Raw genomic sequence first — 57,671 nt, 5'->3', positions numbered from 1 at the left:
GGTGAAAGCGTTGCAGGCCAAAGGCTACGATCCGCTGAAAATCCGTAAGAAAGACAAACATCTGGATAAGATCCTAAAAGAGCTGGAAAGCGGCTTCTTCAGCAACGGCGACAAACAGGCGTTCAGCCTGATGCTCGACAGCCTGCTCGGCGGCGGCGACCCGTATCTGGTGCTGGCGGACTTCGCGGATTACTGCGCGGCACAGCAAAAAGTCGATGCCCTGTACCGCGATCAGGACGCGTGGACGCGCAAAACTATTCTCAACACTGCCCGCGTCGGGATGTTCAGTTCCGACCGATCGATTCGCGATTATCAGCAGCGGATCTGGCAGGCGAAACGTTAAGGAGCCCGCATGGAGAACAAAGTACTGGAGCAGGCCGCCAGGGAGGCGGGTATTTCCTCTGGTTTCATTAATGCACATGGCAAGCAACAGGCGATCGCGCCGGAAACCAAGCGCGAACTGTTGTCGGCTATGGGCTGGAAGGTCGGGCATCGCCCGGCTGACACACCGGTTCCGCCGGTCAAAGTCTTTGTCTCCGGGAGCCGTCTCGCGCTGCCGGTGAGCGGCGACGGCGAATTCGGCTGGACATTGCAGCTGGAAAACGGCGCAACGCAACAGGGCCGGATCAGCGGCAAAATGACGCTGGCGCTGCCGGGCAAAATTCCCGCCGGTTACCACCAGCTGACGCTGACGCAGGACGCGCAGCAGTGGGATTGCCGGGTGATTGTCGCCCCGAAACGCTGCTACGAACCGGACGCCTTGCTGGCCGGTAAAAAGCTGTGGGGTGCCTGCGTGCAGCTTTATACGCTGCGCTCGGAAAACAACTGGGGCATCGGCGATTTCGGCGATCTCCATATGCTGCTCGAAAACGTCGCGCAGCGCGGCGGCGCTTTTGTCGGCCTGAATCCGATTCATGCGCTGTATCCGGCGAACCCGGTGGCGGCCAGCCCGTACAGCCCGTCTTCGCGCCGCTGGCTGAACGTCATTTATATCGACGTCAGCGCCGTAGATGATTTTAAGCAGAGTCAGGAAGCCCAAATCTGGTGGAACCAGCCGCTGACGCAGCAGCGTTTGCAGGCTGCGCGCGCCAGTGAATGGGTGGATTACGCCGACGTGATGCCGCTGAAACTCGAAGGTTTACGGCTGGCGTATACGCATTTCCGGGGCCGCAAAACGCAGGATCATCAGGTGAAATCGCTGGCCAGTTTCGTGAAACAGGGCGGTGAAAGTCTGTATTTGCAGGCGGCGTTTGATGCGCTGTATGAACATCTGGCGAAAGAAACGGATGTCGCGCTCGGTTGGAACCGCTGGCCGGAGAAATATCACGACGCCCGTGGCCCGGCGGTGCGCGCATTCTGCGAGCAACACGCTGAAGATGTGGCGTTTTATCTGTGGCTGCAATGGCTGGCGGAAACCCAGTTCTCCAGTTGCTATCGCACCAGCCAGCAGCAGAATATGCCGATGGGGTTATACCGCGATTTAGCGGTGGGCGTCGTCGAAGGCGGTTCTGAAACCTGGGGTGACGGCGAGCTGTATTGCCTGAAAGCCTCGGTCGGCGCGCCGCCGGACATTCTCGGGCCACTCGGCCAGAACTGGGATCTGCGCCCGATGGATCCGCATGTGATGGTGAAGCGTGGCTATCAGCCGTTTATCGATTTGCTGCGTTCGAACATGACCAGCTGCGGCGCGTTGCGTATCGATCATGTGATGACGCTGCTGCGTTTGTGGTGGATCCCGGCCGGAGAAACCGCGGATAAAGGCGCGTATGTGCAATATCCGGTGGACGATCTGCTGGCGATTCTGGCACTGGAAAGTCAGCGTCACCGCTGCATGGTCATCGGCGAAGATCTGGGCACCGTGCCGGTGGAGATCGTCAGCAAGCTGCGCGAGGGCGGCGTGTATTCCTACAAAGTGCTGTATTTCGAGCGCGATGAGGAAAATAACTTCCGTGCGCCGCAGTCGTATCCGGTTCAGGCGATGGCGACCATCACCACACACGACCTGCCGACGCTGCGCGGTTACTGGCAAAGTGACGACCTGGCGCTGGGTAAAACCCTCGGGCTTTACCGTGACGAAGACGTTTTACAGGAACTGTACGCCGACCGCGCGCGCGCACGTCAGGGGTTGCTCGACGGTTTGCATCATTACGACTGCATCCCGAAGAAAACCGGACACAAAGCCGCATTTATGGAAATGACGCCGGTGCTTAATCGTGGCCTGCAACGCTATGTCGCCGACAGCGCCTGTGCGTTACTCGGCCTGCAACCGGAAGACTGGCTCGACATGGACGCGCCGGTGAACGTCCCCGGCACCAGCGACGAATACCCGAACTGGCGTCGTAAACTTTCCTGCACTCTCGAAGAGATGTTTGCCGACGAGCAGGTGAATAAACTCATCAAAGACCTCGATAAGCGCCGCCGGAAAGTCTCGGTGAGCTGAAGACAACGGACGTGTGAAAAGGGTTTCTGCCAGTGCGGGGGAACCCTTTTTTGTGCTTTGGACTTCATCCATCTGACTTGCCTGAGATCCACGCCAAACCCTGCATTTCCCCTCATCAAAAAGGGATTAAAGAAATAAAAAATGAAATCGATTAATAAATAACAGGCTTTGCAAAATATTATTCTGTCAGCAGGGATTATAACGGTGATCACAATAATGATATAAAGTGGTTATAACGTAATGTAATTGTCACGCAGACATGATTTAATTATAGGTGCTGTTTTTATCCGATAATTGTTATTAAATATTTCTGTTTAAGACAGCATTGAATTTACATTTGATTGCATTACAAACAATCTGCGCGTTAATTAATCTTTAATATACATTTTGTTTTCCTGTGTTACATTTAAAAATAATAATGTCGAATTAGTAGCCCGTATATATCTTTTTCTTATAGGGAACTTTCTGAATTTTCACTTTGTCGCCCGTCTTACCTATGTTAATTATTTATACGCGGCGCAAGACCGCTCACACATCACATAAATAATAATGACAGGGTAATAATGAACAATTTAAAAGCGTCAATGTTAATTGGCGGTGTCGTGCTGTCGGCTTTATCGGCAAGTGCGCAGGCCGAGATTACTGTTTTAGATAAAAATCCTCAGAGTAATTCTTTGCTCGCACCGTTAAGTTTACAGGTCGGCGGGAGTATCCGTCCTGAGTGGATTTTCAATAACGGTGAAGAGCCGGGCTATTATAAAAATGGTCATGACGGCGGCACGCGTTTCCGTTTCCGTGGTGATTATAAACTGACGCAAGACACCTCGATCATCGCTTACTACGAGCTGGGTGTGGACATGGCGCACCTGCTGGGCATGGACGGACACTATGAAGACGGTGCACGCCGCGATACTCAGCGTCAGTTATATGCCGGGTTTAAAGATGACCGCTACGGGACATTAACCTACGGTCACCAGTACGGTATTTATTATTCTGTCGTCGGGATCAAAAGCGACGTCTGGGATAACGATGGTCACGCCGGCGGTACGGGTATTGGTATCAACGGCAACTACGACGGTGCCAATAAACCGAAGAACAGTATTAAATATACCAATGACTTTGGCCCTCTGACTTTATATGCAAACTATTTGCTGCCGGAAGATCAAATCGCTGCGGGTGAAAATCAATATTACCGTCGCAGTAATGGCGGCGGTTTAGGTTTCGATTATAAGCTGACCAAAGATTTAGTCTGGAGCGCAGCCTACAGCCTGACCGATGCGACGGTTAAAGATAATCAATACAATGAAAAAGATTATCACCAGCAGCTTTCGGGTACGGCATTAACCTGGCAGCCGGGTAACTGGTATATCGTCGGGACCGGCAGTTATTACAAAGACTTTGTGCCAAGCACGCGCGCCAATCCGGTTGATCATTACTTCGCGGGCAGCGGTTATGGTGTGGAAGGTTTCGTCGGTTATACCTTTAACATCGACAAACCGTTCCTGAAATCTATTCAACCTTACGTTGCAGCCGATTCACTGCAACTGAAAGGCGGCGAAGAGTACCACGCAAACCACACCTATTTCGGTGCGGGCACCACGATCGGTTACGGCCTGTCAGTTTATGTAGAACGCACACTGGCGCATTCTACCGACGGCGAACCGGATCAGACCTGGGTTACCGTGTTCTACGATTTCTAATGACCGATTGCCTCGTGTTTTCAATTGCCAGCGCCGAAATGCGCTGGCTGTTTTATGCCCTGAATCCGCACTTATGCCGCCAGCGGCTCTTCCTCTACGGCGATGTCATCATCGGTAAACGGCAGTTCCAATGCCAGATTCAGCACCTCTAATTGTAAGCACACCCGTTTTAGTTCCACGCACTTTTTGAGATTTCCGTATTTTCGGCCATCAGCCTGTACTCTTCCGGCGTCAGGTTATTCAGAGATTCATGAGGTCGCTCGCTGTTATATTCCATCAGCCAGCGCTCTGTGATTTCCCGTACTTCGTTCAGAGTTCTGAACAGGTAAAAATCCAGTATTTCTGTCCGGTACGTCCGGTTAAACCGTTCGATAAAGGCATTCTGCGTCGGCTTACCCGGCTTGATAAATTCCAGCATCACACCATGCTCTTCTGCCCAATTCGCCAGAGCCAGTGAGATTAATTCCGGTCCATTGTCCATCCGCATCTTCAGCGGGTATCCGCGGTTTGCCACAATCCTGTCCAGTACCCGGACGACACGCTGGGCCGGAATATTCAGGTCTATTTCTATCGCCAGCGCCTCACGGTTAAAATCATCCACCACGTTAAAGGTTCGAAAGCGTCTGCCGCAGACGAGCGCATCGTGCATAAAATCGATCGACCAGCTCTGGTTTAATGCTTCCGGTGTTGCCAATGGTACCGGGTCGCGCACCGGCAGGCGTTGTTTACCCTTACGACGAAAATTCAGTTTCAGCAGGCAGTAAATCCGGTGTACACGCTTATGATTCCAGGCATTACCGTGCCTGCGAAGCACCTGAAAGAGCTTCTTAAAACCGTATCGCGGATAGCGTTCCGCCATTTCAGTCAGCGCCTGGATCACCGGCTCATCGCGACGGGTATCGGGCTGATAAAAATACACCGTCCTGCTCAGCGATAATGTCCTGCATGCCTGACGTAAGCTCATGGCAAATTGCGCCGTCAGATAGCTGACGAGCTCACGCTTTATCGCTGGTTTTAAAGCTTTTTTTCGATGACGTCTTTCAACGCGCGGCATTCCAGACTGAGGTCGGCAAACATCTGTTTGAGCCGCCGGTTCTCGTCTTCCAGATCTTTGATCTTTTTGATATCGGCGGCTTCCATCCCGCCATATTTCGCTTTCCAGTTGTAATAGCTGGCTTCTGAAATTGCGGCCTCGCGGCAGACATCTTTGACGGTCCTGCCAGCTTCGACGGATTTCAGGACGGCGATGATCTGGTGCTCGGTGAATCGGATCTTGCGCATAGCGATCTCCTCAGGGGACATAATCAGTATGTCGGAAGATCTCTAAAAGTGAATGGTTCGTTTTACCGGGATACTTACATAATCGCTCACAAAGAATAAAGCCCAGCAAGTCTTTGGCCTGCGCGTTATCCAGCGTCACGATGGCATAAGCCAGTGCGCGGCATTGATCGACGATCTCTTCCAATTCCAGCTGTGTATTGTCATAAAGGTCAGACATGGGCTGCCTCCTGGGCGGAGGTGTTGATTAAGCAGATATTTGAGAAGATATTTTCCATTTCAGTAACTCCATTGGGTGTAATTCACACTACCAACAGAGACGCCAAACTCTGGTGGTAGCTCGGGCGAAGTTGGCGTACCGATCCCAATCTTTATCGGCCAACCTTACGGTTGCCTCGCCCGAGCCACCATATTAAGGGTGAGTAAGGCCTGTGCCAATGAGAAACGCTGTTTACGCGAACTCAAGCACGATTGGGGATCCGGAACGCCAATTCCGGTTGCGGATTTTGCCGCAGTGAGGAGAGACTACATCATGGGAATTTATACAGTAAGAAGAATTTTTAGGCAGTTTTCATTCTTGCGAGATGTCTTGGAGAAACATGAAATCTCGCTATTTGTTGCATTATTTAGCAACGGATGGAAACGACTCTTCGTCAATGAGGAGTAAGTCATTTTCAATATCGAAAGGAATCGCACTAAGTGTAAGCGTGTCACTAAATGAAAATGGGGGCAGCGGCCGATTGAAAGAAGAAGTTAATGGATAAACCAAAAACATATGTCCCTGGCCATTTAGATACTTGTGCCCATAGGCGAATAGCTGATAGAAATCGCTTTGGCTGAGACCGTATTTACTCGCTCTATCATCACTATTTAAGCGTTTCCATTTTGTATCCAATAGCCATTTTTTACCCTCAAACTCGATGAAAATATCCGGTTCAAGACGAAATATCGGGGATTCCAGCTGAGAGCAAAGGTATCTGCTTTTTATCGGAGCATGGAGAACTGCGTCACTTTGAAGATTTTTTCTGAGCCACTTAACAACGTAGCGTTCGAAAAGTTTTTCCATAGGGTAAAGCAAGCTAACGCCTCTCCATTCGCCTAAGATCGACGTCGGCATATGCTCACCTAACACTAACTCACACCATGGTTTAACATCTTTATAGTCATTCATAAGGCGATCATTACGCCATGCGCTGAGATCTCTATTTATTGCTGAACTCGTTGGCACTTCGTTCAATAGTGAAAGTAAATCCTGACTCAAGCGCCACGTGGTCGATTGTCTAGTCGTTTTAGATACACGTAATAAAGCTAATTTCAAAAGGCGATTTTCTGCACGATTAAAAGTAAATATGTCGTGACGGATTTGAAATTTATGCTGTTGGCTAGGGGATTGTCTCATTTGAGCTGAGAAATTAATCTGCCCTTTAAGATAAAACTGTTCCTCATCTATCCGCTGGTAATGAGCACGTAATCCTCTTTTAATCAGCGAATTAAAGGAATCTAAAAACCTCTCCATTACCCACTCAGTAAGCGGGGCATTAAAAAGCTCCAACGAGGTTTCACCCACTTGGCGAGTAGGAAGATCGAAAGATGCTTCAATCATTTTACGTAGGAGCTTTCTCGCCTTATGAATGCAGTCTTCATCCATAAAGCTTTTAGGTAAAATTTCAATACGCGTTCCACAAGGGGTTTCGATTACACCCACGTAATTATCGAGCTTTAACCATGCTCGATCTTCGACTTGTAACAAGGCTGTGCCGGTATTAAACGAAGATGCGAGTTTACATAAATAGTCAAAAGCACTTGTCGTAATTTGGGCGCGATCTAGAGTTGATACAATACTAGATGTCGTTAGCCTGGCAAATTCTCTAACGGTAATGGCTAGCATTATTCTCCACTCTCTTGTAAAACTATTTCACTTTCTTTTGCCGGGGCAAGATTAACATCAATAATCCCGAGATAACTTTCAACGTGAGAGAAATTCAAGTCATTAATTTTATAGACATTTCCCTTCATCGGTTCAGTGACCTCTGGGCCAAATAGTGAGTCGTCCCATTGCGAAGGGGAAATAAAGCAAAAAATATTTTTCTTGCGGTGATCATTGAGGATCCAACGAATTTTTTGCCAGTCTTCAAAGAAGTATTCTTGCAAGAGAGGAATTATTTGGTCACGAAAAATAGAGGCTAAATGTGTAAGTGTTGGTTTTTTATTTAAAGGTAAAAAGTAAGCATGGCCTAAGCAATGATCAGCATTAAGCAGTACTTCAATACGACTGTTCATTGTTCTTAGAATTGTGCCGATATTAATACCTTCAATGATAATCTCATCGAGTAAATCAGGATTTGGCGGGATTTCTCGAAAAATAAACCTGCGTCTTAACGCAATATCTAAACCAGAAAGAGAACGATCTGCAGTGTTCATTGTGCCGATAATATAAACATTGTTGGGAACACTAAATTCTTCTTTTGAATACGGAAGTTTAGTGACAAGCTCTTCTTCTTCCCCTTCCTTTTAGAAACTTCGATTAAAGTAATCAGCTCACCAAAAATGCGAGAAACATTTCCTCTGTTGATTTCATCTATAATTAAAACAAAGGGTTGTGAAGGTTTTTTTGCTGCGTTTATGCAAATCCTTTTAAAAATACCAGGTTCAACGTGATACTCTAGTTGTTTCCCTTCCCCAATTGACGGTCTTAACCCTTCAACAAAATCTTCATAAGTAAAACTTTGGTGAAAGGTAACAAAATTAATAAATCCATTCTCTCTAAGATCTTCAAAACGCGCTTTTTGAGCGGCTCTATCATCCCGATTTAATTCTAAAAACTTCCCATCCAGAATGTTAAGTGCTGTACCAATAGTTGCATAAGTTTTACCCGTACCCGGAGGGCCAAAGAGAATTTGATTCAACATTGGGATATCCTCCAAAGGTTTGGTTATCTGAATATCTTCACTCTCATTTTTAAGCTCTAAAGTGAGTTGGTACTTTTGAAGCACTTTACCTAAATCGCTGTAGAGTTGTGTATCAAATGATGGTGAGCCAACTACCTCAGAAACATTTTCGTAAACTGCTGCTACATAAGAAGAACCATAGCGTTTTATGGTAAATCCTTTTTCTTTCATATGTGCAGATACAGTTCCGTTTTTTATTATTTCTTCATGCCAATTATTTTTAGGATGATTGGTTTCACTCACACCATAGCTCAGAACTAGATAATCGTGTGCTTTGTAATAAAGGAAAACTGGGTAAATACCATTTGAAACTTCCTGCCCTTTACCCAGAAATGCTATCCAAGGTACTTCCGCTTGGTTGCCCTGCCCGAAACTTACTTTTAATTTAAAAGAGCATACCAGATCAGAATAAAGCCCCTTGACTTTCAAGTTTCCAGTTTTGGCTTGTTCTATAAATTTTCGGACTTCTTCTGCAAAATTAATTTGTTTTAGCGCTTCTTCAAAATTTGTGCTCATTTGGTGGCACCACAGTTTAAGTCAGCATAGTGCTGAGTAATTTATCGTAATGCCTACCAATTTACATGTACCACTTACGTTTTTTCAATGTTTTAGGCGCATTTCTGCGCATTACCATCATAAGAACCCCCCCCTAAAACATCGCCCCCATCTCCAGCTGTCCCATCAGCAACGCATTGTCGCTGTAGTCCACCGGGACGGCGACGACGGCGGGGCCTTGTACGTCCATCGCGGCGCGGAGGGTGCTTTCCAGGGTTTCGGCGGAGGTGACGGCGAAACCTTTGGCACCGAATGCGTCGGCGTAGGCTTTGAAATCGATCGGGCCGAACTGGATGCCGGAGGTGCGCTGGTATTTTTTCTCCTCCTGGATGGCGACCATGTTGTACGCCTCATCGACCCAGATGATGTGCACCAAATTCACGCCCAGCCGGACGGCGGTTTCCAGTTCCATGCTCGATTGCATAAAGCCGCCGTCGCCGGAAACGGACACCACTTTGCGGCCGGGATCGACCAGCGCCGCGCCAATCGCCCACGGCAGCGCGACACCCATGGTTTGCTGGCCGTTGGAAATCAGCACCTGACGCGCGCGGAAGCTGTAAAGGTAACGGGCGATCCAGATGTGAAAACTGCCCATGTCGACACACAACGTGACGTCGCTGTTGACGATGTCCTGCATCGCGCGCACCAGCCGCAGCGGGTGGATGGCGAACTGGTTCAGGCTCCGGCCTTTTTGATCCAGCAGTTCGCGTTGCTGGCGGCGCTCTTCCAGAATCGCGATGGACGCGGTGCTCAGCACGAAATGCTGCTGGATTTGTTCTGTCAGCAGGTCCAGCGTATCGGCGATGTCGCCCACCAGTTCGACGTCCGGCAGGTATTCGCTGTCCGTTTCGGCGGGCATCACGTCGATATGTACCAGTTCGGCATTCTCGTTATTCCACTGCGCCGGTTCGTACTCGACCGGGCTGTAGCCGATGGTGATCACTAAATCGGCATTGCGCAGCAGGCGGTCACCGGCCTGATTATTGAATAAACCCACGCGACCGGCAAACCGGTGGAACGACGCCTGATCGATAACCCCGGCGGCCTGATAGGTGCTGGTAACCGGCAAATCACTTTTGTGCAGCAGGCGGCGGATGGCTTCGGCGTTACGCGGCTGGCTGGCCATCAGGCCGAGCAGCAGAACCGGGTTTTTGGCCTGTGTTAACAGACGCGCGACCTGCAAAATGGCGTCGTGCGGTGCGCTGCCGAGCACGGGCGGTGGTGAGGTCAGCAGTTTGCCGCTGGCGGGTTCGTTGACGATATCCATCGGCAGGCTGATGAACGCCGCACCCGGACGCCCAAATTCGGCGGCGCGAAAGCCGTTTGCCAGCACTTCGGCCAGTGCGGAAGGCGAGGTGACTTCCGCAGAATATTTGGTTACCGGGCGGAACATCGCGACGGTGTCCATCGTCTGGTGAACCTGTTTCACATGGTCGGCTCGTTTTACCGCGCCGCCGAGTGCGACCAGCGGATCGCCTTCGGATGTTGCGGTGGCAACGCCGGTGATGAGGTTCGAACAGCCGGGGCCGGATGTCACCAGCGCGACGCCCGCTTTGCCGGTCAGGCGGCCGACGGCACCGGCCATAAAGGCGGCGTTCGCTTCATGACGCACCGGAATGGTGATGATGCTGGAGTCGATCAGCGAATCAAATACGCGGTCGATTTTTGCGCCGGGAATGCCGAATACGTGTTTGACGCCCTGCGCTTCAAGCTGAGCGACCACCAGATCTGCGCCGCATTTCCATTCGATTTTAGGGTCTGAGTTTTTCATGGTGTTTTCCTTTTACCTGCGGGCTGTTAACTCTCAACGGACTGAATCGCATCGTTTAAATCATCGGGGTTTAAATCGGCGTGCAGGAAATCGCTGTCCTGCGGGAAGTCGATCAGCAGCTTTTCGACGGTGCCGAACGTCAGAACGCCGCTCTCAACCTGATAATCCAGAACGTGGCCGCCGCTGCTGCGTGCCTGATTAATAAAGTGTTCGTGATAACCCGCCACATTGATGCCCTGCATATACGCCGGGGTCAGAAAACCAATCAGCACGCCCTGACTGTGCTCGATGTGAAAGGTCGGCTGGGCTTCGATGGCTTCCAGCATCGGTTTATACGGGCGCTGTTGTTCCGGCACGGTGCGCGTCTCCACGCGGCTGAATTCACCGTCGATGCGCAGCGCACAGAAGGTGTTCTGGCTGGCGACGGCGCGGTCGATCACCGCGTGGATCTGCCCGCGGGTGTGTGGTCTGTCGATCACGTATTCATTCGTAGGATTAAAGAATGTCATCACCGCAAACGGGGTTTTTTGTTCGGGCAGGGCGCGTCGTGCGCTGCCGTCGCCGCGCAACTGGAAGATATTGCTGTTAAAAGCAATGAGCTCTCCGTCGAGATGATTAAAGGTTCCCAGGCCAAAATCGCCGTGCTCCAGCAGGTCAGCCATGGTGGTCTCGCCTTCGTAGACGCCGCTGAGCAGGGCGCTCATCAGGGATGACTGGTACAACACGCGGTCAGGATGTCGCTGGTTAAACGCCGAGGCCGTGCGGGCAAATTCGGCGACGCAGGAACAGGGATCAGAATGGGTTTTCATGCAGGTGGCTCCGGTCGAATGATTAACTTATCTGATTAAAGGTTGACGCGATTCAGCCAGAAGTTCCAATATGACGAGGTGTTCACTTTGAGACGTTTTTGATATGGAACTTCGTCATCTGCGCTATTTTGTTGCGGTCGCTGAGACGGGCCACTTCACCCGTGCGGCTGAACAACTGGGGATTTCCCAGCCTCCCCTGAGCCAGCAAATCCAGCGGCTCGAACATGAAATCGGCACCCCTTTACTCAAGCGTCTGACCCGTGGCGTCGAGCTGACCGAAGCCGGAAAAGTGCTCTACGACGACGCCCTGAACATCATCAAACTCACTGATGCCGCCTTTGAGCGCACCCGTGCCGTGGCGCGTGGAATAAACGGGACGTTGCGTATCGGCTTCGCCACCTCGACGGCGTTTAACCCGCAGGTTTTTGCGCTGTTGCATCGCTTTCGGGATAAATATCCGGGCATCGTGCTGGAGCCACAGGAAAAGGATATGGCGGGGCTGATGACCGCAATGGGCGAGGGCGCGCTGGACGCGGCGTTTATCCGCCTGCCTTGCGAACGCAGCAAAGACTTCAGTTTTAAGGTACTGGATATCGAAGAAATGAGGGTGGCGCTGCCGAAAAATCATCCGCTCAGCCAGGGAAAAGAAGTGCGTCTGGCGGCGCTGCGCCACGATACGCTGATCACTTTTCCCCGCGATTTATCACCGGGGCTGTACGACGCCGTGACGCAGGCGTGTGAGGATGCGGGTTTTTCGCCGCGCTTCGGGCAGCAATGTCCGCAAATTACGTCGGCGCTGAGTATGGTGGCGACAGGGTTTGGTTATGCGGTGGTGCCGGCGTCGCTGAGTAAGATTGATGAAACCAATGTGCGCTGTCTGCCCCTGGCAGGGCAGACATTGACGACGCAAATCGCGCTGGCCTGGCGCAGAACAGATAACTGCAAGGCCGCGCTGCATCTGGTGGGATTACTCTAAATTACACCACGATAATCACAGAAACCCGGCGGTTCTGGGCGCGTCCGGCCTGCGTTTTATTGCTGGCAACCGGCTGGCTCTGGCCTAATCCGCGGGTCTGGATATTGGCACGCGGCATTCCGGCGTCGGCAAAGGCAGCGGCAACAGTATTGGCGCGACGCAGCGACAGGTCAGTGTTGTAACTGGCATCGCCGTAGTTATCGGTATGGCCGTCGAGGTTCACTTTGTTCAGGCCGACGTGCAGAAGTTCGCTCGCCAGTTTTTCCACCGTCTGCTTACTTTCAGCGGAAAGTTTGTCCTGATTATTGCCAAACAGAACTTTGGCATCCAGACCCAGTTCCCAGCCCGAATCCGTTTTGGTAAAGCCATTTTTTTGCAGAACCGCAATCTGTTCCGGGGTTAATCCGGTCACGGGTTTGGCCTGACAGGCCGCCAGGAAAATAATGCAAAGTGCCATTCCGGCATACTGGCACCAGGTCTTAAAACGATTGTTATTGTGCATGTGTGTTAACTCCTTTTAGTCTTTCATCACAACAGGCAGCGGCATGCCTGAAGAGACATGCCAGCAGCTGCCGGATATTTTTTTCGAGCGATACATCGCTTCGTCGGCTTTTTCGAGCAATTCTTTAGCGCTGTTCGCCTGGGAAGGCGACAACGCAATACCGATGCTCAGGGAAACATCCAGCGTCTTGTTATTGAGCAGGATAACCGGCGTTTTCATGATATCGACAATCCGCTCGGCGAAGGCCACGGCTTCCGCCGTGGATATCATCGGGTCGAGCAGGATAGCAAATTCATCGCCCCCCAGACGCGCCAGAACATCGCCCTGACGCAGCGTTTTCGCCAGCCGCTCACCAATCACCATCAGTACACGGTCACCGGCGGCATGCCCCAGCGTGTCGTTGATCTCCTTGAAGTTATCGACATCAATAAACAGCAGGGCTAGCGACAGCGGCGGACGCATCGGGTTAAAGCATTGATTCAGCGTATCAATAAAGAACGCGCGATTATGCAGACCGGTCAATCCATCGTGCAACGCTTTTTGTGTCAACGAACTGTTTTCGTTACGCATGTGATTTTCCCAGGCTTCCAGCTCGGTCAGCAGGCTGTTGAAGTCCTGACTCAGTGTATGCAGCTCAACAACCGGGGCGGAAGGCACACGCAGGCTGAAAGAGCGGTTAGCGCTCACTTCGTGCGTGACGCGCGTAATGTGGCCGAGCGCATCGACGATCCCTTTCTGCATCCGGCGGGAAAAATACAGCGCGACCAGCGCCGTCAGCACCAGACACCCGAGCAGGCTCAGCACGGTTTCCAGCAGGAAACCAATCAGGCTGGTGCCGTTACCGGCGAGCCAGACCGTACCGATGACGGAACCTGAGTGGATCACCTGTGTGGTAATGGGCTCCGGGAACGCAAGATGCCCGACAAACTGGCCGAGCTTATCCCAGTTGCTGTTAACCGGGCGCTGCCATTCGGTAAAGGTCGCACCGGCAGGCGTCAGGATTTTCGCCTGCGTGAAATCACCCCGTTTGGCGATAAATTCCAGCGAGTCATGCGCCGCCGTCGGGTCATTAAAGACCAGCGCCGCTTCCGTGGTGTAGCTGATCGCGCGTGCCGTCAGTTCGAGATTACTTTCGGCGTGCGAACGCAAAGCGATCAGGGCCAGCAGGGTCAGTAAAAAGCCAGCAAGGCCAATCGCCGTCACAATAACAATCACATGGATTCTGTTCAGTGCGGCGCTCAACGTCGTGCGCGGGCTCTGCTGTTCGGTGTCAGGAACAGGAATTTTATGTTCCATGGTCACTCCTTTTCCCTGGCAAGTTGTAATACGGCCGGATTTACCCGCACGCCGCTGCGTGACAGCGTATCCAGATTCAATTTAAAACCGGTGTGTTGTGCTGTAATCACCAGACAAAATGCGTTCAGTAATGCGCAGGTATCGTCCTGTTCGCCAATAGTCAAAATGGCATGCCCTTCCAGGCGCTGGTGTAAATCAGTCTGCTGATCGGCCGTCGTGCTGCCGGAGTAAATGGCGTCGCATTGCGATGTCAGCAGCGGGCTGTCTATAGGAAGGGTTAAAATCTTGAGGGATCTGCCGGAAAATGCGCTGCCGTCCGGCGTTAATTGCGCGGCGTATTTTACCGGGGGAACGATGCACAAGGTCAGGGCAGAAGACGCAGTGCCGTCAGGCCAGCGCGAATAGCTGAGAATACCGTTAACCGTCTGCGCGACGGCGGCATTCGTGGCGTCATTGCCGGTTTCTGCCACGCCGGGTGCCAGCGGAACAGCCAAAAGCAATGTCAGCAGCGCAAAGCCATACGCAGCCTTCAAAAAACGGCGGGAATGAGTCTTCACTGACAGGCAAAAAAGAGATCGGGCTTTTCCCATTGAGTCGCTCAGCATTTCTTCCGGTTGAAATTATTTCTCCGAAATAAGAATAACTTTATCGGCATGATTTCTGAAAGCGTCAATAAAAAATTTTTCATGTAGTTACGCCGTCCGCTCTGTTTCGAATTTTTTACACAAAGCAGGAAAACTGCGCATTCTGAAGCGGTATTAATGATTTCGATTTTAAAATTGTTTGTTTTTTAGCCGATTTGGCGCGCGCCAGACAGGCGATAAATAAAACACTTTGGCGGCATTTCAACCATTATTTAAATAATAGTCACGGGGATAACAAAATATGACAAAAAATAAATGTTATCGGAATCACTATTTGATGAATTAAAATTGCAGGAAATGTTAATGATTCTGAATTTAAAGGAATATTAGGCGGAATTCTTGCGTTATTCGTGATCATGCTCTCAAAGCCAGGTTGTTACCCAGATTTTTATGCTACCGATAGGTATCATGCCCGCATTAATGGTATGTTTTGTCCGTCAGGGTGGTTTTTTCGATGACGGGTGCAGTAAAAAAAACATCAACCATTCCTGGGGAAAACGGAATTATTTTTATAATCAGGTACTGAGGAATCATGGATAATACAACAATCGGAACGCTGTCTAAACAATCGGTAAGTTCCTGGCGTAAAACTGACACCATGTGGATGTTAGGCCTCTACGGAACGGCAATTGGTGCAGGTGTTCTATTTCTTCCTATTAATGCAGGGATTGGCGGCTTAATTCCGTTAATCATCATGGCGATCCTCGCCTTCCCAATGACTTTCTTCGCTCACCGTGGATTAACGCGCTTTGTATTATCCGGTAAAAATGCGGGCGAAGATATTACGGAAGTCGTTGAAGAACATTTCGGTATTTCAGCCGGTAAGTTAATTACCCTGCTTTATTTTTTCGCCATTTATCCCATTCTTTTAGTTTACAGCGTGGCTATTACCAATACGGTTGAGAGTTTTATTACTCACCAGATGCACATGAATGCGCCACCGCGTGCGTTGCTGTCATTAATTCTGATCCTCGGCTTAATGACGCTGGTGCATTTCGGGCAAGATATGATCGTGAAAGCGATGAGTATTCTGGTCTTCCCGTTTGTTGCCGTGCTGATGGCGCTGGCGCTGTACCTCATACCTAACTGGAATACGTCGGTATTTGAAAACGTGTCTCTGTCCGGTAATGGCGTGGGTCACGGGATGCTAATGACGCTGTGGCTGGTCATTCCGGTGATGGTGTTCTCTTTCAACCATTCCCCGATCATCTCCTCTTTTGCTGTCGCAAAACGCAAAGAGTACGGCGAAGACGCTGAGAAAAAATGCTCCCGTATTCTGGCCTTTAGCCACATAATGATGGTGCTGACGGTGATGTTCTTCGTCTTCAGCTGCGTCCTGAGCCTGTCTCCGGAAAACCTGATGGAAGCAAAAGCCCAGAACGTTTCAATTCTGTCTTATTTAGCCAACCATTTCGCTAATCCGGTGATTGCCTATATCGCGCCGTTTATTGCTTTTATTGCGATTACCAAATCTTTCCTCGGCCATTATCTGGGCGCGCGTGAAGGTTTCAACGGTATGGTGATTAAATCACTGCGCAGTAAAGGAAAAACCATTGCCCTGCCAGCCCTGAATCGTTATACCGGTATCTTCATGTTATTAACCACCTGGTTAGTCGCAACGCTGAACCCAAGTATTTTAGGGATGATTGAAACGCTGGGTGGCCCGATTATTGCGATGCTGTTATTCCTGATGCCTATGTATGCAATTCGCAAAGTCCCTGCGATGAGAAAATACAGTGGTCATATCAGTAACGTATTCGTGGTTATTATGGGCCTGATTGCCATGTCTGCCATCATATTTAGTCTGATCGGTTAATAAATAAAATAGCATAATCCAGTGAGCGGTAATAATTCCGCTCACTGCTTCTGTTTTATTCACCTTCATCTTTATTTAATCCTTTATCCTATTCAGACAGGGAGTCCACCGTGATCAGCGTCTTCGATATTTTCAAAATTGGTATTGGTCCTTCCAGTTCGCACACTGTCGGCCCGATGAAAGCCGGGAAAATATTCACTGATGAACTCATCTCTTCAGGCCATATTGACCAGACGACCCGCGTCGTCGTGGATGTTTATGGATCTTTATCACTGACCGGAAAAGGTCATCATACTGATCTGGCCATCATTATGGGGCTGGCCGGCAATATGCCGGATGATGTTGATATCGATGCGATCCCCGGTTTTATACAGCAGGTGGAAACTTCCGGTCGTTTGATGCTGGGCAAAGGGGCGAAAGAAGTGGATTTCCCGGCCGGTTCCGGCATGAATTTCCACACCAGCAATTTGCCGTTGCATGAAAACGGCATGTCCATCAGCGCGTTAAACGGTGATGAACTGTTGTATACCCAAACCTATTATTCCATCGGCGGCGGCTTTATTGTCGAAGCCAGCAAATTTGGCGTGCAGGATGAAAACCCGGTCGTGCGCCCTTATCCGTTCCGTTCCGCCAGCGACCTGCAAAAACATTGCACGGAAACCGGCCTGTCATTGTCAGCGCTGATGCTCAAAAATGAGCTGGCAAGCCACACTCGGACAGAAATCAGCGATCATTTTGCGGCTATCTGGAATGTGATGAGCGAAGGGATCACCCGCGGTATTCATACGGAAGGGTTATTGCCTGGTCCGATGAAAATCAACCGCCGCGCGGCGGCTCTGCGTCGCATTCTGGTGACGCAGGATAAAAATAACGTCGATCCGATGGGCGTCGTTGACTGGATCAACATGTACGCCATGGCGGTCAATGAAGAAAATGCGGCAGGCGGCCGCGTGGTGACCGCCCCGACCAACGGCGCGTGCGGGATTATCCCAGCCGTCCTGACGTATTACGATCAGTTTATCCGCCCGATCAGCCCCGATTCTTACAGCCGTTTCTTCCTCGCCTCGGGCGCCGTCGGCATTCTGTTCAAAATGAATGCGTCGATTTCCGGTGCTGAAGTCGGTTGTCAGGGCGAAGTTGGCGTGGCCTGTTCCATGGCGGCAGCGGGTCTGACCGAGCTTCTGGGTGGCAGTACCGCGCAGGTCTTTATGGCGGCAGAAATCGCGATGGAGCACCATCTCGGGCTGACCTGCGATCCGCTGGCCGGGCAAGTTCAGGTACCGTGCATTGAGCGAAATGCGATTTCGGCGGTGAAAGCCGTTAACGCCTCGCGCATGGCGCTGCGCCGCACCAGCGAACCGCGCGTTTGCCTCGATAAAGTCATCGAAACCATGTACGAAACTGGCAAAGACATGAACTCGAAGTACCGTGAAACGTCCACCGGCGGTCTGGCGATTAAAGTTTTGGCGTGTAACTAAACACCCTCACAGTGAGCCGGTCCGGACGTTGTCACTGTCGAAAAAGTGTTTGAAGCACCGCTCTGTTTAAAGAATAAAGAAAAGGCCTGCGGGGAAACCGGCAGGCCTTTTTTGTACCCAAAACAAAAACTGATCTAAATCAAAATTGAGTGATTTGCTCGCCCGTCGAAATTTTAGCCCACGTATAATTTGCGGCCAATTATTTGCCGTCGAACGAAGAACCTCCTATGCCAATCAGCCTGATCCAACCCGATCGCACATTGTTTTCTTACCCGCGCTACTGGGCCGAATGTTACGGCACCGCGCCGTTTTTCCCGATGACCCGGGCGGAAATGGATGAACTCGGCTGGGACAGTTGTGATGTGATCGTGGTGACCGGCGATGCGTATGTCGATCACCCGAGTTTCGGGATGGCGATCGTCGGCCGTATGCTGGAGGCGCAGGGATTCCGCGTGGGGATCATCGCGCAGCCGGACTGGACCAATAAAGACGATTTCATGCGGCTCGGAAAACCGAATCTGTTTTACGGCGTGACTGCCGGAAACATGGATTCGATGATCAATCGCTATACCGCCGACCGGAAACTTCGTCACGACGATGCGTATACGCCGGGTAATGTCGGCGGCAAACGCCCGGACCGTGCGACGATGGTGTACACGCAGCGCTGCAAAGAAGCGTTCAGCGATGTGCCGGTTTTACTCGGCGGAATCGAAGCCAGTTTGCGGCGTATCGCGCATTACGATTACTGGTCCGATACCGTGCGCCGTTCGGTGCTGGTGGATTCCAAAGCCGACATGCTGATTTACGGCAACGGCGAGCGTCCGCTGGTGGAAGTGGCGCACCGTCTGGCGGCGGGCGAGTCGATTACGGATATTCACGACGTGCGAAATACCGCCGTGATGCGCAAAACCGCCCTGACTGGCTGGAGCGGCGTGGATTCCACCCGGCTCGATAAACCTGGCAGAATTGAGCCAATCATGAACCCGTACGGCGAGGATTTGCCGTGCTCAGAAGGGGAACTTCCTGCGCCGGATGCGCCGCAGCCAGTCACCGTTCGGGCACCCAAACCGAAGCCGTGGGAGAAAACCTACGTTCTGCTGCCGTCGTTTGAAAAAGTGAAGGGCGACAAAGTGCTGTACGCGCACGCCTCGCGAATTTTGCACCACGAAACCAATCCGGGCTGCGCGCGGGCGCTGATGCAAAAACACGGCGATCGTTACGTGTGGATCAATCCGCCGGCGATCCCGTTATCTACCGAAGAGATGGATGAAGTGTTTGCACTGCCGTTCCAGCGTGTGCCGCACCCGTCTTACGGTAAAGCGACGATCCCGGCGTATGACATGATCCGTTTTTCGATCAACATCATGCGCGGCTGCTATGGCGGCTGTTCGTTCTGCTCGATCACCGAACATGAAGGGCGGATCATTCAGAGCCGATCCGAAGCGTCGATCGTGCGTGAAATCGAAGAGATCCGCGATAACGTGCCGGGATTTACCGGCGTGATTTCCGATCTCGGTGGCCCGACGGCAAACATGTATATGCTGCGCTGTCAGTCGCCAAAAGCGGAGCAAAGCTGCCGCCGCGCGTCCTGTGTGTACCCTGAAATCTGTACGCACATGGACACCAACCATGAGCCGACCATCAATCTTTACCGCCGCACCCGCAGCCTGAAAGGCATTAAGAAGATCCTGATCGCCTCCGGCGTGCGTTACGATCTGGCGGTAGAAGATCCGCGTTACATCAAGGAACTGGCCGAACATCACGTCGGCGGTTATCTGAAGATTGCGCCGGAGCACACCGAAACCGGGCCACTGTCGAAAATGATGAAACCGGGAATGGGCAGTTATTACCGGTTCAAAGAGCTGTTCGATAGCTATTCCAAACAGGCTGGAAAAGAACAGTATCTGATCCCGTATTTCATCTCCGCCCATCCGGGGACGCGCACGGAAGATATGATCAATCTGGCGCTGTGGCTGAAGAAGAACCGCTTCCGGCTGGATCAGGTGCAGAACTTCTATCCGTCACCGCTCGCCAGCGCGACCACCATGTATTACAGCGGTAAAAACCCGCTCGGCAAAGTGGATTACAAAAGTGAGGACGTGGTGGTGCCGAAAGGCGATCGTCAGCGACGGTTGCATAAAGCGTTGCTGCGCTATCACGATCCGGTCAACTGGCCGGTGATCCGCGAAGCGCTGACGGCGATGGGGATGCGCCGTTTGATCGGCATTCGTCCGGATTGCCTGGTGCCGCCGGACGGTTTTGATCCGAAATTCACCGCGTCACGTTCCGGGAAAGATACACCGGCCACGACGCGTTTTACCGGATCCAAAGCGCAAAATCCGGCGACCGGAAAAGGCAAAGCGACAGAATTCCGTGCAGGGAAAAAACCGGCGGCGGCCAGACCGGCTCAGGGTAAAAACGGTCAGTCTGCCGCGCAGGGAAAAAGCGGGGAACCGCGGGTTAATCGAGGTAAAAGACCGGCTTAAGATCGCTGCTGATCGGGCTGTTATCGGCATTGGCAGGCATCACGTCTGCCATATGCTTCCACCATTGCTGGCAGATTTCCGTCTTCGCCACGGCGTTCCATCTTTCTTCTGATTCAATCTCCACATACCCGAACAGCAGGTTGCGTTTTTCATCCAGAAAAATGCTGTAGTGGTGCGCGCCGTGCGCTTTCAGGGTCTCCGCCAGTTCCGGCCAGACCGGCGAATGCCGCCGCTGATATTCCGCATGCGCATTCGGGTTGACCTGCATAACGAAGGATTTACGGATCATGTTTACTCCAGGGAGATTCTTGTTGGCGGAGGGAAAACTCCCCCTTCGCAGGGGGAGGAGAAAGGAAGTTACATCGCTTTCATGTACAACTCGCGGACTTCTTCGCGCGTTGCGGTTCTCGGATTGCACGGCGCGCAAGGGTCAGCCAGCGCTTTGTCGAGCCAGCCTTCGATATCGGCGTCGACAATGCCCAATGCTTTTAATCCGGAAGGAATTCCCACTCTCGCCGACAAGTCACGGATCGCTTTAATTGCCGCAACGCTGGCCTGCGTTTCGCTGATGCCCTGCGTGTTTACGCCCATGGCGCGCGCGATATCCGCAAAACGGTGCGGCGCGGAAGCGCGGTTAAATTCTTCCACGACCGGCAGAAGAATGGCGTTACAGACGCCGTGTGGCAGGTTATGTGTCGCGCCCGGCTGATGCGCCAGCGCGTGCACTAATCCCAGACCGGCGCTGTTAAACGCCATGCCGGCCAGATATTGTCCCTGCGCCATTTTCTCGCGTGCTTCAATATTATCGCCATGATCAACCGCTTCTGGTAGCCATCGGGTAATCGTCGAGATCGCCGCCAGCGCGGTCGGATCGGTCAGCGGATGCGCGCCGACAGAAACATAAGCTTCGATGGCGTGCGTCAGGGCATCCATTCCGGTTGCTGCGGTGACGTCAGCGGGGATCTTCAGCATAATCGACGGATCGTCGACCGCGATATCCGGGATCAGATTCGCATCAATAATGACTTCTTTCACCTGACGCTGGCTGTCGATGATCACCGCGTTGCTGGTGAGTTCCGCTGCGGTACCGGCCGTGGTGTTGACCGCCACCAGGAAAACGCCCGGTTGAGTCACTTTACCGACGCCGGAATAAATCGTCACCGGCCCCGGATTGGCGGTCAGAATTTTGATGCCTTTTGCCGTATCAATCGGGCTGCCGCCGCCGAAACCAATCAGATAATCGCAATGATTTTCCTGATACTGGCGGAAGCCTTCGTCGACGTGTGCAGAGGTAGGATTGGGCACCACGCCGCCGTATAACGCATACGGCAGTCCGGCGGTTTTGAGTGCGGAGAACAGGCCCTCGAGCAGACCTAACTCGACCAGCTGACCGTCTGTGACGATCAGCGCTTTGCCCGGTTGTTTTGACGCCAGCATCGCAACCATATCGCTGATCGCGCCCTGGCCGTGGAGGCTGATTTTTGGCAGTGCAAGCATGAAACTCATAAAATTCCCTCTTCTTTTTAATTAACAATCAATGTCCTGACAGCACGGCTCCTGATCTGCGCCGGTCCCGGCGACAGGAAACTTTCCGTCGTTCCTGTGCCGGGTTTTTAATAGGTTGGAGCCTTAATGGCCGGATCAGGCTTTTAACGCGGCTTCAAACGGTGTGACGTCAAAACGTTTAGCCAGCGCGATCAGTTCGTCGGTTTGAATGGTCTGTTTCATGCCACCCATTGAAATCACTTTCACCAGTATTTCCGCTGATTTTTCAGCGGTGTCGATCAGACCAAAGGCGTCATCAAGCGTCGGGCCGCAACCGAAGATCCCGTGGAATGCCCACAGCACCAGGCTGTGATGCTGCATACGGTCGGAAGTGGCTGCGCCAATACCGTCGGTGCCCGGCACCATCCACGGCACGATGCCCACGCCGTCCGGGAAGACCACCAGACATTCGGTGCTGCATTCCCACAGTTTGCGGGTGATTTTCGCGCTGTCGAGTTCAAGCACGTAAGTCAGCGCAATCAGGTTGGTGGCGTGGCAGTGCATGATCACGCGGTCCTGCCCGTGGGTAACGCGTTTACGCACGGCGTGAGATTGCAGATGCGACGCCAGTTCAGACGTCGGCAGGCCGCCTGCGGTCAGGCCCCAGAGAATTTTGTAGCTGGCACCTTTGTCATCGAGCTGGATCACGGTCAGCGCTTCGGCAGGCGCGAGCTGCACGTTGCGGAAGAACTTGCCGGAGCCGGTCACAATGAAGTATTCGTTGGCCAGATCCGGTGCGTGCTGAGTCAGTTCAACCTGACGCGGCTGGGCATAGAAATCATTTTTGTACGGTGCCACGTCTTCCGGCAGCAGACGCATACTGACGTTGCCGCCGTTGCGCTCGTCCCAGCCTTTCAGCCACATATCAGTGGTCGCCTTGACCATGCCCTGTACAAACCACGCGCTAAATAATGTTTTCATCGGTTCTTTCCTGCAAATAAGGTGAATGCGTTTAAGCAATAAATTCTTCGATAATCAGCGTTTTGACAGCACGCTGGTTTCGTAATGACGAACGGCATCCAGCCACTGACCGCCGACCGGTACGTCGTGGCGCTGGCAATACATGTCCCAGACGGCCTGCCAAGGCAGCGATTTTTGTTCTTCCAGCAGGGCCAGACGCGCAGTGTAATCGCCTTCGGTTTCCAGTTTTTTCAGCAAATCAGTCGGTTCCAGCAGCGCTTTCAGCAAGGCTTTTTTCATGTTGCGCGTGCCGATAACCCAGGCGGCGATGCGGTTGATGGAGGCGTCGAAGAAATCCAGCCCGATGTGCACGCGGTTAAACAGGTTATGGCGCACGATTTCGCTGGCGATGGCCTGCGTTTCGTCGTCGAGCAGTACGACGTGATCACTGTCCCAGCGTACCGGACGGCTGACGTGCAGCAACAGGCGCGGCACATACAACATGGCGGCAGAGATTTTGTCGGAGATCACTTCGGTCGGATGGAAATGCCCGGCATCCAGGCACAGCGCGGTGCCACGGCTGGCAGCGTAGCCCAGATAGAATTCGTTGGAGCCGACGGTGTAGCTTTCAGAGCCGATGCCGAACAGTTTGCTTTCGACGGCGTCGATGTGTTCGGTGATATCAAACTTCTCGGCAATCACTTCGTCGAGTGCACTCATCAGGCGCTGGCGCGGTGCCAGACGATCCACGGTGACATCTTTCATGCCGTCCGGAACCCAGATGTTCATGACGGAAGGCGTGCCCAGCGCGCGGCCAAATGAAGCAGAAACGCGGCGGCTGGCCTGACAATGCTCAATCCAGAACTGACGGATTTCCGGATTGGCGCTGGAGAGCGTAAAGCCGTCTGCGCTCATCGGATGCGAGAAACAGGACGGGTTAAAATCCAGTCCCAGTTTGTTTTTCTTCGCCCAGTCTACCCAGCCGGTGAAATGCTTCGGTTCGATTTCATTGCGCGGAACCGGTTTGTCGGATTCCAGATAAATAGCATGCAGGTTCAGACGATTAGGGCCGGGGATCATTGAGATCGCCAGTTCTAAATCTGCCCGCAGCTGTTGTGCATTTCGCGCTTTGCCGGGGTAATTACCGGTCGCCTGAATGCCGCCGGTCAGCCCGCCTTCCGGATTCTCAAAACCTGCGACGTCATCCCCCTGCCAGCAATGAATTGAAACCGGCAGGGTATCGAGTTGTTTGATTGCGGCTTCGGCATCAATGCCCAGCTGGGCAAAACGTTCTTTGGCAAGCGTCCATGCGTGATCGATAGATGAAGTCATACTGCGAGCTCCTCATTGGCGTGACAGAGCGCCTGGAAACGGCGCCAGTGAATTGGGAAATCCTCGTGAATACGGGGGAGGTAATGGCGTTGCTCGAAATTCGTGGCGACAATCCGACGAAATTCTGCGGCATCTTTGACGGCATCAAGCGCCATCAGCTGGCAGCCGATATTGCCGAGTGTGGAGGCTTCAACCGGCCCGGCGCTGACGTTCACCTGGCAGGTGTCGGCGCAAAGCTGGTTCAGGAACTGGTTCTGGCTGCCACCGCCGACAATGTGGATATCGTGCAACGGCTCGCCTTGCAGCGTCGCCAGTTGCACGGAAACCTGGCGGTAAAGCATGGCAAGACTGTCGAAAATACAGCGTGCCAGTTCGGCCGGTGAAGTGGGTACCGGTTCTCCCGTCTGCTCGCAGGCTTCGCGGATGGCCCCGACCATCGACGGCGGATTGATAAACCGGTCTTCGTTCGGGTTAATCAGATAGGTGAACGGTGGAACGTTTTTGGCCAGCGTAATTAATGAAGGCAAGTCCTGAATGTTCAGTTCCCGACAAACGCGCTGGAACAACCACAGACCCATAATATTTCTCAGTACGCGATAGCTGCCGTTGATCCCACCTTCATTGGTGACATTGTCGTGCAGCGCGCCGGCGTGATTGAACGCTTTTGGGCTTTCGATGCCCATCAGCGACCAGGTGCCGGAGCTGATATAGGCGCTGTGCATGCCGGTAAGCGGCGCGGCCACCACCGCACTGGCGGTGTCATGTGTGGCGACGCTGAAAACGGGTACGCTGCGGCCACGCGGGCTGTGCCACAGTCCGGGAGAGTTGCCCGGCTGGAGGGGTTTTGTTAGCCAGTGGCGCGGAACGCCGGCCAGTTTCAGCAGTTCTTCATCCCAGTCGCCGGTAGAAATATTCAGCATCTGCGTGGTGCTGGCGTTGGTGTATTCCTGATTCAGTTTGCCGGTGAGACGGTAAAGAAAGTAATCCGGGATCATCAGAAGATGCGCGGCTTTCTTCACGACGTCGGGTTGCTGTTCGCTCAATGCCCGCAACTGATACAGCGTGTTGAACGGCATAAACTGGATGCCGGTTTTCTGGTAAATCGTTTCGCGGCTCAGCTGTTGTTCCATGCGCGCCATCACGCCTTCCGTGCGGTTGTCGCGATAGGAAACGGGCAAGCCCACGCGCTGTCCTTGCTCATCAAGCAGGACATAGTCCACGCCCCAGGTATCGATACCGATACCGTCGAGCTGAACGCCGGACGCATCCAGGCGGTTCAGCCCTTCGAGAATGTGCTTTTCCAGCGCATCGAGATCCCAGGTTTCATGACCGTCAATGTGCGTCAGGTTATTCGGAAAACGGTGAACTTCTTTCAGCGTCAGCGTTGCTGCCGGGTCTGCATCGTGGCGGGTAAACGTCGCCAGCATTACCCGGCCGCTGGAAGCGCCGAGGTCAATAGCGGCAAGATGGTGAGTTCTCATAGCGGCCATTCCTTATTGAATATGCGGCCAGTGTAGGGGAGGCATTGCGGGGACACCTTCCGGTGATTGCCACCGGTTTTGACGGGATGGCAGCATTAAAAAGGTAGATGCGAGGCAGATCACAGATCAGCGGAAAGCTTCCCCTGAGGCGGTTTCTGAAATCTTCCGATGCGCGGGGGAGGCGACTGTGATCTTCGCCGCAGATCTTAATCGTGGTGGGGTGAATCTTAAAAATCTGACCGTTTATAGCGTTTTTCACGCCGCCGTTTGAAGGTAAGAACATTACGAGCGGGGTAGGGTTGTTTTCCGAAGACCCATGATTTTTGTACCGGAGGCGATAAATGACGTTACTGAAGGGTGATGATTATTTTGCGGCACCTGAACTGACTGTGACGGTTGAGCGGCGTCTTCCGCAAGGCGTTTTCCCGGAGCATTACCACGACTTCCACGAAATTATGCTGGTGGAAAGCGGATCGGGCGTACACATCTTTAATGACAATCCTTATACCCTGACGGCGGGCACCGTGTGTTTTGTGCGTGCCAGCGATCATCATTTGTTTGAAAACGTCGATAATTTGCGGCTGACCAATGTGCTTTTCCGTTCGCCAAAAGCTTTTCGCTTTATTCAGGATGTCGGCCATTTTCTGCCGCAGGAACATCACTATCAGTCACAGATCCACTGGCAGCTCAGTCCGTGCGTGCTGCATCAGGTGCTGAACTGTATCGCGCAGCTGGAAGCGCTGCCCGCCGGCGTGGAAATGGAACATATCGCCACGCGCGAAAGTGTGTTTTTACAGTTGCTGATCCTGCTTTATCAGGACTGTTTCCAGCCACAATTGCGAGATACCTCGGAAAACAGGGTCAATCAACTTTTGCAATGGCTCCAGTCACATTACAGTGAGGAGATTAACTGGACCGAGGCGGCAGAACGTTTTTCACTGGCGCTGCGCACGCTGCACCGGCAGATGAAGCATTACACCGGCATGACGCCGCAGCGATATCTCAACCGTTTACGTCTGCTGGAAGCCCGCCGTCGTTTACATCACAGCGATCAAAGCATTACCGATATCGCTTATGCCTGCGGGTTCAGTGACAGTAACCATTTCTCGACCCAGTTTCGTCGGGAATTTTCGGTGTCGCCAAAACTCATGCGTGATCAGCTACGTTAAGCGGTGCCTCTCGTGCGCTCAGGTTTTTGCCTGATCCGCCTCGTTTATTTTGTCGTCAAACGGGTAGGGGATTGCTGCTATGTCTTTAAGACTTCAAAAGAATGACCTCTTTCTGACCGGAATGAATTCGGTGGTGGTAGAAGAGCGCCATCCGCAGGCGGATTTCCCCACCCATGATCACGATTTCGATGAACTGGTGATCGTCTGGCGTGGCAACGGCATGCATATCTGGAACGATATCCCTTATCCCATTACCTGCGGTGATCTGTTTTATATCAACGCCAGAGACAGGCACAGCTATGAATCAGCCAATGAGCTGGCGCTCGACAATGTGCTGTTTTGCCGCGAACGTTTCGGGCTGGAAGCCGACTGGGCGCAATTATTGCCGGGAATCAATGCCAGCCAGGAACAGCGTTACTGGCGACTGAGTACACTCGGGATGTCCGTTTTGCGCGATAAAGTCGATGAGCTGGCGAAGGAGTGCATGAAGTCAGAGCCGCTTTCCATTCAGCTAAGCGAAGCGTTGCTGATGCAGCTGGCGCTGCTGCTGTTGCGATTCCGCCACCGGCCAGACAGCGGCGCATTGCCCGATGCGCATCAGCTGGATTTACTGCTGATGGCGCTGAGGGCAGGCATTGCCGAACCTTTCCATCTGGAGACGTTTTGCCAGCAACATGAGCTTAATCCCCGCAGTCTGCGAACGTTATTCAAGCAACATACCGGGCTGAGTGTGATGAGTTATTTGCGTCAGCTCAGGCTGTGCCGTGCGATGAGTCTGCTACGTTATGGCAACCTGACGATTGGTGATGTGGCCGCCGAATGCGGCTTTGATGACAGTAATTATTTCTCTGTGGTGTTCAACCGGGCGTACGGTGTTTCGCCGAGAGATTACCGGCAGCGCTTTATTGCTGAAGCCAAAAAGGTGTCGCCACGGTCTTTCCCGTTTATTACGGCAGACTGATTACGGCAGGCTATTAACGGCAGAACCCACTCTGCCGTTACGTTTGAAGAACGCGGAATCAGAGCGCCATTCCCAGACCGACGATATTGGCCGCCAGAATAATCACCAGCGCGCCGAGGCAGAGAATGCGTACCGGTTTTCTGCCGACGCCCGCCCATTCTCTTAAAACCAGACCAATGATCCCGCCACATAATACGTAGAAACTCATGTGCAGCATCCAAGACATGTAGTCGTATTCGATGGGAATGCTCGCGTGTCCCCAGGCGTAAAAGAAGAACTGCAAATACCACATGGTGCCACCCATGATGGAGAACAGGATGTTGGTCAGCAGCAGGGATTTCGCCACGGACATGTCGGCCCTGAGCGAAATGTTTTTTCGCGTCGCGAGGCGGATGATGCAGAAACCCAGGTTAACGATAGCGCCGCCGCCCATGATCACCACATAACTTGGCAGCGCGACGTACAGCGGGTCGATGCCCAGCGCGCGTGCGGCTTCATGCATCGGCACTGCTGCGCTCATTGCAAACGACATCCCGGCGGAGAAAATCCCGCACATGACCGCCAGAATCAGCCCTTTTTTCAGGTTAAATTCTTCTGCTTTGATCCCCAGCGCTTTCTCTTTCAGATACCCGGCGTAACTGACAATCGCTACGCCAATAACTGCCACCAATACGCCGAGCAGCGTTAACCGGCCTCCGGTGGTACCGAACAGCATACCGATTTTGCCTTGGAGGACTGGCGTCATCAGTGTGCCGATAATCAGCGTGATCCCGATGGCGATGCCGATTCCCAGCGACATGCCGAGATAGCGCATCGTGAGCCCGTAGTTAATGTTCCCGATGCCCCACATTGCGCCGAACAGGAAAACCGGCAGCAGGGTCGCAAAGCTGAACGAGCCGTAATACGTCCAGAAATCAGGCAGAAGCACGTAACTCACCGCCCACGGTAAAATAATCCAGGAAAAGAAGCCGCCCAGCGACCACATGGTCTCCCAGGACCAACTTTTCACTTGCTTGAAAGGTGCATAGAAGCACGCTGCGCTGGCTGCTCCTATCAGATGCCAGATAATCCCTAAAACTATCGAACTGTTCATACACTGAACCTTTTGTTATGTAGAGAAACAGAGGGGTGCTCAAATAAATAAACCGCCGTAACACGCTGATCCGTCAGAAGTCAGTACGGCGGGTGACCCGTAGTGTAAGAAGTGTTCGATCGGGGAGCCTTCCGGTCAGTGCCACGGGAAAATAGCCTCTGGCACTCGCCGGAAGGTGGAAGTGAGTGAGTTCACAGATTTGGAAAACGGCAGAATAATAGCGTTAAAACAATAAAATAGGCGGGTTTTGCAACATAAGCGTCAGGCGGCGGAAGGTGACATCCTTCGCCCGCACGGCCATAAAACCATCACGATTAGGATTATCTTTATCGGTCTTATTTTTTTTGTGGGGTTTGTGAAGGGCTACGGCTTATTAAAGCAGAATGGTCAATCCGGCGGGTAACATTCACCTGTAACCTTTAATAAGGTAAACAAGCTGTTTAACTTTCAGCCCGAACCTTAATCAGGCTGAAAGTTGAATGATTATGCAGTGATTATGAATGAGAACGCTTTATTTACGAATAGGGCATCCGCATATTTATCGTTAGCAAAACTAATAACAATGATCGAGCCGTTATCGAGGTTACCTTTCAACAATAATCAGGCTAATTTTTCTTCAGCGATTTCCTGACGTTCATTATTTTCTTCCCAGGCATAGAATATTTTATTACGCCCGCTGTTTTTGGCTTTATACAGTGAGGCATCCGCGTGACCTAAAGCACGAATAAAATCGCCTTCTTCCAGCGCGGCCAGCCCGGCACTCACCGTCACGTGCGTTGAGACCTGTGCGTTAAACAAATGCGGGATGTTCAGCCCAAGAACCTTATTCTGAATGCGTTCCGCCATGCGAATCGCGTGATCCTGCTTAACGTTCGACATCAGCACCAGAAACTCTTCTCCGCCGTAGCGGACGACGACATCCCGAGAACGCACGGCGTCACGGATGGCTGCGGACACGCGCACCAGCGCCTGATCGCCCATGCTGTGGCCGTAATTGTCGTTGTAGGCTTTGAAGTGATCGATATCGAGCAGCATCACGTAATGACCGGAGGCCTGATTAAAAAGAGTTTCCAGTTTGTTTTGCAGGCCACGGCGGTTATACAGGCCGGTGAGCGGGTCCAGCATACTGAGATCGCTGAATTTCTCCCTTTCGCTGTAGAGATTAGACACCATTCTGCGTGTGAACTCGTCACTGCGTTTGAGCATCAGATGATGCAGCCACAGCCCGATCAGCGGCAGCATGACGGTAAAGATGATATGCCCGATATGCTGAAAGTCGTCCAGAAAGATCACGCAGACAGTGGAAGGTGCTGCATGAAGGCAAAAAGCCAGAAAATTATCTGACAAAGCGATGGCGCTGATAAAGAATATACTGAGTAAACTGATGACCAGGTAATTTTTATCTGTTTGGCCGACTTCCTCGAAACGTAATGCTATTTGCCAGGCCCATAGCAGACCGATAATCACAGAACACATATTCAGATGTGCTGAGTAATTTTTCTTACTGAAAAAAGAAAATATTAACCCGCCGCAACAAAGTGTAAAAATCACCACCAGCGGGAATGGCATGGCCATGGCATTATCGGGGGGATAAACCATAGAAAATAGCGCTGTGGCACTATTTAAAAAAAAGAAAAGGAGCATCGCCAGCCGATGTTTGCTTCTCAGCAGTTCATCATAGGAATGAGATATCATCAAATTTACTCTATTTAGCGTGTGTGATTCTGAATAGATAAAGACTCTTATCGCCCAATACCGCGTGCTTATTCCGTTAAGACAAGTTCCATGCAGGCAGGCTAATAGTTCTAATGGGTAATTATTAGAATTATATAAATATAGTTTTTGTAGTGACTATTGTAAAAAATTTAATTAAGCAAGGTTAACTAATTTGGTTTAACGTCTTTAAAATTAGCACTTTTGTACGCAGGTGTCACCCAAACGGAAGTCAAGACCGCAAATAACCGTCGCGCCCGGAAGACATATGCCGGAGTGCGGGCGCTCTGCGCGCCGAATTATTGCGTGGACGTCTGGTAAATGAGAAAAAATCCTATATGATATTGGTTCTCATTATCAACGTTTGGAGCAGGGTTATGATACCGGCGATTGTCATGGCATGTGGGATCTGGGCGGTTGTCTGGATGCTGGGTAAGCGACTGACCAGCGGATGGGGCGTTTTATTGCCTTGTGCGCTGATGCCTTTACTGGCGCTGGCACATATGACGCTGGATCAATTGCGTGTTCTGGTTGTGGTCGCGATGCTGGTAACGCTGGGCATGCTGTTCCACCGGACACTGCGCCATTATCTGCTGCTGCCATCATTTATGGCGCTGGCGGGCGGGCTGGCGGCAGTGACGCTGAATTTTAGTTTGCTATAAAGACAGGAGTACGAAGATGAGGATCAGAAAAAACAGCAAGACAAAGGGAATTTTTTACTTTTTGAAATCAAGGGAGTTAATACAGGAAGGGAAAACCGAAGAACAGAATCATGTGGTGCGAAGAGAGGGACTTGAACCCTCACGTCCGTAAGAACACTAACACCTGAAGCTAGCGCGTCTACCAATTCCGCCACCTTCGCACAGATGAGTTCTGCTTACTGCTGATTTATATCACCGGAGTGGTGCGAAGGGAGGGACTCGAACCCTCACATCCAAAGGACACTAACACCTGAAGCTAGCGCGTCTACCAATTCCGCCACCATCGCGTACCGTGCCGTGTAATATAAATCTTGTGATTGTTTTGGTGCGAAGGGAGGGACTCGAACCCTCACATCCAAAGGACACTAACACCTGAAGCTAGCGCGTCTACCAATTCCGCCACCATCGCGAACCAATTGATTACTGTGTTGACGTCATCGAAATGTCATCATCAAGTAACACAACCACGGGGGCGAATTCTAGAGATTTTCCCACAGGCGTCAACTGTTATTTCCCCCATTTCGGACGGTTGATGTAAAAAACAACATATTCACGGTGAATGAGTCAATCTGTCTGAACGGCGCCAGGTTAATTGATGGTTTAATCAGCGATTTTTTCATTTATAGCGGGCGGCGCTAAAGACGTATTGGGATGCGAAAAGAGCGCAATCAGCCAGTCAAGAAACACGCGAATACGTGGCGCAAGAAAACGCCCCGGCGGATACATAATGTAAAGCGGCATCGGCGGCGGCGTTAATTCTGATAAGACTTCAACCAGTTCTCCCCGTTCCAGTTCCTGCGCAATCGCCAGCCTGGATGCCTGAATCAGGCCAAAGCCGGCTTTGGCCGCTGCAACGTAAGCATCCGCGCCGCTGACCGTCAGCGTGCTGCGTAACTGAATTTTCCCACCGGTGCCGTTGGTGACAAATTCCAGGTGTGATTCCGGCTGCTGGTGCGCAAAAAAATAGCCAATGACGTGATGCGTGGCGAGATCTTCCCGCGTTTTTGGCGTACCGAATTTTGCCAAATACGCCGGAGACGCGCAGGTGATTTGTTCAAGACTGACCAGATGTCGCGATTGCAGATTTTCATCTTCAGAAGGCCGCGCACGTATCACGCAATCCACGCCCTGATCGAGCAGATTAACAGAATTGTCATTTGCGCTGACGCTCACGGTGATATGCGGGTAGCGTGCATAAAATGTCTGCAACGCCGGAATGACCCTCACACGAGCCAGCGTATGCGGCATATCTATTCTGACCACGCCGGTCGGCTGGTTTTTATGATGCGCAAAAAGCGTATCGGCTTCCTCCAGCGCCGCGAGCAATTGCAGGCAGCGCTGATAATAAATTTTGCCTTCATCGGTAATTTTTACCTGACGCGTGGTGCGCAGAAACAGCAGGACGCCCAGCCGCTGTTCGAGCCGTTTCAGCGTTGTGCTGACCGTTGCGCGTGGCAAATCAAGATCTTCCGCCGCGCGGCTAAAACTCTCCAGCTCTGCGATACGGATGAAAATTTTCATCGCCTGTATCTGATCCATTTTGTTCTCCGCAGGGGGCAAGATTGTTTGCGATTTTTGAACAGTGTTGCACGTTTTTGCTGATTTATCTTTCCGGGAATAACAACCACACTTCATCCCGTTACTTTCTATCTATTCATGTTACGAGGGAATTTCTATGAAACAACGTCAGCTTGGAAAAAACGGTCCGATGGTTTCAGCGCTCGGTTTGGGCTGCATGGGCATGAGTGATTTCTACACCACCGGCCAGGATGAAAAAGAGTCGATGGCGACGCTGGAACGTGCGCTGGCGCTGGGCGTCACGATGTTTGATACCGCCGACATGTACGGGCCGCATACCAATGAAGAACTGCTGGGGCGTTTTCTGAAAGGGCGTCGCGATCACGTTTTCTTAGCCACTAAATTCGGGATTGTGCGCGACCCGGCGAATCCGAATGTGCGCACAACGAACGGCCATCCGGATTATGTTCGCAAATCTGTCGAAGGCAGCCTGAAACGTCTGGGAACGGATGTTATCGATCTCTATTACCAACATCGTCCGGACCCGTCAGTTCCGGTTGAAGAAACCATGGGCGCGCTGGCGGATCTGGTTCAGGAAGGGAAAATCCGTTACATCGGCCTGAGCGAAGTGTCTGTCAGCCTTCTGGAACGCGCGCACAAAGTGCATCCGGTCACCGCGCTGCAAACTGAATATTCGTTGTGGTCGCGGGATGTGGAAGCGGAGATTTTACCGGCGTGCGAACGTCTCGGGATTGGTTTTGTGCCGTACAGCCCGCTGGGACGCGGTTTTCTGACCGGACAAATCCGTTCGATGGACGATCTTGAGCCTGACGATTATCGCCGCTTCAGCCCGCGTTTCGAAGGTGAAAACTTTGCGAAGAATCTGCAACTGGCGGAAAAAATCGGTGAACTGGCACAGGACAAAGGCGTGAAACCGTCGCAGCTGGCGCTGGCGTGGGTGTTATCGCGTAACGATAATCTGGTGCCGATCCCTGGCACCAAACGTCGTCATTATCTTGAGGAAAACATCGCCGCGCTTGATGTCTCCCTGAGTGAAGCCGAAATCGCGGCGATCGAAGCAGTGTTTCCTTTCCACGTGGCAGCGGGTGACCGCTACAGCGCAGAAATGATGCGTATCCTCAGCGAGCACTAAAACGACGGATTAACGCTTTTTCTTTGGATCACGCGGCGGACGACCACGTACTGCTCTATACACTTTGAAGCGGCCATTTTGTGCCAGTACTTCATGGCTGCCAAATGTGTCATCGAGCAGCGCGGCATACGGCAGGAAGGCGTTAGCCACAATGCGCAGTTCACCGCCGATATTCAGATGACTGACCGCGCCACGGATCAGTTGCTCTGCCGCCGTCAGGCTGGTTTGCAACCCTTCGTGGAACGGCGGGTTGGAGATGATCATGTCAAAACGACCGGCAATGTCGGAATAGACGTTGCTGGCGATCACTTCGCCCTGCAGGTCATTGGCGGCCAGTGTGGCGCGGCTGGCTTCAATAGCGGCTGCGCTCACATCGCTCAGCGTCACTTTCATTTTTGGTGAATACATCGCCAGAACTGACGCCAGAACGCCGGAACCGCAGGCCACATCCAGCACTTTACCTTTGACTGGCTCTTCGAAGCTGTTGATCAGCAACAGGCTTCCGCTGTCCAGACCTTCACGGCTGAATACGCCCGGCAGGGTTTTGATGGTCACTTCTTCGACCATGTACTCATCCCACCAGCCATCTGCATCAAATTCAGGCTGTTTTTCCAGACGCCCGTGATACAAACCGCAACGGCGTGCGCTGTCGATTTTGCTCAGTTCGCAAAGACCTTCCAGCGTGGTTTCCGCGCTGCGAACGCCACTGCGGTTTTCACCGATGACAAAAACGTCGATGCCGACCGGCAATTGTGACAGCAGGTTGAAGAGCTGGAATTTGGCTTCCAGTTTGCTCTTCGGCCAGTAATACACCAGCACATCGCAAGGGGCGATCAGGTCAGCGTCGGCAAGTAAACCGAACTGCACGTTGTCACCCAGCGATTTGCTGAGCATCTGCCCGTGGTGATACATATTGGTGTGAACGCGGACTTCTTCGGCGTCGAGTTCAGCGGGCAGGTTATCTTGTAAGTCGCCGGCGAACAGGACGCGGCGGCCTTCAAATTCTTCGCTATGGCGCAGTATGACTTCGCTGGCCGGAGTTAATGCAGACATCAGGGTGTGGCTCCTCAGGGATTAGCCGGCGATTATAGAGGTTTATTGGCGCATGTTCGATGTGTTTGCTAGCATAGCCGGGCTTTTCGCTATTCAACGGGCAGGGATCAGGCATGGCATCCAGACGAGATACACTGTTACAACAACTGGGCATTACCCAGTGGACGCTGCGCCGGCCTGCGGCATTGCAGGGTGAAGTTGCCGTCAGCCTGCCTGCGGAGACAAAATTATTGATCGTCGCCGATGTGCCGCCCGCTGAAGATGATCCGCTGGTGCGCGATGTGCTGCGCAGTCTGGCGCTGGCCGAACCGCAGGTTTACCGCCTGACACCGGAACAGGTAACGATGTTGCCTGAAGACACCCGCTGCAATATCTGGCGACTGGGTTTAAGCGAACCGCTTACGCTCGCCGGTACGCAGTTATCCAGCCCGGCTCTCGCCGAGCTTTATCAAGACGCCAGCGCAAAACGCGCACTCTGGCAGCAGATCTGTGAAAATGAACAACATTTCTATCCTGACGCCCGCTGACCTTCCCCGCGCATTTGAGATTGAACAGGCCAGCCACGCCTTCCCGTGGACGGAAAAAACGCTTGCCAGCAATCAGGGTGAACGCTACCTGAATCTCAAAATGATGCACAACGACGTGATGGCCGGTTTTGCCATTACGCAGATCGTCCTTGATGAAGCCACGCTGTTTAATATTGCCATCGATCCGGCATTTCAGCGTCAGGGCTTGGGCCGTACCTTGCTGGAAGACGTCATTCAACAGATTGAGAAAAAAGACGTTTTCACGCTCTGGCTGGAAGTGCGTGCCTCCAACGCAAAAGCTATCGCGCTATACGAAAGCCTGGGCTTTAACGAAGTCTCGGTCCGCCGTAACTATTATCCCGCCGCACAAGGCCGCGAAGACGCCATCATGATGGCGCTGCCGCTGGGCTAGCACACAAAAAAACCATTGATTGCCCATCCCGTCTAAATCAGTGAAAATAGCCGGCTATAACTTTTATTACCGCTTTGCCTGACGTCACCTTCTGACGTGATGTGAATACCGATGCAGGGCGGACCAACCGCAGAAACGTGAAAAACATGTCTCCCAGTGAATACGCCCTTGAAGTGGCTAAGCGCCGCACATTTGCCATCATCTCTCACCCCGATGCTGGTAAAACCACGATTACTGAAAAAGTTCTGTTATTCGGACACGCTATCCAGACCGCAGGGACGGTAAAAGGCCGTGGCTCAAGCCATCATGCCAAATCGGACTGGATGGAAATGGAAAAACAACGTGGTATCTCCATCACTACGTCTGTGATGCAGTTTCCGTATAAAGAGTGTCTGGTCAACCTGCTCGACACTCCGGGGCACGAAGACTTCTCCGAAGATACTTACCGTACCCTGACCGCTGTTGACTGCTGTCTGATGGTGATCGATGCCGCGAAAGGTGTTGAAGACCGGACCCGCAAACTGATGGAAGTTACCCGTCTGCGTGATACGCCGATCCTGACTTTCATGAACAAACTTGACCGTGACATCCGTGATCCCATGGAAGTGATGGACGAAGTTGAACGCGAGCTGAAAATCGCCTGTTCACCCATTACCTGGCCGATCGGTTGCGGTAAATTGTTTAAAGGGGTCTATCACCTCTATAAAAACGAAGTGTATTTGTATCAGACCGGTAAAGGTCACACCATTCAGGAAGTCCGTGTGGTGAAAGGCCTGGATAACCCGGAACTGGACGCTGCCGTTGGCGAAGATCTGGCTAAGCAATTGCGTGAAGAGCTGGAACTGGTTCAGGGCGCGTCCCATGAATTTGACCATGAAGCCTTCCTGCAGGGCGAACTGACGCCGGTCTTCTTTGGTACTGCACTCGGTAACTTTGGTGTTGACCATATGCTCGACGGTCTGGTGGATTGGGCTCCTGCGCCGATGCCACGTAAGACTGACGTGCGTGAAGTGAAAGCCGACGACGAGAAGTTCACCGGTTTCGTATTTAAAATCCAGGCGAATATGGATCCGAAACACCGTGACCGCGTGGCGTTTATGCGTGTGGTTTCAGGTCGGTACGAAAAAGGTATGAAGCTGCGTCAGGTGCGTACCGGTAAAGATGTGGTGATTGCTGATGCCCTGACCTTTATGGCGGGTGACCGCTCGCATATTGAAGAAGCCTATCCGGGCGACATCATCGGTCTGCACAACCACGGCACCATCCAAATCGGCGACACCTTTACGCAGGGTGAGAACATGAAGTTCACCGGCATCCCTAACTTTGCCCCAGAACTGTTCCGTCGTATCCGCCTGCGCGATCCGCTGAAACAGAAACAGCTGCTTAAAGGTCTGGTTCAGCTTTCAGAAGAGGGCGCGGTTCAGGTCTTCCGTCCGATTTCCAACAACGATTTGATCGTCGGTGCGGTCGGTGTTCTGCAGTTTGAAGTGGTTGTGGCGCGTCTTAAAAGCGAATACAACGTGGAAGCGATTTACGAGTCCGTGAATGTTTCAACGGCGCGCTGGGTAGAATGCAGCGACGTGAAAAAATTCGAAGAATTTAAACGTAAGAATGAAACCAACCTGGCGCTCGATGGCGGTGATAACCTGGCGTATATCGCACCGACCATGGTAAACCTGAACCTGGCTTCAGAACGTTATCCGGAAGTTAAATTCCGTAAAACCCGCGAGCATTAATCCTTTCTTCGCAGGGGTTGTGATGAAAAAGACGGCAATCTGGCCGTCTTTTTTTTCGTCTGTTGCCCCTCACCGCCTTTCTTTCCTGTTCAATTTCCACTCGCACTGTCCGAAAAATGGGCGAAATTCGTGTGAAATCTTAAGACTTGTCTGCATTCGCGGGCGTATCCGGTGATCTTCCTACACATTTGAACATTCTTGACTATATTAAATGGGTGTTCAGGAATGAGTGGATTAAAGCACTGACTTTGAATCACAATGCAGAGTGTTATATCGCGTGGCGAATAAAAGCCAGAATAAAACGACGTACTCTGCGCTTCCGGACCTGAAAACAGCAGCAATACAAATTGTTAGGAGACGTCACCAAGACTGTGACGTGAAGGGCCCCGATTGAGGCTCACAAACTGTAAGGAAGAAATCGATGAAAAACTCTAAATTTGCCTATTCAATGATGGCCGTAGTTCTGGGTACCGTACTGATGAGCGGTGGTGCACTGGCTGCAACTACCACGGATAGCGCAGGTGCAAAAATCGATAGCTCCATGAAGAAAGTTGATAACTACATGGGCGACAGCGCCATCACAGCAAAAGTCAAAAGTGCTCTGGTGGATGATAAGGCCATCAAAAGCAGCGACATTTCTGTAACCACTACCTCCGGCGTCGTCACGCTGAGCGGTTTTGTAGGTTCACAGGCCGAAGCTGAACAAGCCGTTGCTGCCGCGACAAAAGTTGAAGGTGTGAAATCTGTCAGCGACAAACTGCACACCAAAGACAGCAAAGATCAGAGCGTAAAAGGTTACGCAGGTGACACTGCCACCACCGCTTCGGTTAAAGCCAAACTGCTGGCCGACGATATTGTCCCTTCACGTAACGTGAAAGTGGAAACCACCGGCGGCGTCGTACTGCTTTCCGGTTCAGTAAAAGATCAGGCGCAATCTGACCGCGCTGAAAGTGTGGCGAAAACCGTTGATGGCGTGAAAAGCGTCAAAAACGACCTGAAAGTCGCGCCATAATCTTTCTGAGTCAAAAGGTGCCTACCCTGTGGGGCGGGCACCGATGATATGAACAAAGCATAACAATATTTTGTGTTGCCCGTTGAATATCGGGTCGTGTAGACCATGTGAACCTTTTTTGTCCGTTTATTTCTACAAAGCTTTGTACAAATAAATCGACGCCGAAAACGCTAACACTTTCATTTTTCGACTACCTTTAATAGGTAATCTGTTGCGTTATACGGCGCTGAGCCGGTACATGAAGTGTCAGAAAGACACGAGTTTCACAGTAACAATGGCCCGAAGCGGGGCACCACCTTTTAAACTGGCAAAGTGAAAATAGGGTAAGGAGAAGCTTATGTTTCGTTGGGGCATTATTTTTCTAATCATCGCGTTGATCGCGGCAGCACTGGGTTTCGGTGGATTAGCCGGTACCGCTGCATGGGCTGCAAAAATTGTCTTCGTCGTCGGTATTATCTTGTTCCTCATCAGCTTGTTTACCGGCCGCAAGAGACTCTGACGCTGTAATACAGTGAAGCGGTAACGCTGTAAAATATCACTCTCGCCCCCTTCTCTGAACGCATTGCCTGAGGCCGTGTTTTCAGAAAAGGGGGCGAGACTTTTTTTGGATTCCGTTCAGCCAGATAGGCATTTCGTTAACAGGACGTAACGATTTTATCGGCCGATTTTGGCAAGTAATTCACGCAAAACGAGAAGTCGAGGTATGCTCAGAAAGGAGGCCGGAAAAAGGCCAATCGTGTCATGCCGATTTTGCGAGGATAGCGCGTTGGGATACAGAATACCTGTCACGCTGGGGAATATAGAACCGCTGGCGTATAAACCTTATATGCCGGGGAAAATCGCCCTGGTGTGTGAAGGAGGAGGACAGAGAGGCATTTTTACCGCAGGCGTTTTGGATGAATTCCAGCGGGCTCGTTTCAATCCTTTTGATCTCTATCTGGGCACGTCAGCAGGCGCGCAAAACCTTTCCGCATTTGTGTGTGGTCAGCCCGGCTACGCCAGAAGGGTGATTACCCGTTACACCACCAGCCCTGACTTTTTCAATCCTCTGCGTTTTGTGCGTGGCGGACACCTTATCGATCTTGACTGGCTGGTCGATGAAACGTCGAAAAACATGCCGCTGGCGATGGAAAGTGCAGAAAAACTGCTGATCGACGGCCGAGAATTTCTGATGTGTGCCTGCCGCAGCGATGATTACACCGCCAACTATTTTGCGCCGACGCGCGAGAACTGGCTGCCGGTTATCAAAGCCTCCAGCGCGATCCCCGGTTTCTACCGCATGGGCGTAGATCTGGATGGCATCAGTTATCAGGATGGCGGGATCAGCGATGCGATCCCGGTTGAAGAAGCCTACCGTCGCGGCGCAGACACGATTGTCGTTATCCGCACCGTGCCTTCGGCGATGTTTTATACACCGCAGTGGATGAAACGGATGGAGCAATGGCTGAGTGAAAGCAGCCTGCAACAGCTGGTGCGCATGATGCAGCACCACGAAGAAAGCTATCACCGCATCCAGCAATTCATTGAAAATCCGCCGGATGACGTGCGTATTTTCGAAATTTTCCCGCCCAAACCATTAGCCAGCCATGCGCTGGGCAGCCGTCTTCCGGCGCTGAATCAGGATTATCATCTGGGCCGCCGTTGCGGGCGTTATTTTCTTTCGGCTGCCGCGCACTGGTTTTTGCCGCGTGAGAATGAACGACCTTATCCGCAGATTACCCCGCGCGTTACCCGGCCAAAACGTATTGTTGTTCCGCAGGACGAGTCGGAGAATGTGATCCCGCTGGCTGCGGCCAGCAGCACACTCGAACAGATTATTCTTGATCCCGCCGTGCTGACGGACATGGTTGCCGATGGCGGCGTAGTCCGTCCTGCGGCGTTTAGCGACAATGCCCTGTCCGAAAGCCACTATCCGGCCAGCGAAGGTGAAAAGCTGTGAGTTTCACGTTCATTGATACGCACTGCCATTTCGATTTCCCGCCTTTTACCGGCGCGGAAGCGGAAAGCCTGCAACTTGCCGGTGAATCGGGCGTTCGTGAGCTTATCGTGCCGGCCGTCACGGCAGATCGTTTTCGTGGCATTCTCGCGCTCGCCAGGAATTACCCGCAGATCCACGCCGCGCTGGGCCTGCATCCTTTATACATCGCGCAGCACAAAGAGCAGGATGTCGAATTGCTGGAGGCGCTGCTCAGTCACCGGGATGTGCGGCTGGTCGCCGTAGGCGAAATCGGGCTGGATTTATACATGGAAGAGCCGATGTTTGAGCAACAAAAACGGTTGCTAAAGGCTCAGTTTTCGCTGGCGAAAAAAGAAAACTTACCGGTGATTTTGCATTCGCGCCGCAGCCACGATCAGCTTGCCGCGATGCTACGCCAGGCGAAACTGCCTGCGACCGGCGTGGTACACGGTTTTGCCGGAAGCCTTTCTCAGGCGCAGGCGTTTATCAAACTCGGTTATGCGATAGGCGTCGGCGGAACGATAAGTTATGAACGTGCGCAGAAAACCCGTCAGGTGATGGCGCAGTTGCCGCTCTCTTCTTTATTACTCGAAACCGATGCGCCGGACATGCCGTTGCAGGGTTTTCAGGGACAACCGAACCGGCCAGAACGCGCCGCGGCGGTGTTTGATGTGTTATGCCAGTTGCGCACGGAACCTGCGCAAGAAATCGCCGATACGCTGCTCGCCAACACCCGCCGGGTTTTTCCATTATCTGCACGCCGGTAATGGGTTTGATTTTTTGTGATTTAAATAACATTTTCGTTTACCTTTATGCGCCAGTTATTCGGGTTTGTGCCGCTGCATTGCGATTTATGTTCTCTTTAAAATGTTATTATTATAACATTATCCGCAAGGGCGCCGGTCGGCGTTCTCTGTATATCCGCCTGCACTTCGTTTGTCATGAATCGGGTATACACTCTTATCTGGATTAGACACTGAGCATAGCGCCGTTAAAGTGTGATTTAGATCTCATTTTAATAAGCAACGTTGCAAACGGTTTTCATTTTGTGTGAAATACTGCACACAGGAACCTGATGTGACGTGTTCAAATAGTCACAACGAATTGGCGTCAGCCAGTCCAAGCGCGGTGAGAAGGATCTCAGTTGCCACGTAAGCCACAGGGTTTACGCACGCTATCTTCATGGAACCAAGTCCGCTCGCCAACGTGCAGAATTCTTCTCCCCGACGTTATTCGCCGGAATGAATTCATGACTGTATGCTCAGTTCTGGCCGGTCGCTGGAATTGAAAATTGTTGGAGAGTTATATGACCGATTTAACCGCCGCAGCGCAACGTGCGCTGAACCTGATGGATTTAACCACGCTGAACGAAGACGACACTGATGCAAAAGTGATCGCGCTTTGTCACCAGGCGAAAAGCCCGGCAGGTAACACCGCTGCTGTTTGTATTTATCCTCGTTTTATCCCGATTGCGCGTAAAACCCTGCGTGAGCAAGGTACGCCAGATATCCGTATCGCGACCGTGACTAACTTCCCGCACGGTAACGACGATCTTGAAATCGCGCTGGCAGAAACCCGCGCAGCCATTGCTTACGGTGCCGATGAAGTTGACGTGGTATTCCCGTACCGCGCACTGATGGCCGGTAATGAGCAGGTTGGTTTTGAGATGGTTAAACAGTGCAAAGAAGCCTGTGCGGCCGCAAACGTTCTGCTGAAAGTGATCATCGAAACCGGTGAACTTAAATCAGATGCGCTGATCCGAAAAGCCTCCGAAATTGCTATTAAAGCAGGCGCTGATTTCATCAAAACCTCAACCGGTAAAGTGCCTGAAAACGCCACATTGCACAGCGCTGAACTGATGATGAGCGTGATTGCTGAAATGGGCGTGGGCAAAGCCGTCGGTTTCAAACCGGCCGGTGGCGTGAAAACGGCTGAAGATGCTGCGCAATATCTGGCACTGGCTGACCGTCTGCTGGGCAGCGAATGGGCTGACGCACGTCACTTCCGTTTTGGCGCTTCCAGCCTGCTGGCAAGCCTGCTGACCACACTGGGTCACGCTGGCCAGAAAGCCACCAGCAGCTATTAATAACCACTACACGACCTTTGCCGCGGCGCTGTTTAACAGCGCCCGGTATTCGCGTCCGCATCCGGCGCTCAGCCTAAGCAGGGGGATACCTTGTTTCTCGCACAAGAAATTATTCGAAAAAAACGTGACGGCCAGCCTTTAAGCGACGAAGAAATTCGTTTCTTTGTGAACGGCATTCGCGACAGCCAGGTTTCAGAAGGTCAGATTGCCGCGCTGGCCATGACCATCTATTTCAATGACATGACCATGAAAGAGCGCGTTTCGCTGACCATGGCAATGCGCGATTCCGGCACCGTGCTGGACTGGAAAAGCCTCAACCTGAACGGCCCGATTGTGGATAAACATTCCACCGGCGGCGTGGGTGACGTGACATCCCTGATGTTAGGCCCGATGGTCGCTGCCTGTGGCGGTTATGTGCCGATGATTTCCGGCCGTGGTCTGGGCCATACCGGCGGCACGCTGGATAAACTTGAAGCCATTCCGGGCTTCGATATTTTCCCGGACGACAGCCGTTTCCGCAGCATCATTCAGGACGTCGGTGTGGCGATCATCGGCCAGACCAGTTCGCTGGCACCGGCAGACAAACGTTTCTACGCAACGCGTGATATCACCGCGACCGTGGATTCTATCCCGCTGATTACCGCCTCGATCCTCGCCAAAAAACTGGCCGAAGGACTGGACGCGCTGGTCATGGACGTCAAAGTGGGCTCCGGCGCGTTTATGCCGACCTACCAGCTTTCAGAAGATCTGGCACAGGCGATTGTGGATGTGGCCAATGGCGCAGGTTGCAAAACCACGGCGCTGCTCACCGACATGAACCAGGTGCTGGCGTCCAGCGCCGGTAACGCCGTCGAAGTGCGTGAAGCCGTACGCTTCCTGACCGGCGAATACCGCAATCCGCGCCTGCTCGAAGTCACAATGGCGTTGTGCGTGGAAATGCTGTTATCCGGCGGTCTGGCTAAAGACGACGCGGACGCCCGCAGCAAATTGCAGGCCGTTCTCGACAACGGCAAAGCGGCCGAAGTCTTTGGTCGCATGATTGCGGCGCAAAAAGGCCCGACCGATTTCATCGAACATTACGACCGTTATCTGCAACAGGCCACGCTGACCAAGCCGGTGTATGCCGAAGGCAACGGCATTGTCAGTGCGATGGATACCCGCGCGCTGGGCATGGCCGTGGTTTCACTGGGTGGCGGTCGCCGTCGGGCCAGCGATGCTATCGATTACAGCGTCGGTCTGACGCACATGGCGCAGCTGGGGCAGCAGGTGGATACCCGTCAGCCGCTGGCGATGATCCATGCCAACAGCGAAGCGGCCTGGCAACAGGCAGCGGAAGAAGTGCGTGCGGCGATTGTCCTGAGTGACAAGGCGCCGGAAAGCACGCCGGTGGTGTATCGCCGTATCGGCGGAAACGCTTGATTTCAGGCTAAATCGACCCCATTTAAGAACGATCAGGTGCGCGGCAGTTCCGCGTGACCCAATGCGTAACCATTCGCAGGAGAGCAAAATGAAACGTACATTTATCATGGTGTTAGACTCATTCGGTATCGGTGCCAGTGAAGATGCCGAGCGCTTTGGCGATGCCGGTTCTGACACGCTGGGCCACATCGCTGCTGCCTGCGCGCGTGGCGAAGCCGACAAAGGCCGCAAAGGGCCACTGAATCTGCCGAACCTGACCCGTCTTGGGCTGGCGAAAGCCGCTGAAGGATCCACCGGTAAAATTCCTGACGGCATGGACGGTGATTCCGAAATCACCGGCGCGTATGCCTACGCCAGCGAACTGTCTTCCGGTAAAGACACGCCGTCAGGCCACTGGGAAATCGCCGGTGTGCCTGTGCTGTTCGACTGGGGGTATTTCAGCGACACCACCAACAGCTTCCCGCAGGAATTGCTGGATAAGTTGGTGAAACGCGGCAATCTGCCGGGCTATCTTGGCAACTGCCACTCTTCCGGCACCGTCGTGCTGGATGATTTAGGCGAAGAACACATGAAAACCGGCAAGCCGATTTTCTACACCTCTGCGGACTCCGTTTTCCAGATTGCCTGCCACGAAGAAACTTTCGGGCTGGATCGCCTGTACGAACTGTGCGAAATCGCCCGTGAAGAACTGACCGAAGGCGGCTACAACATTGGCCGTGTTATCGCGCGTCCGTTTATCGGCGACAAAGCGGGTAATTTCGAACGTACCGGCAACCGTCATGATTTAGCGGTAGAGCCACCGGCACCGACTGTCCTGAAAAAACTGGTTGATGAGAAAAACGGCCATGTGGTTTCCGTCGGTAAAATCGCGGATATCTATGCGCAGGTCGGTATTACCAAAAAAGTGAAAGCCACCGGGCTGGACGCGCTGTTTGACGCGACCATCAAAGAGATGAAAGAAGCGGGCGACAAGACCATTGTCTTCACCAACTTTGTTGATTTCGATTCCTCTTATGGCCACCGTCGTGATGTTCCGGGCTACGCTGCGGCGCTTGAGCTGTTCGACCGCCGTCTGCCGGAACTGCTGGAGCTGGTCAAAGAAGACGACATCATCATCTTCACCGCTGACCACGGTTGCGACCCGACATGGCGCGGCACAGACCATACCCGTGAGCACATTCCGGTGTTAATCTATGGCCCGAAAGTAAAACCGGGCTCGCTGGGCCACCGTGAAACCTTCGCGGACATCGGGCAGACGGTCGCGAAATACTTCGATCTGACGCCGATGGATTACGGCACGCCGATGCTTTAACGATCACAATGCGCGGCCAGTAAAGCTTACTGGCCGCGTTTTTATTATGAACATGACACCTCGCAGAATTAAGGAATAAGAAGATGGCAACTCCACACATTAATGCTGAAATGGGCGACTTCGCTGACGTAGTGCTGATGCCGGGCGATCCGCTGCGTGCCAAGCACATCGCTGAAACTTTCCTTCAGGATGTTAAGCAGGTGAATGACGTGCGCGGGATGCTGGGCTTCACCGGCACCTACAAAGGCCGCAAAATCTCCGTGATGGGCCATGGCATGGGCATTCCTTCCTGCTCAATTTATGCCAAAGAGCTGATCACTGAATTCGGCGTCAAAAAAATCATCCGTGTAGGTTCCTGCGGCGCGGTACGTGCAGACATCAAACTGCGCGACATCGTTATTGGTATGGGTGCCTGCACCGATTCCAAAGTTAACCGCATGCGTTTTAAAGATCACGACTACGCGGCTATCGCAGACTACGACATGGTACGTAATGCGGCAGATGCAGCGAAAGCCAAAGGCATTAACGCGCGCGTCGGTAACATCTTCTCCGCTGACCTGTTCTACACGCCAGACCCGCAAATGTTCGACGTGATGGAAAAATACGGCATTCTGGGCGTAGAAATGGAAGCCGCCGGTATCTACGGCGTGGCAGCAGAGTTCGGTGCAAAAGCGCTGACCATCTGTACCGTTTCCGACCATATCCGTACGCACGAACAAACCACTGCCGCTGAACGTCAGACGACCTTCAACGACATGATCGAAATCGCGCTGGAATCCGTTCTGCTGGGCGACAAAGAATAAATTCTGCCGATTATTGCAGACATGAAAACGGGCGCCGAAAGGTGCCCGTTTTGCTATGCGTTTTGGTATGAAATTAGCTATGCATAGCTTGGTCGACTAACTGTCTCTGAGTCCTGAATCACTTAGGCCGGCTGCGTTTCAGGCTGCGGTAAGCCGCCTGAGCCGCTTCTTTGGTTTGTGCTTCTGTTGCCGGTTTTGCCTCGGCAACGTCGGCTTCCGGCTCAGGTATATTCAGCACCGGCGGCGGGCCAAATTCGTCCGTTTCTTCTTCCTGTTCATCATCTTCTTTCACCGGTTTACTGGCGGTCAGCAGGAACGGAGATTGCTGCCAGCGTGAACGGCGGCCTTGTAACAACGTGCGCGCCAGAATGATCCCGACACCCAATGCTGCGAGCATCATCAGGCGCAGCAGGTTGGTAGTGTTATCGACCTGCTTGGATTCCGTTGCCAGCACATGCGTATCGAGTGTGATGCGCAGAAATCCGCTCGGGCCATTTTTATCTTCTATCGGCACGACAATCTGGTGATTGAAGTAGCTGCCCGCGCGTTTACCGTCCAGCGATAACCGGTCGCGCACCGGCACCTGCTCGCCTGCGTGGGCCACCAGCGAGCCGTCGGATTCATAAACGCTGGCATCAAGAATGCGACTGCCATCGGTAAGCTGACTCAAAATAGTGGAAATTTGCGCGATATCAGCGCCATCATTGTCGCTGTCCATCAGCGGCGCGAGTGAAAATGCCACCTGCTTCGCGAGTGTCTGGGCGAGTTGCTCCACCTGAGTGGAACGTGCCAGTTGATGTCCCAGGCTGAAATAGGATGCGCCCTGCATCAGGATGACTAATAACGCCAGGCTTATCAGTACGATAGCGGCGCGATGCAGGCGAAATTTTAGTTTGGCCTTGGCCATTCTGTTTCCTTGCGATTTTCGATGACTTTAATGTTGCCAGAAGCGGTTACGATAGGGTAGCTTGATGCCTCGTTTTACCCGGCGTTACCTCTGCCTTTTCACTCGTTTTACGAACCGTCGTTTATAACAAAACAATCTACCGGAGCCATCATGCCAAACAGTCTGACCTATTGCGATCTTCCTGCGGAGATCCATCAATGGCCGGGGCTTCCCCTTTCACTGAGCGGTGATGAAGTCATGCCACTCGATTACCGGGCGGGACACACCGGATGGCTGCTCTATGGCAGAAAACTGGACAAAACGAGCATTACGCTTTTCCAGCTTCACTTAGGCCGTGCTCTGGTGATTGTCAGTGCATGGGCAGTAGAAGGTTATCAGGTTGTCCGTCTGGCGGGTTCACTGACCTCCGACGCGCAAGTTCTGGCCGAATCCTTTGAATTCGATGTCACCCAGTTGGGTAAAGTGCCTTACCTGCGAACGCCTGGCCTGCTGGTTATGGACATGGATTCTACCGCGATTGAGATTGAATGCATCGACGAAATTGCCAAACTGGCGGGCGTCGGTGAGCAGGTGGCGGAAGTCACCGAACGTGCGATGCGTGGCGAGCTGGATTTCTCGGCCAGCCTGCGTCAGCGCGTCGCGACGCTCAAAGATGCTGATGCCGGTATTCTTGAACAGGTGCGCCAGACGCTGCCGCTGATGCCGGGCCTGACCGTGATGGTTCAGCGCCTGCAGGAAGCGGGCTGGCATGTGGCGATTGCGTCGGGTGGCTTCACGTATTACGCCGAATATCTGCGTGATCAGCTGAATCTGGTCGACGTGGCGGCGAATGAGCTGGAAGTCCGCGACGGTAAGCTGACCGGGCGTGTGATCGGGCCGATTGTCGATGCCCAATACAAAGCCGATACGCTGTTAAAACTGGCGGAAAAACTGGGCATTTCTCAGGAGCAAACTATCGCTATCGGCGATGGCGCCAACGATCTCAAAATGATGGCCGTTGCGGGGATGGGTATTGCCTATCACGCCAAACCGAAAGTGTATGAACAGGCTGCCGTTTGCATCCGTCATGCCGATTTGCTCGGTGTGTTATGCATCCTGAGCGGCAGCCAGTCTTAATACCCGTCATACTTCAGGTTGCCTCTGTGTTGGCTACGTTCGCCCACCCGAATCACTTACTCGTGTAAGCTCATCGGGATTCGTTCTCTTGCCGCCTTAATGCAACCCGAATTATTTAGGGTATCAATTTCTATTAATGTTCAAAGAGGTAAGTTGTGGCGAAAGCAGCAAAACGTGCATTTGTGTGTAATGAATGTGGCGCAGATTATCCGCGCTGGCAGGGGCAGTGCAGTGCGTGTCAGGCCTGGAACAGCATTACTGAAATCCGTTTGGCGGCTTCCCCGACTGTGGCGCGCAATGAGCGCCTGACCGGTTACGCGGGTGATGCAGGCGTCAGCCGCGTACAAAAACTTTCTGATATCAGCCTCGATGAACTTCCGCGTTTCAGCACCGGCTTCAAGGAATTTGACCGCGTGCTGGGTGGCGGCGTGGTGCCCGGCAGTGCAATTCTTATCGGCGGTAATCCGGGGGCGGGTAAAAGTACGCTGTTGCTGCAAATTTTATGTCACCTCAGCGAACACATGAAAACCCTGTATGTCACCGGGGAAGAATCGCTGCAACAGGTGGCGATGCGCGCGCACCGTCTGGGTTTACCGACGTCCAATATGAATATGTTGTCGGAAACCAGCATCGAACAGATTTGCGAAATTGCCGACAAAGAACAGCCGAAGCTGATGGTGATCGACTCCATTCAGGTGATGCATATGGCGGACATTCAGTCATCGCCGGGCACCGTCGCACAGGTGCGTGAAACCGCCGCCTATCTCACCCGATTTGCGAAAACGCGCGGCGTGGCGATTGTGATGGTCGGCCACGTCACCAAAGACGGATCGCTGGCCGGGCCGAAAGTGCTCGAACATTGCATCGACTGTTCCGTTCTGCTCGACGGCGATGCCGACTCCCGTTTCCGCACCTTACGCAGCCATAAGAACCGCTTCGGCGCAGTGAATGAACTGGGCGTATTCGCTATGACCGAACAGGGTCTGCGCGAAGTCAGTAACCCGTCAGCCATTTTCCTGAGCCGTGGCGATGAAATTACGTCGGGCAGCTCGGTGATGGTGCTGTGGGAAGGGACGCGGCCATTGCTGGTTGAAGTGCAGGCGCTGGTTGATCACTCTATGATGGGCAATCCGCGTCGTGTGGCCGTCGGGCTTGAGCAAAACCGGCTGGCGATTTTGCTGGCGGTTCTGCACCGTCATGGCGGTTTGCAGATGGCAGATCAGGACGTGTTTGTGAACGTCGTGGGCGGCGTGAAAGTGACGGAAACCAGTGCTGATCTCGCGTTGTTGCTGTCCCTGGTCTCCAGTCTGCGCGACCGCCCGCTGCCACACGATTTGGTGGTGTTTGGCGAAGTGGGGCTGGCGGGGGAAATCCGTCCGGTGCCAAGCGGCCAGGAACGTATCACCGAAGCGGCGAAGCACGGATTTAAACGCGCCATCGTGCCGCACGCCAACGTGCCGAAAAAAGTCCCTGCCGGAATGCAGGTGTTTGGTGTTAAAAAACTGGCCGATGCGCTGGCGATCCTCGACGATTTGTAGCGGTTGCCGGGTGTCTTTTCACCCTGTCTTTGTGTTATTTTTTGTTTAGCTATTTTTGTTTAGTAAAGCAAACATAAGGACAGGGTATGTCTCAGTTCGATTATCTGAAAACCGCCATCAAGCAACAGGGACGCACTTTACAGCAGGTGGCCGAAGCCAGCGGGATGACCAAGGGTTATCTCAGCCAGTTGTTGAATGCAAAGATAAAAAGCCCCAGCGCCCAAAAGCTGGAGGCGCTGCATCGCTTCCTTGATCTTGAGTTTCCCCGCCGTGAAAAAAATATTGGCGTCGTGTTCGGTAAGTTTTATCCGCTGCACACCGGCCATATTTATCTGATTCAGCGCGCCTGCAGTCAGGTCGATGAACTCCATATCATCATGGGCTATGACGAGCCCCGTGACCGCGAACTCTTTGAAAACAGCTCGATGTCTCAGCAGCCGACGGTCAGCGATCGTCTGCGCTGGTTATTGCAGACGTTCAAATACCAGAAAAACATTCGTATTCATGCGTTTAATGAAGAAGGGATGGAGCCGTATCCGCACGGCTGGGATGTCTGGGGGCGCGGCATCAAAGAGTTCATGAGCCAGAAAGGCATTGAGCCCAATACCATTTATTCCAGCGAAGAGGCCGACGCGCCGCAGTACCGCGAACATCTCGGGATTGAAACGGTGCTGATCGACCCGAAACGCTCTTTCATGAATATCAGTGGCCGCCAGATCCGTCAGGATCCTTTCCGTTACTGGGATTACATTCCGACCGAAGTGAAGCCGTTCTTTGTGCGCACCGTGGCGGTTCTGGGCGGCGAATCCAGCGGTAAATCCACGCTCGTCAATAAGTTAGCCAACATTTTCAATACCACGAGTGCCTGGGAATATGGCCGCGATTACGTTTTCTCCCATCTCGGTGGCGACGAAATGGCGCTGCAATATTCCGACTACGATAAAATCGCACTCGGTCAGGCGCAGTACATTGATTTCGCAGTGAAATATGCCAATAAAGTGGCGTTTATTGATACCGATTTCCTGACGACGCAGGCGTTTTGTAAAAAGTACGAAGGGCGTGAGCATCCGTTTGTTCAGGCTCTGATGGACGAATACAAATTCGATCTGGTGATCTTGCTGGAAAACAACACGCCGTGGGTGGCAGATGGCCTGCGCAGTCTGGGCAGTACGTCCGATCGCATGTCATTCCAGAACCTGCTTATCGATATGCTGAAACAGAACAATGTGGATTACGTTCACGTTGAATCATCGGATTATGATCAGCGTTTTCTCGAGTGCGTAGATCTGGTGAAAAACATGCTGGCTGCGGATACCAGCCGGTTGAATGATCCCACCGCGAACTGACTTTTTTATGCCGGAAGAGCCAAGCGTCTGTTTTACGGAACAGGCGCTTTTTTATGGCCGCTATTTTTATAATTCAACGTTCAGATCCTTATTAATTATTCATGGTATGAATGCTTTTAGATTGTGTATTTTCAATAATTATTAATGAATTCATCTGATTGCCTCGGCTCCGGTTTTTAATTAATTCAGCTTGTAACAGTCTGAATTTAAAAGCGCTGTTGTATCAATGCATTGGCCGGGTTTGTTTTAGCCGGGTTTTTATTGCGCATTTTATGCGTAAATCCCATTTGCGAAATAAAAATAGAGTGGCGTCCGTTGAGTTTTACTTGTCCGATTATACTCATTCATTGTGCCTCTCATTCCGGCTGAGGCTTTTTAAGGTGATCCGAATGAATTTATCATTCAAGCCCTGGGGTATCGCAGTGCTGTGCAGTGCGGGCGCTTTTTCGCTGGCGAGCGTGATGTTTATGCAGGGCTGGTTTCCGGTGCGCAGCCAGGCGGAAATGACCGCGCAAACTGCGTCCCCCGCGCCCGTTGCGGCACCTGTCGCTGCCGTTCCTCCGACAGCAACGCCCGTTATACCTCCTGCTTTTACACAAGCTCAGCACAACCGTGGTCAATGCTCAGCCCGCTCAGCAAACCATCATTATTGAATCCGCCGATCCGCAGGTGGTTTACGTGCCGAGCTATAACCCGAACGTGGTTTACGGCGCATGGCCGACACCGGCTTATCCGCCGGTTTATCTGCCACCGCCGCCGGGTCAGCAGTTTGTGAACGGCGTGGCGTCCGGCATCGGTTTTGGTGTTGGCGTGGCGGCAACCTACGCGATTTTCGGCAATATCGACTGGGACGATGACCATCATCACGACGATTATGACCACCATGACGATCATCATGACGACGGCCATCACGGCGGTTCGTCTAACAATTACGTCAACGTAAACGTCAATAATTACAACCGGATATCCGGCAATAACAGCAACGCGGTTAACCATTCAGGCTCAGCGGCGACACAAGGCTGGCAGCATAATCCGGCTTTCAGCGCGGGTGTCCCGAATAACCGGGCGAACCTGAACGGGGCGACGCAAAATCAGGCGCTGAACAATGTGGCGCAGCGTAATAATTATCGTGGTTTTGACGGCAATGCGGGCGGGCAAAATAAACTGAGCGGGCAGACGCTGGATCAGCGACGGCAGCAGGCCGCTTCGGTGATGAGTAACCATCAGGGTAATATGTCTGCCGCCGGACATCCGGCACCAAGAGCTGTTCCTGCCAGCAGACAACCCATGCAGGCAGATAATCATCAGGTTTCTGGTCGCCAGTTACCGCAGCAGCATCAGACGTTAAACCGTCAGCAAAACGGCAACCAGAACGCCCTGCGTGCCGGAAATCAGCAACAAAGGCAGAACTTCCATCAGGCCGGCAATATGCCGCGCAGCACGGCATTCAGCGGAAATTCAAGCCGTGCGCCGTCATGGCAACAGCAGCAGGCGCGCGGTAATCAGAGCCGCCAGCAGATGCAAAACTTCCAGCACGCACGCCCGGCGAACGCGGAACCGGTTCACTTTCACCGCCGCTAGGTTGGTAAGGAAAAGTCATGAAGACATTACATAATATTGTGATTTGCATCAGCCTGCTTGCCTTACCTTTGACGGGTTTTGCGCAGCAGGCATTTTCCCGTCCGGAGCTGGCGGCGCAGGCGCTGGTGAAAGCGACGCAGGCGCATGACGATAAGGCGTTGGGGGAAATTCTTGGCAGCAACTGGCAGGTTTATCTGCCGCAAAATGATGTCGATCCTGACGAGGTGGCGCGTTTTCTGCGTGACTGGAATGTCGGCCACAAAATTGTCGAGCAGGGCGATATTGCGCATCTGAACGTCGGGGATGAAAACTGGCAATTGCCCATTCCTATGAAGCGCACGGCGCAGGGTTGGGAATTCGATATGGCGGCGGGCGCGGCAGAAATTGAAACCCGCACCATTGGTCGCAATGAGCTTTCGGCAATGCAGGCGGTTTCGGCTTACGCAGACGCGCAGCATCAATATCAGCTGGGTGCCGGGCAGTTTGCTCAGAAGATTATCAGCACGGACGGGCAGCACGACGGATTGTACTGGCCGGTCAAAGAGGGTGAAGCGCCAAGCCCGCTCGGTCCAGCATTTGGTCAGGATCAGCCAGGCACGGATTATCACGGCTACTACTACCGTATTCTCAGCGCGCAGGGCGGGAACGCCAGCGGCGGGGCGCACAGTTACATTGAAAACGGAAAAATGACTCAAGGTTTTGCGCTTATCGCGTGGCCGGTGGTTTACGGCCATACCGGTATCACCAGTTTTATGATTAACCAGCAAGGCGATGTATATCAGCAGGATTTAGGGGCTGATACCGATGCTTTAGCGCGGGCAATGACGGCGTTTGATCCGGATGCCCAATGGCAGAAGGTTGATGACGGCGAATAGGCGGAAACGCTGAGGCAAAGAACCCCGCCATGAAAATCGCGGGGTTTTGCTTTTACAGAAGAGGTCAGAAGGCGACGACGACTTTGCCCTGCATGTGACCATCCAGCACTTTCGCGTGAGCCGCTTCGATGCTTTCAACGGTCAGACCGTGCAGGGTTTCGCTCAACGTGGTGGTGACTTTACCTTCATCCACCAGCGCGGCGACTTGTTTCAGGATTTCGCCCTGCTGCGCAATATCCGGCGTATTAAACATGCTGCGGGTGTACATCAGTTCCCAGTGCAGCGCGGCGCTTTTCAGCTTCAGCTTGTTCATATCCAGCGGATGTTCGTTCTCAACGATGGTACAGATGTGGCCCATTGGCGCGATCAGATCGGTAATCGCGTCCCAGTGACCGTCGGTGTCATTCAGGCAAAGAATGAAATCCACCTGTCTGATGTCGTGTTTCGCCAGTTCGCCTTTCAGATCTTTGTAGCTCACGGTCAGATCGGCACCGCGATCCAGACACCACTGCGCAGATTCTGGGCGCGAAGCGGTCGCAATCACTTTCACTTTGCTTTGCTGTGAAGCAAACGGGATCGCCAGCGAACCAACACCACCGGCACCGCCGATAATCAGCAGCGTTTTATCGCCCGAAGCATCCTGAATTTTAAGATGTTCAAACAGTGCTTCCCAGGCCGTCAGGGTGGTCAGCGGCATGGCGGCAGCTTCTGCCCAGTTCAGGGATTTCGGTTTTACGGAGACGATGCGTGAGTCGATCAGTTGCTCGGAAGCGTTGCTGCCGGAACGGGTGATGTCACCGGCGTACCAGACTTCGTCGCCCGCTTTGAAGTTTTTCACCGCGCTGCCCACGGCTTTCACAATGCCGCTGGCATCCCAGCCCAGAATTTTCGGTGCGTCCAGACCGCTTTTCTGCACGCCTTTATGCACTTTAGTGTCGACCGGGTTAATGGAAACGGCTTTCACTTCCACCAGCAGGTCATTTTCGCCCGGCGCAGGTTGTGGCAGTTCGATGGCAATAAAACGGGATGGTTCTTTTGGATTGACGGCAATCGCTTTAACAGACATAAAAATTCCTCCATTGGGTATTCAGACAGTCTAGTCTTCATACTCTGGCCTGATCTATTGATTTTATGCTGTAGATGAAGGGTGCGCGGAGGCAAAAACGTGGCGTAAAGCAGACCCGAAGGCAATGAAAAAGGCCCGTTGCCGGGCCTTCATTCGTGCATAAGACGATTACTTGATCATCTTCTTGTACTTGATGCGCTTCGGCTCTAACGCTTCGGCACCTAAAGTCCGTTTTTTGTATTCTTCGTATTCGGTGAAGTTACCTTCGAAGAATTCAACTTTACCTTCATCCTGATAATCGAGGATGTGAGTCGCGATACGGTCGAGGAACCAGCGGTCATGAGAAATGACCATGGCGCAGCCCGGGAATTCCAGCAAGGCGTTTTCCAGTGCGCGCAGGGTTTCGATGTCGAGGTCGTTGGTCGGTTCATCGAGCAGCAGCATATTACCGCCAACCTGCAGCAGTTTTGCCAGATGCAGACGACCGCGCTCACCACCGGACAACTCACCGACGCGTTTGCCCTGATCAACCCCTTTGAAGTTGAAACGGCCCACGTAGGCGCGGCTTGGCATTTCGGTCGTGCCGATACGCATGATGTCCTGACCACCGGACACCTCTTCCCACACGGTTTTGCTGTTATCCATTGAGTCACGGAACTGATCAACAGACGCCAGTTTCACGGTGTCGCCCAGCTCAATCGTGCCGCCGTTCGCTTCTTCCTGACCGGACATCATGCGGAACAGCGTGGATTTACCGGCACCGTTCGGCCCGATAATACCGACGATAGCGCCTTTCTGTACGGAGAAGGACAAGTCGTCGATCAGAACGCGATCACCGTAAGATTTGCTCAGGTTTTTCACTTCAACGACTTTGTCGCCCAGGCGTGGACCCGGTGGAATGAACAGTTCGTTGGTTTCGTTTCGTTTCTGGTATTCGGTGTTGTTCAGTTCTTCAAAGCGAGCCAGACGGGCCTTGCCTTTAGACTGACGGCCTTTCGCGCCCTGACGAACCCATTCCAGCTCTTTCTCAATAGATTTACGACGGGCCGCTTCGGAAGACGCTTCCTGCGCCAGGCGTTCATCTTTTTGTTCCAGCCAGGTGGAGTAGTTACCTTCCCACGGAATACCTTCGCCGCGGTCAAGCTCAAGGATCCAACCCGCCACGTTATCAAGGAAGTAACGGTCATGGGTAATCGCCACAACGGTCCCTTCGAATTCGTGCAGGAAGCGTTCCAGCCATGCCACGGATTCAGCATCCAGGTGGTTGGTGGGTTCGTCGAGCAGCAGCATGTCTGGTTTTTCGAGTAGCAGTCGGCACAGCGCCACACGGCGGCGTTCACCCCCGGACAGGTTAGCTACTTTCGCATCCCAGTCTGGCAGGCGCAGCGCATCGGCGGCACGTTCCAGCTGGCTGTTCAGGTTATGGCCGTCGTGTGCCTGAATGATCTCTTCCAGCTTGCCCTGTTCAGCGGCCAGCTTGTCGAAATTCGCTTCCGGATCGGCGTACAGCGCATAAACTTCATCAAGGCGTTTGAGTGCGCCAACCACTTCAGAAACGGCTTCTTCCACGGATTCACGTACGGTGTGTTCCATGTTCAGCTGCGGTTCCTGCGGCAGATAACCGATTTTCAGATCAGGCTGCGGACGTGCTTCGCCTTCGATATCGGTGTCGATACCGGCCATGATGCGCAGAAGGGTAGATTTACCTGAACCGTTCAGACCCAGAACGCCGATTTTGGCGCCGGGGAAGAAACTCAGGGAGATGTTCTTAAGAATATGACGCTTCGGCGGAACAACTTTGCCGAGGCGGTGCATGGAATATACGTATTGAGCCACGTTGTTTTGAGCCTCTTTCTCTGCGGGCCGCGCGCATACGCCGAATCATTGAGACTGATCCGGCAGGCGCTGCGGCGAATTAAAGCCAGCCCCGCCTGACTGCGGCATGACTGATAAGGGTTCCGACTGCGAAGTTTAGCGTGTTTCAGTCGTGTTCCCAACCATCAGGTTCACAGTAAGGGAAGAATGTTGCCAGCCCGATACAGAGGCGTTACCGATCAGCCGAACGGAACGGAGAATTCATCCGGTTCGCCGGTGAGGCGGATAGGTTGGGTTCTGCCGACAAACATCCCGCTGGTCAGAATGTCTGTGAGCTTAACAACATGATAAATGGCCTGTTTATTCTGTGTTTTGACTTTGCGTTTAATATTGCCTTTGTGAGACGCCACTGTTTTCTGCTTGATGTTCAGGTGCTGGGAAATGTTTTGCGTGTTCAGGCCCGACATCCACATTTTCAGAATGCTCGACTCGGTGCGGCTCAGGCTGACCGGCGTGAGATCCAGCGGCTGTTCAGTTTCTGCTTCAGGTTCGGCTTCTGCGGAACGTGAAAGTTGCAGATTATGCGCGATCAGCTGGTAGATGGTGGTTGTGCGGATCGATTTTGAAATAATGATGATGTTTTTCCGGATCGGCACATAGTTTTGATAATTCAGATTTTCTTTGGAAATGAAAACAAAGAACAGGGTACCGGGGTGCGTGTTGATCACTTCTCGTAATGCATGACCGGACTGCGCGTCGGTCACGAAGCAGTCTTCGTTGACAAAGATGATTTCAGGCCTCAGGGAATTGCATGTGGCTTGCAGTGCGTCGATGTCCTTAAGCGA

The 57,671-nt window shown here is 52.6% G+C and carries 52 protein-coding genes and 3 tRNA genes (2 of these 55 only partly in view); 28 read left to right on the top strand and 27 right to left on the bottom strand.

What is annotated here, in order from left to right:
- The 3 genes from malP to ACM5QY_RS01790 form a co-directional block, all read left to right on the top strand.
- Positions 1 to 343, top strand: partial view of a maltodextrin phosphorylase gene (gene malP, locus ACM5QY_RS01800; RefSeq protein WP_416118988.1) — the 3' end only. Its footprint begins 2,060 nt before the window's first position; only the last 343 of its 2,403 coding nucleotides appear in the window; the start codon falls outside the window, past its left edge; the stop codon is at positions 341 to 343.
- 9 nt (positions 344 to 352) lie between these two features.
- A complete protein-coding gene (gene malQ, locus ACM5QY_RS01795) occupies positions 353 to 2,440 on the top strand; it encodes a 4-alpha-glucanotransferase (protein ID WP_416118987.1) in 2,088 nt (695 codons plus the stop codon).
- Between the two features lie 563 nt (positions 2,441 to 3,003).
- Positions 3,004 to 4,140 carry a porin gene (locus tag ACM5QY_RS01790; protein ID WP_416118986.1) on the top strand — a complete coding sequence of 379 codons (1,137 nt, stop codon included), beginning with the start codon at positions 3,004 to 3,006 and terminating at the stop codon, positions 4,138 to 4,140.
- 169 nt (positions 4,141 to 4,309) lie between these two features.
- Here ACM5QY_RS01790 and ACM5QY_RS01785 read toward each other — a convergent pair.
- From ACM5QY_RS01785 to budA, 7 genes are all read right to left on the bottom strand, one after another.
- Positions 4,310 to 5,421 (bottom strand): IS3 family transposase gene (locus tag ACM5QY_RS01785; RefSeq protein ID WP_416118689.1). Its coding sequence is split into 2 segments (ribosomal slippage): positions 4,310 to 5,160 and positions 5,160 to 5,421, totalling 1,113 coding nucleotides; the frame shifts between segments, so codons are not numbered across the junction.
- A 10-nt stretch (positions 5,422 to 5,431) separates the two neighbouring features.
- The gene (locus ACM5QY_RS01780; RefSeq protein WP_416118985.1) at positions 5,432 to 5,638 is read right to left on the bottom strand and encodes a hypothetical protein; all 207 of its coding nucleotides are present in this window, start codon (positions 5,636 to 5,638) and stop codon (positions 5,432 to 5,434) included.
- A 402-nt stretch (positions 5,639 to 6,040) separates the two neighbouring features.
- Complete coding sequence (locus tag ACM5QY_RS01775) at positions 6,041 to 7,306, bottom strand: McrC family protein (RefSeq protein WP_416118984.1); 1,266 nt, start codon at positions 7,304 to 7,306, stop codon at positions 6,041 to 6,043.
- The gene (locus ACM5QY_RS01770) at positions 7,306 to 7,839 is read right to left on the bottom strand and encodes a hypothetical protein (protein ID WP_416118983.1); all 534 of its coding nucleotides are present in this window, start codon (positions 7,837 to 7,839) and stop codon (positions 7,306 to 7,308) included. Before ACM5QY_RS01770 ends, ACM5QY_RS01775 begins: the two co-directional genes overlap by 1 nt.
- Positions 7,836 to 8,882, bottom strand: a complete 1,047-nt coding sequence (locus ACM5QY_RS01765; protein WP_416118982.1) for an MrcB family domain-containing protein — start codon at positions 8,880 to 8,882, stop codon at positions 7,836 to 7,838. Before ACM5QY_RS01765 ends, ACM5QY_RS01770 begins: the two co-directional genes overlap by 4 nt.
- A 133-nt stretch (positions 8,883 to 9,015) precedes the next feature.
- Positions 9,016 to 10,692 carry an acetolactate synthase AlsS gene (alsS, locus tag ACM5QY_RS01760; protein WP_416118981.1) on the bottom strand — a complete coding sequence of 559 codons (1,677 nt, stop codon included), beginning with the start codon at positions 10,690 to 10,692 and terminating at the stop codon, positions 9,016 to 9,018.
- A gap of 26 nt (positions 10,693 to 10,718) precedes the next feature.
- Positions 10,719 to 11,501, bottom strand: a complete 783-nt coding sequence (gene budA, locus ACM5QY_RS01755; protein ID WP_416118980.1) for an acetolactate decarboxylase — start codon at positions 11,499 to 11,501, stop codon at positions 10,719 to 10,721.
- Positions 11,502 to 11,604: 103 nt separating this feature from the next.
- Between budA and ACM5QY_RS01750 the strand changes: the two genes are divergently transcribed.
- Positions 11,605 to 12,477 carry a LysR family transcriptional regulator gene (locus tag ACM5QY_RS01750; protein ID WP_416118979.1) on the top strand — a complete coding sequence of 291 codons (873 nt, stop codon included), beginning with the start codon at positions 11,605 to 11,607 and terminating at the stop codon, positions 12,475 to 12,477.
- Between the two features lies 1 nt (position 12,478).
- Here the strand turns inward: ACM5QY_RS01750 and ACM5QY_RS01745 are convergent, their stop codons facing one another.
- From ACM5QY_RS01745 to ACM5QY_RS01735, 3 genes are read right to left on the bottom strand one after another with little or no spacing between them, the layout of a single operon-like run.
- On the bottom strand, positions 12,479 to 12,979 hold the full coding sequence (locus ACM5QY_RS01745) for an outer membrane lipoprotein YfiB (protein WP_416118978.1): 501 nt from the start codon (positions 12,977 to 12,979) through the stop codon (positions 12,479 to 12,481).
- 15 nt (positions 12,980 to 12,994) lie between these two features.
- Positions 12,995 to 14,275, bottom strand: a complete 1,281-nt coding sequence (locus tag ACM5QY_RS01740) for a diguanylate cyclase DgcN/YfiN (RefSeq protein WP_416118977.1) — start codon at positions 14,273 to 14,275, stop codon at positions 12,995 to 12,997.
- A gap of 2 nt (positions 14,276 to 14,277) precedes the next feature.
- On the bottom strand, positions 14,278 to 14,880 hold the full coding sequence (locus tag ACM5QY_RS01735) for a regulatory sequestration protein YfiR (protein ID WP_416118976.1): 603 nt from the start codon (positions 14,878 to 14,880) through the stop codon (positions 14,278 to 14,280).
- 571 nt (positions 14,881 to 15,451) lie between these two features.
- On the opposite strand from ACM5QY_RS01735, the gene ACM5QY_RS01730 reads away from it, so the two are divergent.
- The 3 genes from ACM5QY_RS01730 (at position 15,452) to ACM5QY_RS01720 (ending at position 20,699) form a co-directional block, all read left to right on the top strand.
- Positions 15,452 to 16,735 carry an HAAAP family serine/threonine permease gene (locus ACM5QY_RS01730; RefSeq protein WP_416118975.1) on the top strand — a complete coding sequence of 428 codons (1,284 nt, stop codon included), beginning with the start codon at positions 15,452 to 15,454 and terminating at the stop codon, positions 16,733 to 16,735.
- A 110-nt stretch (positions 16,736 to 16,845) separates the two neighbouring features.
- On the top strand, positions 16,846 to 18,213 hold the full coding sequence (locus tag ACM5QY_RS01725) for an L-serine ammonia-lyase (protein WP_416118974.1): 1,368 nt from the start codon (positions 16,846 to 16,848) through the stop codon (positions 18,211 to 18,213).
- A gap of 227 nt (positions 18,214 to 18,440) precedes the next feature.
- Positions 18,441 to 20,699 (top strand): YgiQ family radical SAM protein, encoded by a 2,259-nt coding sequence (locus tag ACM5QY_RS01720; RefSeq protein WP_416118973.1) that lies wholly within the window; start codon positions 18,441 to 18,443, stop codon positions 20,697 to 20,699.
- Here ACM5QY_RS01720 and rhaM read toward each other — a convergent pair.
- The 5 genes from rhaM to rhaB all read right to left on the bottom strand — a co-directional run bounded on the left by rhaM (position 20,674) and on the right by rhaB (position 25,957).
- The gene (rhaM, locus tag ACM5QY_RS01715) at positions 20,674 to 20,988 is read right to left on the bottom strand and encodes an L-rhamnose mutarotase (protein ID WP_416118972.1); all 315 of its coding nucleotides are present in this window, start codon (positions 20,986 to 20,988) and stop codon (positions 20,674 to 20,676) included. The genes ACM5QY_RS01720 and rhaM overlap by 26 nt on opposite strands.
- A 68-nt stretch (positions 20,989 to 21,056) precedes the next feature.
- Entirely contained in the window at positions 21,057 to 22,205 is a 1,149-nt protein-coding gene (gene fucO / locus ACM5QY_RS01710; RefSeq protein ID WP_416118971.1) for a lactaldehyde reductase, read from the bottom strand.
- 135 nt (positions 22,206 to 22,340) lie between these two features.
- Positions 22,341 to 23,165 carry a rhamnulose-1-phosphate aldolase gene (rhaD, locus tag ACM5QY_RS01705; protein WP_104923434.1) on the bottom strand — a complete coding sequence of 275 codons (825 nt, stop codon included), beginning with the start codon at positions 23,163 to 23,165 and terminating at the stop codon, positions 22,341 to 22,343.
- Between the two features lie 54 nt (positions 23,166 to 23,219).
- Entirely contained in the window at positions 23,220 to 24,476 is a 1,257-nt protein-coding gene (locus tag ACM5QY_RS01700) for an L-rhamnose isomerase (protein ID WP_416118970.1), read from the bottom strand.
- The gene (gene rhaB, locus ACM5QY_RS01695; RefSeq protein WP_416118969.1) at positions 24,473 to 25,957 is read right to left on the bottom strand and encodes a rhamnulokinase; all 1,485 of its coding nucleotides are present in this window, start codon (positions 25,955 to 25,957) and stop codon (positions 24,473 to 24,475) included. Before rhaB ends, ACM5QY_RS01700 begins: the two co-directional genes overlap by 4 nt.
- Positions 25,958 to 26,298: 341 nt before the next feature.
- On the opposite strand from rhaB, the gene rhaS reads away from it, so the two are divergent.
- On the top strand, positions 26,299 to 27,126 hold the full coding sequence (rhaS, locus tag ACM5QY_RS01690) for an HTH-type transcriptional activator RhaS (RefSeq protein WP_416118968.1): 828 nt from the start codon (positions 26,299 to 26,301) through the stop codon (positions 27,124 to 27,126).
- Between the two features lie 79 nt (positions 27,127 to 27,205).
- On the top strand, positions 27,206 to 28,087 hold the full coding sequence (rhaR, locus tag ACM5QY_RS01685) for an HTH-type transcriptional activator RhaR (RefSeq protein WP_416118967.1): 882 nt from the start codon (positions 27,206 to 27,208) through the stop codon (positions 28,085 to 28,087).
- Between the two features lie 58 nt (positions 28,088 to 28,145).
- Here rhaR and rhaT read toward each other — a convergent pair whose 3' ends face one another.
- Together rhaT and ACM5QY_RS01675 are read right to left on the bottom strand one after the other, a co-directional pair.
- Positions 28,146 to 29,180: an L-rhamnose/proton symporter RhaT gene (gene rhaT / locus ACM5QY_RS01680; RefSeq protein WP_416118966.1), complete on the bottom strand. Its 1,035-nt coding sequence runs from the start codon at positions 29,178 to 29,180 to the stop codon at positions 28,146 to 28,148.
- 600 nt (positions 29,181 to 29,780) lie between these two features.
- Positions 29,781 to 30,875 (bottom strand): GGDEF domain-containing protein, encoded by a 1,095-nt coding sequence (locus tag ACM5QY_RS01675; protein ID WP_416118965.1) that lies wholly within the window; start codon positions 30,873 to 30,875, stop codon positions 29,781 to 29,783.
- Positions 30,876 to 31,270: 395 nt separating this feature from the next.
- Between ACM5QY_RS01675 and ACM5QY_RS01670 the strand changes: the two genes are divergently transcribed.
- Positions 31,271 to 31,555, top strand: coding sequence for a DUF1435 domain-containing protein (locus tag ACM5QY_RS01670; RefSeq protein WP_416118964.1), 285 nt, complete (start codon positions 31,271 to 31,273; stop codon positions 31,553 to 31,555).
- Between the two features lie 113 nt (positions 31,556 to 31,668).
- On the opposite strand, the gene ACM5QY_RS01665 is transcribed toward ACM5QY_RS01670, so the two are convergent.
- From ACM5QY_RS01665 to ACM5QY_RS01650, 4 genes are all read right to left on the bottom strand, one after another.
- Positions 31,669 to 31,755: transfer RNA gene (locus tag ACM5QY_RS01665), tRNA-Leu, on the bottom strand.
- Between the two features lie 40 nt (positions 31,756 to 31,795).
- Positions 31,796 to 31,881: transfer RNA gene (locus ACM5QY_RS01660), tRNA-Leu, on the bottom strand.
- A gap of 36 nt (positions 31,882 to 31,917) precedes the next feature.
- Positions 31,918 to 32,003: transfer RNA gene (locus tag ACM5QY_RS01655), tRNA-Leu, on the bottom strand.
- 191 nt (positions 32,004 to 32,194) lie between these two features.
- Positions 32,195 to 33,133 carry a LysR substrate-binding domain-containing protein gene (locus ACM5QY_RS01650; protein ID WP_416118963.1) on the bottom strand — a complete coding sequence of 313 codons (939 nt, stop codon included), beginning with the start codon at positions 33,131 to 33,133 and terminating at the stop codon, positions 32,195 to 32,197.
- A 136-nt stretch (positions 33,134 to 33,269) separates the two neighbouring features.
- On the opposite strand from ACM5QY_RS01650, the gene ACM5QY_RS01645 reads away from it, so the two are divergent.
- On the top strand, positions 33,270 to 34,265 hold the full coding sequence (locus ACM5QY_RS01645) for an aldo/keto reductase (RefSeq protein WP_416118962.1): 996 nt from the start codon (positions 33,270 to 33,272) through the stop codon (positions 34,263 to 34,265).
- Between the two features lie 9 nt (positions 34,266 to 34,274).
- Here the strand turns inward: ACM5QY_RS01645 and rsmC are convergent, their stop codons facing one another.
- A complete protein-coding gene (rsmC, locus tag ACM5QY_RS01640; protein ID WP_416118961.1) occupies positions 34,275 to 35,318 on the bottom strand; it encodes a 16S rRNA (guanine(1207)-N(2))-methyltransferase RsmC in 1,044 nt (347 codons plus the stop codon).
- 113 nt (positions 35,319 to 35,431) lie between these two features.
- Between rsmC and ACM5QY_RS01635 the strand changes: the two genes are divergently transcribed.
- The 11 genes from ACM5QY_RS01635 (at position 35,432) to deoD (ending at position 46,582) form a co-directional block, all read left to right on the top strand.
- Complete coding sequence (locus tag ACM5QY_RS01635) at positions 35,432 to 35,845, top strand: DNA polymerase III subunit psi (protein ID WP_416118960.1); 414 nt, start codon at positions 35,432 to 35,434, stop codon at positions 35,843 to 35,845.
- Positions 35,814 to 36,257 carry a ribosomal protein S18-alanine N-acetyltransferase gene (rimI, locus tag ACM5QY_RS01630; protein ID WP_416118959.1) on the top strand — a complete coding sequence of 148 codons (444 nt, stop codon included), beginning with the start codon at positions 35,814 to 35,816 and terminating at the stop codon, positions 36,255 to 36,257. Before ACM5QY_RS01635 ends, rimI begins: the two co-directional genes overlap by 32 nt.
- A 146-nt stretch (positions 36,258 to 36,403) precedes the next feature.
- A complete protein-coding gene (prfC, locus tag ACM5QY_RS01625) occupies positions 36,404 to 37,993 on the top strand; it encodes a peptide chain release factor 3 (protein ID WP_416118958.1) in 1,590 nt (529 codons plus the stop codon).
- 421 nt (positions 37,994 to 38,414) lie between these two features.
- A complete protein-coding gene (gene osmY / locus ACM5QY_RS01620) occupies positions 38,415 to 39,005 on the top strand; it encodes a molecular chaperone OsmY (protein WP_416118957.1) in 591 nt (196 codons plus the stop codon).
- Between the two features lie 337 nt (positions 39,006 to 39,342).
- Positions 39,343 to 39,504 (top strand): DUF1328 domain-containing protein, encoded by a 162-nt coding sequence (locus ACM5QY_RS01615; protein ID WP_101075078.1) that lies wholly within the window; start codon positions 39,343 to 39,345, stop codon positions 39,502 to 39,504.
- Between the two features lie 327 nt (positions 39,505 to 39,831).
- Positions 39,832 to 40,944 (top strand): patatin-like phospholipase family protein, encoded by a 1,113-nt coding sequence (locus ACM5QY_RS01610; protein WP_416122799.1) that lies wholly within the window; start codon positions 39,832 to 39,834, stop codon positions 40,942 to 40,944.
- Positions 40,941 to 41,729: a TatD family hydrolase gene (locus tag ACM5QY_RS01605; protein WP_416118956.1), complete on the top strand. Its 789-nt coding sequence runs from the start codon at positions 40,941 to 40,943 to the stop codon at positions 41,727 to 41,729. The genes ACM5QY_RS01610 and ACM5QY_RS01605 overlap by 4 nt, the downstream gene beginning before the upstream one ends.
- A 539-nt stretch (positions 41,730 to 42,268) precedes the next feature.
- Positions 42,269 to 43,048 carry a deoxyribose-phosphate aldolase gene (deoC, locus tag ACM5QY_RS01600; RefSeq protein ID WP_104923417.1) on the top strand — a complete coding sequence of 260 codons (780 nt, stop codon included), beginning with the start codon at positions 42,269 to 42,271 and terminating at the stop codon, positions 43,046 to 43,048.
- Between the two features lie 90 nt (positions 43,049 to 43,138).
- Entirely contained in the window at positions 43,139 to 44,467 is a 1,329-nt protein-coding gene (gene deoA / locus ACM5QY_RS01595) for a thymidine phosphorylase (protein WP_416118955.1), read from the top strand.
- 88 nt (positions 44,468 to 44,555) lie between these two features.
- Positions 44,556 to 45,779, top strand: coding sequence for a phosphopentomutase (gene deoB / locus ACM5QY_RS01590; protein ID WP_416118954.1), 1,224 nt, complete (start codon positions 44,556 to 44,558; stop codon positions 45,777 to 45,779).
- An 83-nt stretch (positions 45,780 to 45,862) separates the two neighbouring features.
- Positions 45,863 to 46,582, top strand: coding sequence for a purine-nucleoside phosphorylase (gene deoD, locus ACM5QY_RS01585; RefSeq protein WP_013577098.1), 720 nt, complete (start codon positions 45,863 to 45,865; stop codon positions 46,580 to 46,582).
- 118 nt (positions 46,583 to 46,700) lie between these two features.
- On the opposite strand, the gene ACM5QY_RS01580 is transcribed toward deoD, so the two are convergent.
- Positions 46,701 to 47,489: a YtjB family periplasmic protein gene (locus ACM5QY_RS01580; RefSeq protein WP_416118953.1), complete on the bottom strand. Its 789-nt coding sequence runs from the start codon at positions 47,487 to 47,489 to the stop codon at positions 46,701 to 46,703.
- Positions 47,490 to 47,639: 150 nt separating this feature from the next.
- On the opposite strand from ACM5QY_RS01580, the gene serB reads away from it, so the two are divergent.
- The 3 genes from serB to nadR all read left to right on the top strand — a co-directional run bounded on the left by serB (position 47,640) and on the right by nadR (position 51,489).
- A complete protein-coding gene (gene serB / locus ACM5QY_RS01575) occupies positions 47,640 to 48,605 on the top strand; it encodes a phosphoserine phosphatase (RefSeq protein ID WP_416118952.1) in 966 nt (321 codons plus the stop codon).
- 155 nt (positions 48,606 to 48,760) lie between these two features.
- Complete coding sequence (radA, locus tag ACM5QY_RS01570) at positions 48,761 to 50,143, top strand: DNA repair protein RadA (RefSeq protein WP_104923412.1); 1,383 nt, start codon at positions 48,761 to 48,763, stop codon at positions 50,141 to 50,143.
- 86 nt (positions 50,144 to 50,229) lie between these two features.
- Positions 50,230 to 51,489, top strand: a complete 1,260-nt coding sequence (gene nadR, locus ACM5QY_RS01565) for a multifunctional transcriptional regulator/nicotinamide-nucleotide adenylyltransferase/ribosylnicotinamide kinase NadR (protein WP_416118951.1) — start codon at positions 50,230 to 50,232, stop codon at positions 51,487 to 51,489.
- Between the two features lie 206 nt (positions 51,490 to 51,695).
- Here nadR and ACM5QY_RS01560 read toward each other — a convergent pair whose 3' ends face one another.
- Positions 51,696 to 51,833 carry a hypothetical protein gene (locus ACM5QY_RS01560; protein WP_416118950.1) on the bottom strand — a complete coding sequence of 46 codons (138 nt, stop codon included), beginning with the start codon at positions 51,831 to 51,833 and terminating at the stop codon, positions 51,696 to 51,698.
- A 45-nt stretch (positions 51,834 to 51,878) separates the two neighbouring features.
- Here ACM5QY_RS01560 and ACM5QY_RS01555 point away from each other — a divergent pair, with 45 nt between their 5' ends.
- The 3 genes from ACM5QY_RS01555 to ACM5QY_RS01545 are packed head-to-tail and all read left to right on the top strand — an operon-like array spanning position 51,879 to position 53,945.
- The gene (locus tag ACM5QY_RS01555) at positions 51,879 to 52,142 is read left to right on the top strand and encodes a hypothetical protein (RefSeq protein WP_416118949.1); all 264 of its coding nucleotides are present in this window, start codon (positions 51,879 to 51,881) and stop codon (positions 52,140 to 52,142) included.
- Positions 52,102 to 53,070, top strand: a complete 969-nt coding sequence (locus ACM5QY_RS01550) for a DUF3300 domain-containing protein (protein WP_416118948.1) — start codon at positions 52,102 to 52,104, stop codon at positions 53,068 to 53,070. The genes ACM5QY_RS01555 and ACM5QY_RS01550 overlap by 41 nt, the downstream gene beginning before the upstream one ends.
- 17 nt (positions 53,071 to 53,087) lie before the next feature.
- Positions 53,088 to 53,945, top strand: a complete 858-nt coding sequence (locus ACM5QY_RS01545; RefSeq protein WP_416118947.1) for a DUF2950 domain-containing protein — start codon at positions 53,088 to 53,090, stop codon at positions 53,943 to 53,945.
- Positions 53,946 to 54,009: 64 nt separating this feature from the next.
- Here the strand turns inward: ACM5QY_RS01545 and ACM5QY_RS01540 are convergent, their stop codons facing one another.
- From ACM5QY_RS01540 to rcsA, 3 genes are all read right to left on the bottom strand, one after another.
- A complete protein-coding gene (locus ACM5QY_RS01540) occupies positions 54,010 to 55,011 on the bottom strand; it encodes a zinc-binding alcohol dehydrogenase family protein (protein WP_416118946.1) in 1,002 nt (333 codons plus the stop codon).
- Between the two features lie 168 nt (positions 55,012 to 55,179).
- Positions 55,180 to 56,847 (bottom strand): energy-dependent translational throttle protein EttA, encoded by a 1,668-nt coding sequence (ettA, locus tag ACM5QY_RS01535; protein WP_416118945.1) that lies wholly within the window; start codon positions 56,845 to 56,847, stop codon positions 55,180 to 55,182.
- A gap of 218 nt (positions 56,848 to 57,065) precedes the next feature.
- Positions 57,066 to 57,671 carry the 3' portion of a transcriptional regulator RcsA gene (gene rcsA, locus ACM5QY_RS01530; protein WP_416118944.1) on the bottom strand. It continues 93 nt past the right edge of the window, so the window shows 606 of its 699 coding nt (coding positions 94–699); its start codon lies off the right edge, out of view — the gene reads right to left on this strand; it ends in the stop codon at positions 57,066 to 57,068.

This window comes from Rahnella sp. PCH160 (genome assembly GCF_047784855.1).
GTDB lineage: Bacteria > Pseudomonadota > Gammaproteobacteria > Enterobacterales > Enterobacteriaceae > Rahnella.
The sequence above is the reverse complement of the archived record's forward strand: the minus strand, read 5'-3'. Positions and strand labels throughout refer to the sequence as shown.

Bases quoted from the DNA above. Each gene is read 5' to 3' on its own strand.
- malQ (WP_416118987.1), top strand. From the start codon at position 353: ATGGAGAACAAAGTACTGGAGCAGGCCGCCAGGGAGGCGGGTATTTCC.
- ACM5QY_RS01790 (WP_416118986.1), top strand. From the start codon at position 3,004: ATGAACAATTTAAAAGCGTCAATGTTAATTGGCGGTGTCGTGCTGTCG.
- ACM5QY_RS01780 (WP_416118985.1), bottom strand. From the start codon at position 5,638: ATGTCTGACCTTTATGACAATACACAGCTGGAATTGGAAGAGATCGTC.
- ACM5QY_RS01775 (WP_416118984.1), bottom strand. From the start codon at position 7,306: ATGCTAGCCATTACCGTTAGAGAATTTGCCAGGCTAACGACATCTAGT.
- ACM5QY_RS01770 (WP_416118983.1), bottom strand. From the start codon at position 7,839: ATGAACACTGCAGATCGTTCTCTTTCTGGTTTAGATATTGCGTTAAGA.
- ACM5QY_RS01765 (WP_416118982.1), bottom strand. From the start codon at position 8,882: ATGAGCACAAATTTTGAAGAAGCGCTAAAACAAATTAATTTTGCAGAA.
- alsS (WP_416118981.1), bottom strand. From the start codon at position 10,692: ATGAAAAACTCAGACCCTAAAATCGAATGGAAATGCGGCGCAGATCTG.
- budA (WP_416118980.1), bottom strand. From the start codon at position 11,501: ATGAAAACCCATTCTGATCCCTGTTCCTGCGTCGCCGAATTTGCCCGC.
- ACM5QY_RS01750 (WP_416118979.1), top strand. From the start codon at position 11,605: ATGGAACTTCGTCATCTGCGCTATTTTGTTGCGGTCGCTGAGACGGGC.
- ACM5QY_RS01745 (WP_416118978.1), bottom strand. From the start codon at position 12,979: ATGCACAATAACAATCGTTTTAAGACCTGGTGCCAGTATGCCGGAATG.
- ACM5QY_RS01740 (WP_416118977.1), bottom strand. From the start codon at position 14,275: ATGGAACATAAAATTCCTGTTCCTGACACCGAACAGCAGAGCCCGCGC.
- ACM5QY_RS01735 (WP_416118976.1), bottom strand. From the start codon at position 14,880: ATGCTGAGCGACTCAATGGGAAAAGCCCGATCTCTTTTTTGCCTGTCA.
- ACM5QY_RS01730 (WP_416118975.1), top strand. From the start codon at position 15,452: ATGGATAATACAACAATCGGAACGCTGTCTAAACAATCGGTAAGTTCC.
- ACM5QY_RS01720 (WP_416118973.1), top strand. From the start codon at position 18,441: ATGCCAATCAGCCTGATCCAACCCGATCGCACATTGTTTTCTTACCCG.
- rhaM (WP_416118972.1), bottom strand. From the start codon at position 20,988: ATGATCCGTAAATCCTTCGTTATGCAGGTCAACCCGAATGCGCATGCG.
- fucO (WP_416118971.1), bottom strand. From the start codon at position 22,205: ATGAGTTTCATGCTTGCACTGCCAAAAATCAGCCTCCACGGCCAGGGC.
- rhaD (WP_104923434.1), bottom strand. From the start codon at position 23,165: ATGAAAACATTATTTAGCGCGTGGTTTGTACAGGGCATGGTCAAGGCG.
- ACM5QY_RS01700 (WP_416118970.1), bottom strand. From the start codon at position 24,476: ATGACTTCATCTATCGATCACGCATGGACGCTTGCCAAAGAACGTTTT.
- rhaB (WP_416118969.1), bottom strand. From the start codon at position 25,957: ATGAGAACTCACCATCTTGCCGCTATTGACCTCGGCGCTTCCAGCGGC.
- rhaS (WP_416118968.1), top strand. From the start codon at position 26,299: ATGACGTTACTGAAGGGTGATGATTATTTTGCGGCACCTGAACTGACT.
- rhaR (WP_416118967.1), top strand. From the start codon at position 27,206: ATGTCTTTAAGACTTCAAAAGAATGACCTCTTTCTGACCGGAATGAAT.
- rhaT (WP_416118966.1), bottom strand. From the start codon at position 29,180: ATGAACAGTTCGATAGTTTTAGGGATTATCTGGCATCTGATAGGAGCA.
- ACM5QY_RS01675 (WP_416118965.1), bottom strand. From the start codon at position 30,875: ATGATATCTCATTCCTATGATGAACTGCTGAGAAGCAAACATCGGCTG.
- ACM5QY_RS01670 (WP_416118964.1), top strand. From the start codon at position 31,271: ATGATACCGGCGATTGTCATGGCATGTGGGATCTGGGCGGTTGTCTGG.
- ACM5QY_RS01650 (WP_416118963.1), bottom strand. From the start codon at position 33,133: ATGGATCAGATACAGGCGATGAAAATTTTCATCCGTATCGCAGAGCTG.
- ACM5QY_RS01645 (WP_416118962.1), top strand. From the start codon at position 33,270: ATGAAACAACGTCAGCTTGGAAAAAACGGTCCGATGGTTTCAGCGCTC.
- rsmC (WP_416118961.1), bottom strand. From the start codon at position 35,318: ATGTCTGCATTAACTCCGGCCAGCGAAGTCATACTGCGCCATAGCGAA.
- ACM5QY_RS01635 (WP_416118960.1), top strand. From the start codon at position 35,432: ATGGCATCCAGACGAGATACACTGTTACAACAACTGGGCATTACCCAG.
- rimI (WP_416118959.1), top strand. From the start codon at position 35,814: ATGAACAACATTTCTATCCTGACGCCCGCTGACCTTCCCCGCGCATTT.
- prfC (WP_416118958.1), top strand. From the start codon at position 36,404: ATGTCTCCCAGTGAATACGCCCTTGAAGTGGCTAAGCGCCGCACATTT.
- osmY (WP_416118957.1), top strand. From the start codon at position 38,415: ATGAAAAACTCTAAATTTGCCTATTCAATGATGGCCGTAGTTCTGGGT.
- ACM5QY_RS01615 (WP_101075078.1), top strand. From the start codon at position 39,343: ATGTTTCGTTGGGGCATTATTTTTCTAATCATCGCGTTGATCGCGGCA.
- ACM5QY_RS01610 (WP_416122799.1), top strand. From the start codon at position 39,832: ATGCCGGGGAAAATCGCCCTGGTGTGTGAAGGAGGAGGACAGAGAGGC.
- deoC (WP_104923417.1), top strand. From the start codon at position 42,269: ATGACCGATTTAACCGCCGCAGCGCAACGTGCGCTGAACCTGATGGAT.
- deoB (WP_416118954.1), top strand. From the start codon at position 44,556: ATGAAACGTACATTTATCATGGTGTTAGACTCATTCGGTATCGGTGCC.
- deoD (WP_013577098.1), top strand. From the start codon at position 45,863: ATGGCAACTCCACACATTAATGCTGAAATGGGCGACTTCGCTGACGTA.
- ACM5QY_RS01580 (WP_416118953.1), bottom strand. From the start codon at position 47,489: ATGGCCAAGGCCAAACTAAAATTTCGCCTGCATCGCGCCGCTATCGTA.
- serB (WP_416118952.1), top strand. From the start codon at position 47,640: ATGCCAAACAGTCTGACCTATTGCGATCTTCCTGCGGAGATCCATCAA.
- nadR (WP_416118951.1), top strand. From the start codon at position 50,230: ATGTCTCAGTTCGATTATCTGAAAACCGCCATCAAGCAACAGGGACGC.
- ACM5QY_RS01560 (WP_416118950.1), bottom strand. From the start codon at position 51,833: ATGAGTATAATCGGACAAGTAAAACTCAACGGACGCCACTCTATTTTT.
- ACM5QY_RS01555 (WP_416118949.1), top strand. From the start codon at position 51,879: ATGAATTTATCATTCAAGCCCTGGGGTATCGCAGTGCTGTGCAGTGCG.
- ACM5QY_RS01545 (WP_416118947.1), top strand. From the start codon at position 53,088: ATGAAGACATTACATAATATTGTGATTTGCATCAGCCTGCTTGCCTTA.
- ACM5QY_RS01540 (WP_416118946.1), bottom strand. From the start codon at position 55,011: ATGTCTGTTAAAGCGATTGCCGTCAATCCAAAAGAACCATCCCGTTTT.